The 57,671-nt window shown below is 50.0% G+C and carries 49 protein-coding genes and 1 tRNA gene (1 of these 50 running past the window's edge); 29 read left to right on the top strand and 21 right to left on the bottom strand.

The genetic code is table 11. The features are described 5' to 3' along the window. Positions 1–146, top strand: partial view of a TetR/AcrR family transcriptional regulator gene (locus HEQ50_RS07105; RefSeq protein WP_168899824.1) — the 3' portion only. It extends 460 nt beyond the left edge of the window; only the last 146 of its 606 coding nucleotides appear in the window; its start codon lies beyond the left edge, outside the window; the stop codon is at positions 144–146. A 797-nt stretch (positions 147–943) separates the two neighbouring features. On the opposite strand, the gene greA is transcribed toward HEQ50_RS07105, so the two are convergent. Beyond that, the gene (gene greA, locus HEQ50_RS07100; protein WP_168899823.1) at positions 944–1,423 is read right to left on the bottom strand and encodes a transcription elongation factor GreA; all 480 of its coding nucleotides are present in this window, start codon (positions 1,421–1,423) and stop codon (positions 944–946) included. Between the two features lie 72 nt (positions 1,424–1,495). On the opposite strand from greA, the gene HEQ50_RS07095 reads away from it, so the two are divergent. The 4 genes from HEQ50_RS07095 to HEQ50_RS07080 all read left to right on the top strand — a co-directional run bounded on the left by HEQ50_RS07095 (position 1,496) and on the right by HEQ50_RS07080 (position 5,924). After that, on the top strand, positions 1,496–1,915 hold the full coding sequence (locus HEQ50_RS07095; RefSeq protein ID WP_168899822.1) for a hypothetical protein: 420 nt from the start codon (positions 1,496–1,498) through the stop codon (positions 1,913–1,915). Between the two features lie 555 nt (positions 1,916–2,470). Then, the gene (locus HEQ50_RS07090; protein ID WP_211089254.1) at positions 2,471–3,253 is read left to right on the top strand and encodes a response regulator transcription factor; all 783 of its coding nucleotides are present in this window, start codon (positions 2,471–2,473) and stop codon (positions 3,251–3,253) included. Between the two features lie 12 nt (positions 3,254–3,265). Next, a complete protein-coding gene (locus HEQ50_RS07085; RefSeq protein WP_168899821.1) occupies positions 3,266–4,594 on the top strand; it encodes a GHKL domain-containing protein in 1,329 nt (442 codons plus the stop codon). A gap of 4 nt (positions 4,595–4,598) precedes the next feature. Then, positions 4,599–5,924, top strand: a complete 1,326-nt coding sequence (locus HEQ50_RS07080) for a signal transduction protein (RefSeq protein ID WP_168899820.1) — start codon at positions 4,599–4,601, stop codon at positions 5,922–5,924. Between the two features lie 696 nt (positions 5,925–6,620). Here the strand turns inward: HEQ50_RS07080 and HEQ50_RS07075 are convergent. Beyond that, positions 6,621–7,508: an RluA family pseudouridine synthase gene (locus tag HEQ50_RS07075; RefSeq protein WP_168899819.1), complete on the bottom strand. Its 888-nt coding sequence runs from the start codon at positions 7,506–7,508 to the stop codon at positions 6,621–6,623. A 93-nt stretch (positions 7,509–7,601) separates the two neighbouring features. Then, positions 7,602–8,057 (bottom strand): universal stress protein, encoded by a 456-nt coding sequence (locus HEQ50_RS07070; RefSeq protein ID WP_168899818.1) that lies wholly within the window; start codon positions 8,055–8,057, stop codon positions 7,602–7,604. Between the two features lie 516 nt (positions 8,058–8,573). Here HEQ50_RS07070 and HEQ50_RS07065 point away from each other — a divergent pair. Further along, positions 8,574–9,317 (top strand): hypothetical protein, encoded by a 744-nt coding sequence (locus HEQ50_RS07065; RefSeq protein ID WP_168899817.1) that lies wholly within the window; start codon positions 8,574–8,576, stop codon positions 9,315–9,317. A 21-nt stretch (positions 9,318–9,338) separates the two neighbouring features. On the opposite strand, the gene HEQ50_RS07060 is transcribed toward HEQ50_RS07065, so the two are convergent. The 5 genes from HEQ50_RS07060 to HEQ50_RS07040 all read right to left on the bottom strand — a co-directional run bounded on the left by HEQ50_RS07060 (position 9,339) and on the right by HEQ50_RS07040 (position 15,215). Next, positions 9,339–11,165 carry an oligopeptide ABC transporter substrate-binding protein gene (locus HEQ50_RS07060; protein WP_168899816.1) on the bottom strand — a complete coding sequence of 609 codons (1,827 nt, stop codon included), beginning with the start codon at positions 11,163–11,165 and terminating at the stop codon, positions 9,339–9,341. Positions 11,166–11,305: 140 nt separating this feature from the next. Continuing rightward, positions 11,306–12,256, bottom strand: coding sequence for an ABC transporter permease (locus HEQ50_RS07055; RefSeq protein ID WP_168899815.1), 951 nt, complete (start codon positions 12,254–12,256; stop codon positions 11,306–11,308). 15 nt (positions 12,257–12,271) lie between these two features. Beyond that, complete coding sequence (locus HEQ50_RS07050; protein WP_168899814.1) at positions 12,272–13,231, bottom strand: ABC transporter permease; 960 nt, start codon at positions 13,229–13,231, stop codon at positions 12,272–12,274. Further along, positions 13,231–14,205 (bottom strand): ATP-binding cassette domain-containing protein, encoded by a 975-nt coding sequence (locus tag HEQ50_RS07045; protein ID WP_168899813.1) that lies wholly within the window; start codon positions 14,203–14,205, stop codon positions 13,231–13,233. The genes HEQ50_RS07050 and HEQ50_RS07045 overlap by 1 nt, the downstream gene beginning before the upstream one ends. Next, a complete protein-coding gene (locus HEQ50_RS07040) occupies positions 14,202–15,215 on the bottom strand; it encodes an ABC transporter ATP-binding protein (protein WP_334427306.1) in 1,014 nt (337 codons plus the stop codon). Before HEQ50_RS07040 ends, HEQ50_RS07045 begins: the two co-directional genes overlap by 4 nt. 433 nt (positions 15,216–15,648) lie before the next feature. Between HEQ50_RS07040 and HEQ50_RS07035 the strand changes: the two genes are divergently transcribed. The 7 genes from HEQ50_RS07035 to HEQ50_RS07005 all read left to right on the top strand — a co-directional run bounded on the left by HEQ50_RS07035 (position 15,649) and on the right by HEQ50_RS07005 (position 21,420). Continuing rightward, entirely contained in the window at positions 15,649–16,110 is a 462-nt protein-coding gene (locus HEQ50_RS07035; protein WP_168899812.1) for an Rrf2 family transcriptional regulator, read from the top strand. A gap of 317 nt (positions 16,111–16,427) precedes the next feature. Then, entirely contained in the window at positions 16,428–17,441 is a 1,014-nt protein-coding gene (locus tag HEQ50_RS07030) for a lipoate--protein ligase (RefSeq protein WP_168899811.1), read from the top strand. A 137-nt stretch (positions 17,442–17,578) separates the two neighbouring features. Beyond that, positions 17,579–17,986 (top strand): hypothetical protein, encoded by a 408-nt coding sequence (locus HEQ50_RS07025; protein ID WP_168899810.1) that lies wholly within the window; start codon positions 17,579–17,581, stop codon positions 17,984–17,986. A gap of 14 nt (positions 17,987–18,000) precedes the next feature. Further along, positions 18,001–18,483, top strand: a complete 483-nt coding sequence (locus HEQ50_RS07020; protein WP_168899809.1) for a hypothetical protein — start codon at positions 18,001–18,003, stop codon at positions 18,481–18,483. Positions 18,484–19,015: 532 nt separating this feature from the next. Further along, the gene (locus tag HEQ50_RS07015) at positions 19,016–19,618 is read left to right on the top strand and encodes a DUF5776 domain-containing protein (RefSeq protein ID WP_168899808.1); all 603 of its coding nucleotides are present in this window, start codon (positions 19,016–19,018) and stop codon (positions 19,616–19,618) included. 96 nt (positions 19,619–19,714) lie between these two features. Beyond that, positions 19,715–20,308 carry a TMEM175 family protein gene (locus tag HEQ50_RS07010; protein WP_168899807.1) on the top strand — a complete coding sequence of 198 codons (594 nt, stop codon included), beginning with the start codon at positions 19,715–19,717 and terminating at the stop codon, positions 20,306–20,308. Positions 20,309–20,352: 44 nt separating this feature from the next. Further along, on the top strand, positions 20,353–21,420 hold the full coding sequence (locus HEQ50_RS07005) for a YdcF family protein (RefSeq protein ID WP_168899806.1): 1,068 nt from the start codon (positions 20,353–20,355) through the stop codon (positions 21,418–21,420). A gap of 338 nt (positions 21,421–21,758) precedes the next feature. Here HEQ50_RS07005 and HEQ50_RS07000 read toward each other — a convergent pair whose 3' ends face one another. From HEQ50_RS07000 to HEQ50_RS06990, 3 genes are all read right to left on the bottom strand, one after another. Further along, on the bottom strand, positions 21,759–22,610 hold the full coding sequence (locus tag HEQ50_RS07000) for an SAM-dependent methyltransferase (protein WP_168899805.1): 852 nt from the start codon (positions 22,608–22,610) through the stop codon (positions 21,759–21,761). A 76-nt stretch (positions 22,611–22,686) separates the two neighbouring features. Continuing rightward, the gene (locus HEQ50_RS06995; protein WP_168899804.1) at positions 22,687–23,109 is read right to left on the bottom strand and encodes a helix-turn-helix domain-containing protein; all 423 of its coding nucleotides are present in this window, start codon (positions 23,107–23,109) and stop codon (positions 22,687–22,689) included. Positions 23,110–23,576: 467 nt separating this feature from the next. Next, positions 23,577–25,385 carry a M3 family oligoendopeptidase gene (locus tag HEQ50_RS06990; protein WP_168899803.1) on the bottom strand — a complete coding sequence of 603 codons (1,809 nt, stop codon included), beginning with the start codon at positions 25,383–25,385 and terminating at the stop codon, positions 23,577–23,579. A gap of 204 nt (positions 25,386–25,589) precedes the next feature. On the opposite strand from HEQ50_RS06990, the gene HEQ50_RS06985 reads away from it, so the two are divergent. The 3 genes from HEQ50_RS06985 (at position 25,590) to rny (ending at position 28,950) form a co-directional block, all read left to right on the top strand. Continuing rightward, on the top strand, positions 25,590–26,534 hold the full coding sequence (locus HEQ50_RS06985; RefSeq protein ID WP_168899802.1) for an alpha/beta hydrolase: 945 nt from the start codon (positions 25,590–25,592) through the stop codon (positions 26,532–26,534). A gap of 20 nt (positions 26,535–26,554) precedes the next feature. Further along, on the top strand, positions 26,555–27,247 hold the full coding sequence (locus HEQ50_RS06980) for a YoaK family protein (RefSeq protein WP_168899801.1): 693 nt from the start codon (positions 26,555–26,557) through the stop codon (positions 27,245–27,247). 98 nt (positions 27,248–27,345) lie between these two features. Beyond that, the gene (gene rny / locus HEQ50_RS06975; RefSeq protein ID WP_168899800.1) at positions 27,346–28,950 is read left to right on the top strand and encodes a ribonuclease Y; all 1,605 of its coding nucleotides are present in this window, start codon (positions 27,346–27,348) and stop codon (positions 28,948–28,950) included. A 153-nt stretch (positions 28,951–29,103) separates the two neighbouring features. On the opposite strand, the gene HEQ50_RS06970 is transcribed toward rny, so the two are convergent. Both HEQ50_RS06970 and HEQ50_RS06965 read right to left on the bottom strand, forming a co-directional pair. Further along, a complete protein-coding gene (locus HEQ50_RS06970; RefSeq protein WP_168899799.1) occupies positions 29,104–30,678 on the bottom strand; it encodes a bifunctional UDP-sugar hydrolase/5'-nucleotidase in 1,575 nt (524 codons plus the stop codon). 867 nt (positions 30,679–31,545) lie between these two features. Beyond that, on the bottom strand, positions 31,546–33,621 hold the full coding sequence (locus HEQ50_RS06965) for a sodium:proton antiporter (RefSeq protein ID WP_168899798.1): 2,076 nt from the start codon (positions 33,619–33,621) through the stop codon (positions 31,546–31,548). A 537-nt stretch (positions 33,622–34,158) separates the two neighbouring features. Here HEQ50_RS06965 and spx point away from each other — a divergent pair. Next, positions 34,159–34,557, top strand: coding sequence for a transcriptional regulator Spx (spx, locus tag HEQ50_RS06960; protein WP_020089121.1), 399 nt, complete (start codon positions 34,159–34,161; stop codon positions 34,555–34,557). Between the two features lie 176 nt (positions 34,558–34,733). Here spx and HEQ50_RS06955 read toward each other — a convergent pair whose 3' ends face one another. Continuing rightward, a complete protein-coding gene (locus HEQ50_RS06955) occupies positions 34,734–35,024 on the bottom strand; it encodes a hypothetical protein (protein WP_168899797.1) in 291 nt (96 codons plus the stop codon). A 182-nt stretch (positions 35,025–35,206) separates the two neighbouring features. Next, the gene (locus HEQ50_RS06950) at positions 35,207–36,139 is read right to left on the bottom strand and encodes a ketopantoate reductase family protein (RefSeq protein WP_168899796.1); all 933 of its coding nucleotides are present in this window, start codon (positions 36,137–36,139) and stop codon (positions 35,207–35,209) included. Positions 36,140–36,313: 174 nt separating this feature from the next. Here HEQ50_RS06950 and HEQ50_RS06945 point away from each other — a divergent pair, with 174 nt between their 5' ends. The 3 genes from HEQ50_RS06945 to HEQ50_RS06935 all read left to right on the top strand — a co-directional run bounded on the left by HEQ50_RS06945 (position 36,314) and on the right by HEQ50_RS06935 (position 41,311). After that, entirely contained in the window at positions 36,314–38,287 is a 1,974-nt protein-coding gene (locus HEQ50_RS06945) for a S9 family peptidase (protein ID WP_168899795.1), read from the top strand. A 250-nt stretch (positions 38,288–38,537) separates the two neighbouring features. Further along, positions 38,538–40,148, top strand: coding sequence for a polysaccharide biosynthesis C-terminal domain-containing protein (locus HEQ50_RS06940; protein ID WP_168899794.1), 1,611 nt, complete (start codon positions 38,538–38,540; stop codon positions 40,146–40,148). An 806-nt stretch (positions 40,149–40,954) separates the two neighbouring features. Beyond that, on the top strand, positions 40,955–41,311 hold the full coding sequence (locus tag HEQ50_RS06935) for a helix-turn-helix domain-containing protein (protein WP_168899793.1): 357 nt from the start codon (positions 40,955–40,957) through the stop codon (positions 41,309–41,311). 131 nt (positions 41,312–41,442) lie between these two features. On the opposite strand, the gene HEQ50_RS06930 is transcribed toward HEQ50_RS06935, so the two are convergent. Continuing rightward, positions 41,443–41,916 (bottom strand): C40 family peptidase, encoded by a 474-nt coding sequence (locus HEQ50_RS06930; RefSeq protein WP_168899792.1) that lies wholly within the window; start codon positions 41,914–41,916, stop codon positions 41,443–41,445. A 154-nt stretch (positions 41,917–42,070) separates the two neighbouring features. Next, positions 42,071–43,027, bottom strand: a complete 957-nt coding sequence (locus HEQ50_RS06925) for a linear amide C-N hydrolase (protein WP_168899791.1) — start codon at positions 43,025–43,027, stop codon at positions 42,071–42,073. A 198-nt stretch (positions 43,028–43,225) separates the two neighbouring features. Between HEQ50_RS06925 and HEQ50_RS06920 the strand changes: the two genes are divergently transcribed. Beyond that, the gene (locus HEQ50_RS06920; RefSeq protein WP_168899790.1) at positions 43,226–43,867 is read left to right on the top strand and encodes an LVIS_2131 family protein; all 642 of its coding nucleotides are present in this window, start codon (positions 43,226–43,228) and stop codon (positions 43,865–43,867) included. A 102-nt stretch (positions 43,868–43,969) separates the two neighbouring features. On the opposite strand, the gene HEQ50_RS06915 is transcribed toward HEQ50_RS06920, so the two are convergent. The 3 genes from HEQ50_RS06915 to HEQ50_RS06905 form a co-directional block, all read right to left on the bottom strand. Further along, positions 43,970–44,542: a M15 family metallopeptidase gene (locus HEQ50_RS06915; RefSeq protein ID WP_168899789.1), complete on the bottom strand. Its 573-nt coding sequence runs from the start codon at positions 44,540–44,542 to the stop codon at positions 43,970–43,972. Between the two features lie 206 nt (positions 44,543–44,748). Then, the gene (locus tag HEQ50_RS06910; protein ID WP_211089251.1) at positions 44,749–45,399 is read right to left on the bottom strand and encodes an NAD(P)H-hydrate epimerase; all 651 of its coding nucleotides are present in this window, start codon (positions 45,397–45,399) and stop codon (positions 44,749–44,751) included. Positions 45,400–45,432: 33 nt separating this feature from the next. Then, positions 45,433–45,891, bottom strand: coding sequence for a MarR family winged helix-turn-helix transcriptional regulator (locus HEQ50_RS06905; protein WP_168899788.1), 459 nt, complete (start codon positions 45,889–45,891; stop codon positions 45,433–45,435). 148 nt (positions 45,892–46,039) lie between these two features. Between HEQ50_RS06905 and HEQ50_RS06900 the strand changes: the two genes are divergently transcribed. The 4 genes from HEQ50_RS06900 to brnQ all read left to right on the top strand — a co-directional run bounded on the left by HEQ50_RS06900 (position 46,040) and on the right by brnQ (position 49,353). Beyond that, on the top strand, positions 46,040–46,366 hold the full coding sequence (locus HEQ50_RS06900) for a hypothetical protein (RefSeq protein ID WP_168899787.1): 327 nt from the start codon (positions 46,040–46,042) through the stop codon (positions 46,364–46,366). Between the two features lie 46 nt (positions 46,367–46,412). Next, positions 46,413–46,484 (top strand) — tRNA-Arg (locus HEQ50_RS06895). Between the two features lie 182 nt (positions 46,485–46,666). Next, positions 46,667–47,599 carry a hypothetical protein gene (locus tag HEQ50_RS06890; protein WP_168899786.1) on the top strand — a complete coding sequence of 311 codons (933 nt, stop codon included), beginning with the start codon at positions 46,667–46,669 and terminating at the stop codon, positions 47,597–47,599. A gap of 371 nt (positions 47,600–47,970) precedes the next feature. After that, on the top strand, positions 47,971–49,353 hold the full coding sequence (brnQ, locus tag HEQ50_RS06885) for a branched-chain amino acid transport system II carrier protein (RefSeq protein WP_168899785.1): 1,383 nt from the start codon (positions 47,971–47,973) through the stop codon (positions 49,351–49,353). A 42-nt stretch (positions 49,354–49,395) separates the two neighbouring features. On the opposite strand, the gene HEQ50_RS06880 is transcribed toward brnQ, so the two are convergent. Next, positions 49,396–50,319 carry an exonuclease domain-containing protein gene (locus HEQ50_RS06880; protein ID WP_168899784.1) on the bottom strand — a complete coding sequence of 308 codons (924 nt, stop codon included), beginning with the start codon at positions 50,317–50,319 and terminating at the stop codon, positions 49,396–49,398. Between the two features lie 495 nt (positions 50,320–50,814). Here HEQ50_RS06880 and HEQ50_RS06875 point away from each other — a divergent pair, with 495 nt between their 5' ends. The 4 genes from HEQ50_RS06875 to pglX all read left to right on the top strand — a co-directional run. Next, complete coding sequence (locus HEQ50_RS06875) at positions 50,815–51,408, top strand: DUF1819 family protein (RefSeq protein ID WP_168899783.1); 594 nt, start codon at positions 50,815–50,817, stop codon at positions 51,406–51,408. A 1-nt stretch (position 51,409) separates the two neighbouring features. Then, entirely contained in the window at positions 51,410–51,988 is a 579-nt protein-coding gene (locus tag HEQ50_RS06870; protein WP_168899782.1) for a DUF1788 domain-containing protein, read from the top strand. A gap of 12 nt (positions 51,989–52,000) precedes the next feature. Beyond that, positions 52,001–55,669 carry a BREX system P-loop protein BrxC gene (gene brxC / locus HEQ50_RS06865; RefSeq protein WP_168899781.1) on the top strand — a complete coding sequence of 1,223 codons (3,669 nt, stop codon included), beginning with the start codon at positions 52,001–52,003 and terminating at the stop codon, positions 55,667–55,669. A gap of 26 nt (positions 55,670–55,695) precedes the next feature. Then, on the top strand, positions 55,696–57,671 hold a 1,976-nt coding region (pglX, locus tag HEQ50_RS06860; RefSeq protein WP_168899780.1), incomplete at its 3' end, for a BREX-1 system adenine-specific DNA-methyltransferase PglX.

The following is a 57,671-nucleotide window of genomic DNA, read 5'->3' as shown; positions in this document are numbered from 1 at the left end:
AGTGGCCGGACCGATTGGTGATGTTGCCGGGCATTTTGCTCATCAACGAGGTGATTACCCAGCAAGCCCTTCCCTTAGCTGCCCGTCACGAAATAGTTGATCAGATTCTGTTGCCGGTTTTTGGCGTCGCACCATCGCAGGAATGATGCGACCAGAAAATCGCGGTAATTGGGTCGGATTTTAAAGATAGCCAGATTTGGTAGATAAAGCCTTGAATGTGTTGTAAAGTCACCGGGCAGGCAATGTTTTTGCGGATTAGTCGTGGCATAAAGGTTGAAAGGTCACGAACATGCTCCAGTCCCCAGCTGATAAGGATTATCGCCATTAAATTAGTCGTCAACGACCACCTGCGGCTGCCAGAGATTCCGGCGCTGTGGGGACCGCCTGCGGCCTGAGAAGCGGTCCTTCGGCTCGGTTTGAAGCCTGACAAAAATCATCAGTCTCCAAACACGTCCCGCGCTGTAAGCTGTTGCACAGCTAACACCGCTGTCACGGCTACCTGCATCTCTGGCTGCCTCCGGTTACGATGGTTGAAAACTACTAAACGTGCGGTAACATCGCTGGAATGGCAACGTTCTACCAGTTTAATTGGATACATTTCATGTAGCCGTGAGTGAGTCAAATTTGGTCTCAGCCGTGGGATTTACCAAGCGATTTTTCTTGGTAAATGGCGTCTTTGAGACGCGGTCTAACGGCTCAAAGCGAGGGAAAAGACAGTACTTTGGCTTTTCCCGGTCCTTCCCACAGCGTTCCAGACCAAATTTGGCGAACGGTAAGGCGGCCAGCACGCGACTATCATATTATCATGGTTGTTATCCTTGTCACACCAGGAGTCCTAGCTGTTTTCTATCTTTCAACCTTTAGTCGTGGCATAAAAATACCGGTTAGAATCGCCATGAACGCGTCTAACCGGTATTTTTAGCGTGGTATAATATTCCTAATATTAAACGGGACGTTCCAGGCTGACCGCGACAAGTTTCACCTGATAACTGGACTTCGGTGCCTTAATCGTGACCGTTTCACCGGGGCGGTGGCCCAAGAGTGCCTTTCCTAATGGCGACACCCGGGTAATCTTGCCGGCGTCGAGGTCGGCCTCCTGGGTGCCGACCAGTTGGTAACTGACTTGATCGTCATCGTCCATGAACTTGACGGTTACCCATTTGCCCAGTTCAACCTGATCGTCCTTGCTGGGCGCGACCACCTTCGCATATTGAAGCTGCTTGTTGAAGAACCGAAGTTGACTTTCAAGATGCCGGAGATCTCGTTTGGCCGCGGAGTATTCCGCATTTTCCGAAAGGTCTCCGTGGGCTCGTGCCTCAGCCAGGCTGGCAATTTTGCTGGGGCGATCGGCTTCCAGGGCCGCGATCTTTGCCTGCAGGTCATGATAACCTGCGGCGGTGATGGGATTGAAATCTCGTGCCATGTTATGCACCTCACTCACGTAGAATTACCCCAATTTTACCAAGTTTTTCTAAAAAGAAAAGGAGTTCTCCCCATGAAGTTATCCGTATCCTATTGGCTCCACCAGGCCGGAATCGGTCTAGGCTTTATTCTCGTAATCGCGCTACTGGGGCATTTAAACTATGCACAGTGGCGGCTGATGCCCGGCATAACGGGTGCCGACTGGTATTTTCTCATTAGTTGGTTGTGCTTTCCATTCGCCAAATGGGTGATCTTGGAGGATAAACGCGACGTCCAAGCCCCGACGATTCGACGGCGGAAGAAACGGCGGGCGGCTGATGCGACCTCTTCGGTTTATGAGCGGATGAATCGACCCCAACGAGAGCCGCGATTGGAAGCGGCTCCCAAGGCACCCTTAAAGTGGTATTGGCGGGTTTTACTGGACGTGGTATTCGCGTTCTTGGGGCCGTTACTGTTGGGTGGATATGTCACTTATTCACTACGACACAATTAAGTTGTGCTATTATTTACTGCTTTAACGTGCAAATATTGACGTTTTTGCGATTTAACGGTTGATAAGCCAAAACCATGGTAAAGTTATGACAGTTGGAAGGGGTCAGTTCGAATGGACTGATGTTGCGAATCAACCAATTAAAGTATGCGTGATTAAGCGCACAATTCGGGGGAGGCCTTAATTGGATTCGCACCCTGAGATTATCTAATCAGAAGGACGATTGGCAGAGTAGAAGATTAGTCGGAAACTTAGGCGAGAATCGTAACAGAATTTTCAGTGATGGACTGAAGAGTAAGTGACTGAATCGGGTTATTCGCAGTACCTAAGGCTTTCACGACTTTATTAGAACTTGGGGGAGTGCTAATATAGCCAGCTCCGGTAATTAAATAATCCAATAAAAGAAGGGACTATCTGAGGGGATGGTCTCTTTTTTTCGGGAGGAAACGATTGCAACTGCACAGAAATCAAGGTACATTAATGGGTAATAGGGTTATCGTATAATTAGATTGTGTTATTTGTTAATTTGACCACGCACGGCACAACGGGGTCGTGACTATGGGAAATGAAAGGGAATGTGATAGCGTGTTAGCCGTATATCTTTGTGAGGACAATCAAGAACAACTCAGCCATTATACGGATGTGGTGAAGCGGTATATCATGATTAATGATTATGATATGCAGGTGCGCTTGGCAACGGCGAGCCCACAGGCCTTACTGCAGGACTTGGCCGACAATCCGCCGGAATACGCGTTATTTTTCCTCGATATTGAATTTCCGGCCGAGGAGACGACGGGATTGGAGACGGCGATCGCGCTGCGGAAGCAACTGGGTTTTGCTGAAATTGTCTTTGTGACCACGCACTCCGAGATGGCCTTGCTGACGTTTGAGCGGAAGGTTGAGCCCATGGACTTTGTCGTCAAGGATCTGGGACGCGCACAGATTGATCAGAAGCTTCGTGAAAACGTGGATTATGGCTATCAACGGTATACCAATTATCTAGGAAATACGGAGAATTTATTTAGCTACAATATCGGTGGGCGGACGTTTAGCCTGCCCATGGGGGACGTTTATTTCGTGGCAACGTCCATGACGCCCCACAAGGTTACCGTTCACGCGGCCAATCAGTTGGTGGAGTTTCCGGGATTCTTGAAAGACATCGCGGATCAGTACCCGGAACTTTACCGAACAGATAAAAGTTTCTTAGTGAACTTGGACAACGTTAGCGGCATCAATGCGGCTACACGGCGACTGGTTTTTCCCAATGGGGATGAAACGGATGTGGCCACACGGCGGTTCCACGAGGTTAAGACGCTGGTTCAAAAACATTTGAAGTCCTAAGAGGGTGTAGAGATGGTGGACTTATTTCAAATCTTTGACCGTCAATTTTGGGTCAATCTGGTGTTGGCGGTGACGATGCAATGGTTCATCACACTGTGGATTGGGGTCATTCGTCCGCAAAACTGGAAGCTTCCGCTAAAGTGGGTGGGCTGGGGATTAATCCCGGCCTTTATTGGGCAATCCTGGAGCTTGTTGATCCCGCCAATCAGTGCATTGGTTTACTTGATCCATCACCGGCGGAAGTCAACATTAATTTTCGTGAACGCGACGATTGTGATTTATTTGGTCGTGGTGTTAATCAACGACGTGTGCCGGCAGGTCTTCGTTGAGCTATGGGGCGTCGGCTTTACCAATAGCGTTTCGGGGGTTGCCGCCCGGCTGGTTTTTCAACTCTTGATTTACATACTGGTATCAATCGGTGTTTCGGGGATGCGCCTGCAACCCGGAAATCTGGATGCCCTCGACTTCAGCCGTAAGGAACAGTGGACGGTCATGGCCCTATTGTGGAGCTTGGTCTTATTGGCGGAGATCTCTTCGCTAATTATTCACCATTTACAGATTACCCATGCGATGTTGACGTTTGCCCTGAGCATTGAGCTGGTGATGATCTTGCTGATTGCGGTCAGCCTCTTTGCCTTTCTTCGAAGCTTCTTTCACCGCCAACGGGTGCATGCCGACTACCAAAAAAGTCTCCTCAAGAATCGTTACGATCGGCGCATGTCCAATCAAGTGCAGGCCATCCGGCAATTCACGCACAACTACCAACAACAGATGTTGCGGTTGGGAGACTACCTCGACGCCGAAGACTACGATGGACTGGCTGCCTACTATCGAACGTTAAGCTCACGGTGGTCGGCCACGCATCACTTGGTCGGGCTGGAAGCGGCCGGGCTTGAACAGCTGGGAGATCCCCCCCTCAAGAGCCTGTTGTTTCAGAAGTTACTGGCGGCGCAGAACCATAACCGTGAAATTCGCTTGGAGATTCCGGATCCGGTCAAGACGATCCCGATGGATAGTATGCAGTTGCTCCGGATCATGGGCATTCTCCTGGATAATGCGATTGAAGCGCCCGCGGTGGGGGACAACCCAACGATTTACTGTGCAATCTTTGACTATCCCGAAGCGGTGGAACTCGCCGTTGCCAATCCGGTCTCGGCCACCAATCCGCCTAAAATCAATCAATTCATGCGGGCCGACTACACGACCAAAGGCGGTCATCATGGACTGGGGTTGAGCACGGTCCATGATATTATTGATCGCACGGAGAATGCGGCGTTACAGATTGCAATTAAACGTGATCGATTGTATTTCACGGTAATCTTAACCAAGCTGGGGAGGTGAGTAAATGATTACGGTAGATGCGGTCAGCTTTGCGATGGCGGACTTTTCACTGGTGTTTTGGTTCGTTTATTTTCAATACTATTGGTTTCCCCATTTGCGGGTGAAAAAGAACTTTTTACTGTTTTGTGCGTTGGTGGGTCTGGGATTCATGGCCCTCGACTTATTGAATCCCTTTACGGCGAAGAGTACGTTACTGGGCATGTTTCCCATCATTGCGTTACTGGGCTTTGAGGTGGGCATGCTGGCCTTTCAAAATAACTGGCAATACCTCCCAGCCTTTATCGATGTTTCAATCTTGGCCTACTTGCTGACCGAATTTGTGGATATGTCGGTGATTGCTGGTACGATTCGATTAACGAGCGTTAGCTTTGCGTCTAGTGTTTGGGGGACGTTGACGGAGCTCACCATTGATACCGTGCTATTTACCCTGATTGCAATGGGTATCTTACTCACGCGAGCGCCAATGGAAAATCTGATTCAGGCCATGCTGGGGCGGTCCACGGAGTACCTATTCTTGATCTTCATGACGGTCTTGGGGTTGGTGTACATTCTCTTCGAGTATTCCCTGCAGAGCCTGGCTGATTCGGATCATTACCTGATCTTTTTGGCGGGAATCTCCGGCACGTTGGTGGTCGGACTGACACTGAGCACCTATATGCTGATTCAGACCCACTTACAAGAAGAACATCTCCAGCTGCAAGTCCAGCAACAGGCGTTTCGCGAACAGTATACGACGGAGCTGAACCGGCAGCTGGCAACGGTGCGTAAGTTTAGCCACGACTATCAAAATATGTTGTTGGGGCTAGGCGGCTATCTGGAAGACCAAGACTATGACGGGTTTCGGCAACTCTATATTGATATTCGGTCGGGGTGGACGACCAGTAATGCCGCAGAATTGACGATTGATGACCTGTCAACGATCCCCAGTTCGGGTCTACGCTATGGGCTTTATCACAACTACCTGTTGGCGCGTGAACAGGGGGTCCAACTCTTCGTAAAGGTGCCGGCCCCGTTGACGGCAACGGTCGCCGTCCTTAAGGAGATGGGCACCCTAGTGGACCAGGCGTTACCGCCGATTTTGCCCGGGATTAGCCACATTCAACCCCCGATGATTACATTGGAACTCACGGAAACGTCGCGGCTGTTGCGCCTGTCGCTGACCTTCCCGGTGCCACCGGATGCCAAAGTGGACGGGAAACATCGGGTCATTGCGGAACACGGTGAGTTGAATTTCTCGAAATTACAGCGGTCACTGCCCCATTCGGCGACCAGTACCCTACAGATTAAGCTGCACTGGGGTCAGCTCATTGTGGCCCTACCGAAGGGATAGTTCAAGCATTGGAAATTTCACAAAGTTTGTTTGATGAAACAATTAACTTAAAAGTAATCATAAGGATAAGCGAGCTGCAGAAAGCGCTTGCAATTCTACTGCCATCTGATATACTGAGGTGTGTAATACCAATCAATCTTTCAGAGAAGCCCGAATAATTCGGCAGTTTGACGGGTTCTCGACTTTGTGAAAGTAGCTCTTATCGTAAACATTAGAGTTACCTTTACATATCGGCTGAATGGATTTCCCGATCGATTCAGTTGGATTGCTCAATACGACATATTGAGATTATGGCTAAGCTGAGTAAACAGCGTTTTCCTGACTACAAACTCGAGAATGTTGGGTATACTCAATGATGCTAGTGGGAACCGGAGCTGGTTACTCCGGTTTTTTTGTGTTTCGACGTTGGGCGTTCAACCTTTAGGACATCAAAAAAACGTAGCGTAACCCGGCCGCACCCGGTGTTACGCTACGTTTCACTTTATCAAACTAGTTTAAGTTGAGTACTCCCCAAACCAATAAGATGGCTAACATCCCCGCGAGAATGATTAGGGCCAGTTTTTGTTGCCAGCGCATCAAATCCCCCCTAGCCATTTCAACTGAATCCAGTATACCGAAAAACAATGATTAACAACCGCAATCGTCCTTATCGTGCAAAATCTGACGATTAAGATTTTGGATGTCGTTACGAGATACTCAGACGGTGAATTGGGCAAAATCTGCCGGTACGGGGGCCGTTATGGTCGTCAGTGGCGCGTCGAGGGTAAAGAGCTGGGGGAAGGCCAAACGCCAGCAGTGGAGCCGTAAACGGTTTTGACTGGGGGGACCGTATAACGGGTCACCAATCAGTGGGTGTCCCGCGGCGGCGAGATGTACGCGTAGTTGATGGGTCCGGCCGGTTTCCAACCATAACTTCACTAACGTGGCCTGGGGTTGCTGGTCAAGGACATCATAATGGGTGATGGCGGCTTGGGCCTGAGCGCCGTTGACTTGGCGTTTGCGCCGGTCGTGGGGATCGCGACCGATTGGTTCGGTGAAGGTACCCTGTCCGTGTAGTTCCCCGTGAACCCACGCTAGGTATGTTCGTTGAACGCGTTTATCGGCAATGTTGCGGACCATGATTGGAACCACGGCGGGCGTCTTAGCCATGATTAAGGCGCCGGTGGTTTCCTGATCTAACCGACTGAGAATGTAGGGGCCCGGTTGTGTTTCTCCCAGGTAGGCGGCCACGTGGTTCAGCGTTGTTCCCCGTTCGTCCGGTTGATTGGGGTGGGTTTTACTCCCCCGGGTCTTGTTAATCACCAGTAGGTCGGGCGTCTCATAGAGAACGGCGACGGTGGCGGCGCTATCTGGGGCGACATCGGGAAAGGGCTCGACAAAGTCACTGGGCAAAAAGGTGAGCTGAACAATCTCGCCGCCGTAGACGGGTTGGTTCATGGAGCGGTAATGACCATTGACAAGGACGCGTCGGTTGTGACGTAAATCGTGAATGAGGTGTTTGGGAATCCGCCACGCGATGAGCAATTGACGGAGCGGTTGTGGGGCCTGCGAGATGGGAAGCGGAAGGGTGTAAGACCAATGCATAGGGGGTTCCTTTCTAATAGTTAAGCGGAGGTTATGGGGCCTTTCAGACAAAATGACCCACCGCAAACGCGGCAGGCCATCTTAAGCATTAACTTATTTGGATAATTCTGGTTTAACAATCAACACGTCGCAGATTGCAGAACGGCTGACGTAGTTGGTCACGGAACCAACCATTAACCGTTCAACAGCCGTCAGACCGGTCGAGCCAATCACGATTAATTCTGAACCGTGGTCCGCAGGGAATTCCCGCGCAATAACGGGCTTAGGATTCCCAAACCGCACGTGAATGCTGACATCGGGAACACCGGCATTGATCGCTTGTTGCTTCAGGCTTTCCAGCCGGTCTTGAACATCTTGTGAGAGCTTGTAAATAACATCGCCACTCACAGCACCACCGTAAGTATCGCTGAATTGGTTAACTTCCAGGACGTTTAAGATATCAAGATGTGTTTGGTTACGTTTTGCGACTTCAATTGCTTTTTCTAAAACTGGTTGGGTTGCCTTAGATCCGTCAACGGGAACCAGAATGTTCTTGTATTGTTGTAACATATAGAATGCCACCCCTTCACGAGACATGTTGGTACTTTACCTATACTATATCATTTATTGGCGATTGTGTAAGCACTTAATTGCCCGTCTTATAGTGAAAGGACGTGAAAAACCCGTATTTTACGGGGCTGGCGGATAACAAAAAAATCTACGGGCACCCGCGTGAAAAACGTGAGTGGGCCGTATCAGGCGGCTAGTCGCGTTAAAGGACGCGTTTCACTCGGAACGAGGATGGGTAGACAGTCAACCCGTAGAGGTGAATCGCGTGTTGACGACCAGTGACGAAATAGGATCGGAGATGGGACGGATTACGGGGTGGATCGACTGATAATAAAATAAATATCACGCGAAATTTTCGGCTGTGAAATAGGGGCATGTTTAGCCCGACCAGTCATGGCTGAGCTAACCATAAAAATGCTTATAAACGCCGGCATGACGGCAAAACTGGCCTTGGCAAGAGCGGGCATTTCGCGTATAGTGACGCGTATAGAAATCAAGACGAGTGGGGGACGTATGATGAATGATCTGACAAGACGGCTAAGACTACTAGCGCTGCAACAGGTGGGGTTATTGTGGTTGAGTCTAGCCTTAGGCGTTGGGGGACTCTGGTTACAGGGACCCGCAGTGCTGCTGAAGTTCCATCGTTATGTGACGGGGGATTTCCAAATGACGAATTTACCACCAATTGGGTTGGGACTGCTCCTCTTGCCGGGGATCTTCCTTTTACCCCTTATTCGACGATGGGCAAGCCTTGAGGCGTGCGTCTGGCAGGCATGGACGCAAGTGGTGGGCGTGAGTCTACTGAATATGGTATATGGCCTGGCCCTCTTAATGGTGCTGAATGTGTTGGCCCCATTGCCGCGAGAATACGCGATAATGGTCGCACCACTAGCGACCTCGATGACCGGGGCCATTCTTGAGGCCGGTGGGGGCCTGTGCTTTTGGCTGGTGGCGGTCGGCGTAAGTCAATTATGGTTGAGTCGGACGCATCCATGGGTCGCGCAAGGGTGTCCGGTGAGTCTGATTCCTTTGCTGCCGCTGATTGCAGGCCTGTCGACTCGGATGCACAGTCATCCTAGCCCCGTGACGGCAACGGTCATGGCGATTGCACCAGTGGTGGTCGTTCTGCTCCCCGGTGGCGTCTTTGGGTTAATCGTCAGTTATGTGAATCGGGTTGGCCAGCGCGAATTTCTAAAGAAGCTGGCCGTGGCGGGTGTGCAACAAAAAAACCGCCGCATCTCAAAGGATGTGACGGTTTAGTTAGCCGAAATTAGCGCTAGCCTACTTCAAACTTGAAGAGGTTAAGGATAATCCAGACCAGAAGTTACTGTTGGCAGGACTCATGTTGAAGCCCTTAACCCGCTTGTTAACGGGTGCCCAGTTGTAACTGAATGAACCAGGGGCAACGGCCGCTTGATCATTCATGTATTCTTGCCATTGCTTGAAGGCCTTGATCCGATAGTTTTCGTTCCAAGCTTTGCTGTTGTTCATGTTGTTCATCAATTGGGTATTCTTCTTAGAAACGAAGTGACCCATGTTGTAAGCAGCGTCTTCACCGTAGAGTTGCGTAGGGGTAGGTTCGGATGATAAGCCCCAGGCAGCCGCGTAGACGTCGATCTTGTTTTGCTTAGGTGCTTGCAACGTGGAGTAGAAGCTGTTCATTTCCATCGTCTTACCCGTGGCAAACTTCACGTTCAAACCAACCTTGTGCCATTGTTGCAGGTAGTCTTGGTATTCGGCGGCTTGAGCAGAGGTCCCTGTCATGGTACCAAAGTAGATGGTTAACTTCTTGCCATTAGGATCGGAACGCCACTTGCTGCCGTCACGCTTCTTGTAACCAGCGTCGGTCAGCAACTTGTTGGCCTTCTTGATGTTCAGTGGGTAGCCCTTGGCTGAAGAATCCCAGTACTTCTGGAAGATTGGTGGGATCAGGGTGTTGGCCCGCCAAGTGATTCCGTTCCCGAACTTCTTGCTGATGGCATCGAGGTTCAGGGCGTACATCATAGCTTGACGTAAGCTCTTGTTGGCCATCTTGCTGTTCTTGTCCATGACGTTCTTTTGGGTCTTGGTATCGTAGTGACCCACGTTAAAGCCAAAGTAGTCGTAAGACAGCGCTGGTTGACCCGTGATCTTGTAGTTCTTAACACTCTTCAATTGCTTGTAGTCGGTCCCATGTAGAACACCATAAGGCATCGTGAAGTCATACTTGTTAGACTGGATAGCCTTGTCGATGTTGTTGGAAGAAACCACGTTGATTGTGATGTGCTTGATCTGAGGCGTCTTGCCATAGTAGTACTTGTTTGGTGACCAAGTGGTAGATTCACCTTCGACCACCTTATCCAGCTTGTAAGGACCCGTGAAGATCGGGTTCTTCCGAACTTGCGTGGAGGAAGCTAACTTTGCAATTGGGACGTTCTTGATGTACTCGTAAGGTTCAACAGTTCCCCAGATGAAGGAGTTCCCCAGGTATTGCATGGCTGGCGTAACTTTCGATAAATGAATAACGGCAGTCCGGCCTTTTTGACCATCGGGGAAGGTGATTCCGGAGATAGTCTTGGCACTACCCGTGTGGTAGGCCGCCATCCCTTTAATGTTGTTAAAGTCGGCGGAATATTGTTGTGAAGTCGTCTTTTTGTTGGCGATCACTTCATATGGATATTCAATATCCTTAGCGGTAACGGGATCACCGTTGGACCACTTGGCATTCTTCCGTAACGTAATCGTGACGGTCTTGGCCTTCCGGTTAATCGTCTGGTTGGCTAAGCCACCCTTGATGATCTTGAAGTTCTTATCAGTGTGGAACAAGCCGTTGGTGTTGTTGGCTTGGTCACCACCTGGTGAGAAGACATCGGCATCTTCAGAGTTGGTCGATAAGACGGGGTCAGAGATCCCTTGGAATGGCGAGTCGTTTGGTTCGGCAAGCTTTAATGTACTGTTCTTCGTGGCGGTCTTATCCGTAGACTTCGTGTTGTTGTAGGCGGTCTTCAACTGCACGGAAGCGCCGCTAGTACCGCTCTTGGAACTGGATGAACTTTTGCTGGAACAAGCCGCGAGACTGACGGTTGCGAGAACCGCCATGGCGGACAAGGCGAGCTTTTTCTTATCCATACTATGTTTCCCCCTTGATTTTAAAAATCCTCTATGAGACAGGCGGGTGATTCTCCTCAGGATCACGCGTCACGACATTAGGTTGAACAGAGACTACTTGAGTGGCCACCATCTCCTCAAATGGGTTACAGGTTCGCAGCTTAGTTAACGGATCCTTGTCGTTGCGATGAGTCCGCGGCACGGCGAAGAACTTGGCCAACGTAGCTGATTGATAAACATAAAATAATGATTTCTAATGCCGCTGGGAACCAAGTCCACCAGTATTGCGTGATGTTGTTGGGGTCATTGGCATTGGCGATCATCGTCCCTAACGATGGTGTCTGAGCGGGGAGCCCAAAGCCCAGGTAGGAAAGCCCGGTTTCAACCCCGATGTTTTCGGCGAAGGACAGAGTACAGTCAACGATAATCAGTGAAGAAATGTTGGGCATGATTTCTCTAAAGATAATCTTCCAGTGACTGGTTCCGGAAGCCTTAGAAGCGGCCACGTAGTCCTTTTCCGACTCGGCCAAGGTTCGTGAGCGAATCAGCCGGGACGTCCCTTCCCAGTAGAAGATGGAGAAGATGAACGTCAAGGTAACGGAGTTGTAGTGGGGGATGATGGTGACCAGCACGATGATCATCATGGTCATGGGCAACATCATCATGAAGTCGTAGACCCGTTGCATGCCCCAGTCGATGTAGCCGTTGAAGTAGCCGGAGATTAACCCCCAGCAAATCCCGAAGGTTGAAGAAATCACGGTCAGGCCAATGGCAATCCCGATGGAGTTCCGGGAGCCGACAATCAATTGTTTAGCCACCGAGCGTCCGGCGGAATCGGCGCCAAGCCAATAATCGGCGGTAAACGGTTGGTTGAAGTACCCCATGATGTTGGTCTCCATCATCTTCGGGGTGTTGATGAACAGCGCCCCAATCATGACGAAGAGGATGAATCCTACAATGATGATGAGTGCCGCCATAGCGGGCTTGTCCGCCTTAAATTCACTCCAGATAATCTTAGCCGTGGAAGGCGTGGCTTCGGCCTGCGCCTCCTGTGTCAGCCGGGCTAAATCAGCCGCGGAAATATCTGAGTGTTGTTCGAAATTTTCTGCCATTCTGTTTAGCCTCCTTTACTGGATTCGAATTCGTGGATCGACAATGCTGAGAATAATATCGGATAACAGGGTACCAATTAAGTTTAAAATCCCGTAAATCAGGACCAAAGCGGTGATGACGGTGTAATCCCGATAGCTAATGGAGTTCACGAAGAGCAACCCCATCCCGGGATAAGAGAAGACTGTTTCGGTAAAGATGGACCCGTTTAGCAGGCCGGTAATGGAGTAGCCGGCAAAAGCGGCGATGGGTAACAGAGAATTCCGGAAGATGTGGTGCCGGTAGATATCCTTGCTAGGGACCCCTTTTGACCGTGCCGTCCGCACGTAATCGGAATGCTTGGCATCAATGACCTCGGAACGCAGGTACTGGACAATGTTGACGGTCCCGAACAACGCGCCGAGTAAACCGGGTAGCAGGATATGGTAGAACCGCGAGCCAAGGGTTTGTATCCAACCATTCGCATCCGAGGAAATCGACCCGGTCGTGGGGAACCATCCCAGCACGTAACCGAAGATCCAAATCCCGATAACCAAGATAACGAAGAAGGGGATGCAGTAGGTCACGTAGGTGTAGACCCGGATAATCGTATCGGGGAGCTTACCTTCGTGCCGGCCGGCGTAGACGCCCATGGGTAGGGCGAACACGTAGGTCAGAATCATGGTAAAGAGGGCGAGCCAGAGTGTGTTAGCCGCCCGTCCACCAATCAGCCGAGTAACGGGTTCTTGGTACTGGTAACTGTTCCCTAAGTTGCCGTGGAACAGGTGGACCACCCAGTTCCAGTATTGCTGGTACCAGGGGTCATACAGACCGTTGATTTTCATTAAGTGGTGAATCTGTGCGGGGTCCGCCTTGGGGTTGATGGAGCCGGTGAAGGGATCGCCGGGCATCGCTTTGGCCAAAAGGAAGACCAGAATACTAAGAATAATGACTTCGGGAATCATAATTAAGAAACGCCGGAGAATTGTTTTCCACATTAGGCCTGCACCTCTCCTTCCTGACGAGCGAGCTGTTGCGCAACGTTTTCCGGTAAGGCAACGGCGTGGGTGGGGGTAACCTGAACCAGTGGATAGGCTTCACCTTGTTCGTCGTAGTACTTACTTTGTTGCTCGCGGTAGACTTCCTCAACGGCTAACCGGGAGGCACGGTGCGCTTCACGGGAGTTGACGTTGGTTTCAGGAATGGCGGCCAGCAGCCGCTTGGTGTAGATGTGTAGGGGATGATTGTAAATGTCATCTCTAGTCCCAATCTCGACCAACCGACCACGGTTCATGATGGCGATGTTGTTACACATGTGCCGTACCACCCCTAAGTCATGGGAGATGAAGAGGTAGGAAATTCCGAATTCGCGTTGAATCTTCTTCATGAAGTTCAGGACTTGGGCCTGAACGGAGAGGTCCAGCGCGGAGACAGGTTCGTCGGCAATGATGAGTTTAGGGTTCGTGGCAACTGCTCGCGCCACCCCGATCCGTTGGCGTTGCCCACCGGAGAATTGGTGGGGGTACTTGTACAGCGCATCGGCATCCAAGCCGACGATATCTAATAATTGCAAAACCCGTAATTTTTCATCGTCCTTGCTTAAATGCTCGAAATTACGAAGGGGTTCGGCAATGATGTCTTCGATTCGCTTCCGGGGATTTAGGCTGGACAGGGAATCCTGAAAGATCATTTGAACGTCGTGGTTGTAGTCCAACTTGCGGCGATTCTCGGCCTTGGTGATGTCACGGCCTTTGTACATGATGGCGCCACTGGTGACCTTCTCGAGGCCCACCACGGATTTCCCGGTCGTTGACTTGCCAGATCCGGACTCGCCAACCAGGCCGTAGGTTTCACCGGCTTCGATGTTGAAGCTCACGCCATCCACGGCGCGCACGGAGTCGGTAACGCGGTTCCAGAAGCCGGAACGGATGGGATAATGAACTTTTAAATCCTTAATTTCGATTAGGCTCATGCCTTCACGCTCCCTTGCTCATCTGGAAATTGAAAAGTCTTGTAACAGGTGCAACGAACCTCGTGGCCCGGCGCCACCTCGTGCATGGTCGGATTGGCCTCGTGGGCTTCAGCCGGCACCCACGGAATTCGGGGGGCAAACCGATCGCCCGTGGCTGGCATCTTCTGTAAGGAAGGCACGTTGCCCTGGATGACGTAGAGGTCGTCGTTTTCATTGTCACGTTGCGGCATGGAACGAAGTAATGACCGGGTGTAGGGATGTTCAGGCGTATTGAAGACCTGTTCGACGCTACCCTGTTCGACGATTTGCCCGGCGTACATCACGGCCACCCGATCGGCGGTTTCGGCAACAACTCCCAAGTCATGGGTAATCAGGATGATGCCGGCGTGGTTTTCCTTTTGAATGTCACGTAAGACATCCAAGATCTGCGCTTGAATCGTCACATCCAAGGCCGTCGTGGGTTCGTCGGCGATGATGAGATCCGGCTTACATGCAATCGCGATGGCGATGATGACCCGTTGTCGCATCCCCCCGGAAAGTTCATGGGGAAATTGTCGTGCGGTTCGTTGGGGATTGACGATGCCAACTTGATCGAGTAATTCGATCACACGTTTATGCTTATCTTCGGTAGAAAGGTCAGTGTGATAGTCCATGACCTCACTGATTTGTTCTTCAATTCGTTTTAAAGGATTCAAGGCGGACAAAGGATCCTGAAAGATCATCCCAATCTTGGCGCCTCGGAATTGGTTATACCCTTGTTCGTCAAGTTTGAGGAGATTAGTGCCTTCAAAATCGACTTCACCAGAAATTTTAGTCTCTGCCGGATCATGGAGACCCATGATGGTAGTGGCTAAGGTACTTTTACCACAGCCTGATTCACCAACGATGGCGAGAATTTCGTCGTGTTGGACCTGGAGGTTAATGTGGGAGATGGCGTCGTAGTAGTGGCCGTCAATCTTGAAAGCCGTGCTGACGTCTTTAATATTTAGAAAGTTTGATGCGGTTTCCACGGAAATCCCTCCCAATGTTCTAATCTACCTCTCATTTGTAGATGAAGCTTGATGAATAAACGTCTTGGCGTATTCAATTTGCTTGCGAACAATAATTGTTTTTGATTATAGTTAATCAAATTCTCATTTACAACCCCCATATTCTTAGGAAGGGTCATAAATTCTTCATAAAATCCTCACAAACTTTGCTATATCAATCTTCGCAGAAATTGAATAAAATGATAAAAAATTTAACTTGAAAGTATTAAGTTGGTCAATTTGCTTGCTAAACCAATAATTAATGGGGGTAATGTATACAACCATTTGAAAAAATATGCATGTATATTTCGAATGAGAATACACTAAGGGATTCCGGTAAGACCCGCTGTTGGCCGAAAGAATGTGGTATGATACCAGTATTGATTACAGACTTTTTGAAAGCGATGGCTAGACGATGAGATTAGACTTTTCCGTTGCGGTTCATAGCTTGCTTTATCTGGACGAGAATCGCCCCCGAAAGATTGCAAGCCGTGAGTTGGCAACGTCACTACAACTGAACGCGGTGATGATCCGCAACATTTTGTCCGTGCTACACAAGCAGGGTTATATTGAGGGCTCTGTCGGTAAGAACGGAGGCTACCAGTTGATTCGTAGCCTTGATGAGATCAACGTTGGAGAGCTCTATGACTTGACCATTCCGCCGACCATTAGCTATGCGCGGTTCATTACGGGGGACTCCAAGGGAACGAAGAATACGGACACGACCGATATTTCGGCCAACATCTCCCAAACGTTGACGGATTTGTTCACGCTGGCGGATGAAGATTACCGTAAGTTTTATCACCAATTTACAATGACGGATCTTAAGGAAGACCTACACGCCCACGGTTATTTCCGTCGACTAATTAACGAGTAAAATTGGTGAGCTAAATGCTACTAAACTTTAGTTAGTGGCGTTATAATTGGAGTATAAAATCGAATGGTGACTAAGGCCACCATTAATAACAGTCAGAACCGCCAGGGGTGAACTCTGACGGGGGCTGGGTTCCTACCAAGTGTGGGGACCTTTTTATTTGGTTTCAAGGCGATGAACCGCCGCTTGGTTTGAGAATTTGCACGGACTTTTCCATTATATTGGCGCTAAATTGTAATCGGTTCCAATGCGTGCTATGATTTATCTTAGCCGGGGTCGTTACCCGGCGGTTGGTTAATTTCGAAAGGGGTTTTTGAGCTATGTATTGGTATGCCATGAAGTCACACGATATTCGTCACAACTTAGCAACCGAACAGTACTTAATGAACAATAAGCAGTTCGATGAACCATTGGTTTTGTTCTACTATGAAGGACCGTGCATCATCGTTGGGCGGAACCAAAATACATTGGAAGAAATCAATCAGAAATACGTGGAAGAAAACAACATCACGGTCACCCGTCGGTTATCGGGTGGTGGCGCTGTTTATCAAGATCTCGGTAATCTTTGCTTTAGCTTCGTGGTTGATAGCGATAGCGAAGAATTTGGCGATTTCAAGTCGTTCGTTCAACCCGTCGTCGATGCCTTACATGCCATGGGCGCCAAGTCCGTGGAAGTCTCTGGGCGTAACGATATCTTAGTTGACGGCAAGAAGTTCTCTGGTAACGCGATGTACTCGCACAGTGGCAAGACCTTCTCCCATGGGACATTGATGTTGGACGTCGATCAAGATGTGATTGCCCACGCGTTGAACGTGCCAGAAGACAAGATGAAGTCTAAGGGGATCAAGTCCGTGCGTTCCCGGGTCACGAATTTAAAGCCCTATTTAGCACCGGAATACCAAAACTTAACGGTGCCAGAATTCCGTGACACGCTGCTGAAGGAACTGTTCCACGTGGATAATCTCGACGCAATTGCCGACAAGGAAGTTCAAATTGCCGATAGCGAACAAGCGGCCATTGATCAAATCTTCAATGACTACTACGCAAACTGGGATTGGGTTTACGGAAACTCACCGGAATTCACGGTTAAGAAGCGGCAACACTTCACGGCTGGAACCATCGATGCACGGCTGTTAGTCGATGGTGGGAAGATTGAAAACATCAAGTTCTACGGTGATTTCTTTGGGCCTAGTGACGCCACGGAATTGGCGGATAAATTGAAGGGCGTGCGGTATGATCGCGAACACGTCGGTGCTGTCTTGAATAGCGTGAACACCCAACTCTACTTCAACGGCATTGACACCAAGGACGTGTTGGACCTGTTAGTCGATTAAATCTCGCCTAAGAATTGGCGGATTTGCTGATTTTAACCGTCAGATACGTTAGAATAGAACATGAAATTGACGAAAGCGTGGTCGATTGCCGGCCACGTTTTTAATTACTTAGCATTTATTGAGGAGTTTAATTTTAAATGAAAGATCGTAACGTGATTGCCTGGGCCATCATTTCCCTGTTTGGCTTCCTGGTTATTAATTTTTTGATGTCGCGCTCGTTTGTCGGTTTATCCACGTCCATGAGTGAATTCTGGCGGTCTTCTGCCCTGGCAGTTGCCCTGTACGCCATCACGATTATCTTGGCGGCGTTGGATTGGCGGCCATCCTTCTATCTAATGGGCTTGGTCATTGCGATGTATACCCTGGCCCTCATCAGCGTGTTGATTACCATGTGGGGCTATGATCACACGACCCTGATGGTACGGCTGTTGATGTCGATCGGGAGTATTGCCGTGATGGTGGCCAATGCCTATTGGTTAGTGCTGGCCCTGCGGCTACGTAAGGACGAACGTGATAGACGAGATCGAAAACGGTTCGGACGTTAAAACGAGGTGGGTAAATGAAGCGAGAAGTACAGGCATTTATGGATGCAGTAGCAGATGACAAACTTGAACATTTTACGGCGGAGACGACCCAGGCCAAGTTCTTTGCCGATCCGGATGGGGCCATGGCCCCGTTAGCGGCGTTCATGCGCCAACAGATCGGTGCGGATCAGCTGGCTCAGGCCGAATTAAAGCTGACCGATACGGCGGTTTCCGTGCGCTTGGAAATGAGCGTCATTAACTTGCCGTTACAGGATACCAAGACGATTGGCAAGATTATGGAAACCAACGAGGAGCAGGAACTGAACGTTTACGCGGTTATTGAGACCCCAGACATCAACGTTTCTGGCCTGCGAATCGATGCCTTGGCGCCGGCCACGACGTACGTGGACCAGGCCCAGACGGCCGATCAGAGCCTCCACGATTGGTTAAACCTGCAGATTGAGAAGCTTCAGGCGGCTGCCTCCAACAAAGAGGAGACGGACGTCAAGAAGAAATAACCTTGCGTTGTCGCCATCGCTGTGGTAATATAGTTTCTATGCGATGAGTCGAGAAATCACGCGTTCCTTGCTTGCAAGGGGCGTCCGCGCAAGCGGCTAGGTGAATTTGTCAGCAGGGCACATAGGTCACCGTATTGTGACGTGTCTGATTTTGAGGGAATGTGGATTCCGAGATAAATCCATTCGTTTCGGCGAATGCTGTGGTAAAAACGTCTGTTTCGTCCTTAGGGATGAGGCGGGCGTTTTTTTTCGTTCTGGGGAACCAGTGAGGTTAAAATCCTCCCTAGTTTCTGGGTATCGCCGAAATCTGAAGCAGAGGGCAATTGGGGTTCCTCAAACCTGACAAAACGAACGATGGTTTAAATAGTAAAACGATTTACACGGGACTAGTTATGGCTGACAAGCAAAAGATAATGGCAAATAATTATCCATATACATAAATGTGTGGTAGATTAATTTATAAACTAAATGTTATAGTTTCAACATACTAAAAACTAATAAATGAAGACGAAAAGTTAAGGAGAGATCGATGATGAAGATTTTGTATGGTGGTTTAGTGCTCCTCGGACTCATGCTGGGCATCGGTCTCCCCGGGCATCATGGCCGGTCCCGACATCAGCACCACGCTGAGATGGTCCATGGCGGTGCCCGCGTAACTGCACAAGCGCAACGGACGCGGTCGGTCTTCACAGCAAGCAAGACCGCGCAACCTGATCGGAAGATTTCCCCATACAATGGGATCAGGACATCGGTTACCGCAAATGATAACTATGTCGTTAAGCGCTACTGGGCGGGCGATTATCGGCAGCTGTACGTGACGGCGGCCCATGGTATCAATAGCTATCGGACGAGCCGGTTGACGGGATTGGCTGATCATATCAATCGGGGGGATGCCGTGGCGGTTGTGGGCGTTACCCACCGTGGTGAAGTGACCCGATACCAACTGGCAAATGGCACGTACATCACAGGCAACAAGCAGTTCGTCGCGCCGACCCAGCACCAGACGATTAAACAAGTCCGGTCAAAGACGTCCATTCGGCGGTACGAGGACGTTAATCTCACCAAAGTTGTTAAGGGGTATCAACAGGGGACGAGAATGACAGTGACGGGTTGGCAGCGGGTCGGTAGTCTCTGAGTGTGGTTGATTTAATTGTGGTGGGCCTTAATCACGCCGTCTGTAAACGAATATGCTATTCTAAAAGCATCACAGATTTTCGAGGGGGACTTTTGAATGAATAAAGGACGGGTGGAGGCCTTCACCGATGCCGTCGTTGCCATTGCATTGACCATCATGGTGTTGGAGTTTAAGACGCCTGAGGAACCGACGTTTACGGCACTCATGGCTAATTGGAGCTATTTGGTGGCCTACCTGATTAGTTTTCTGTTTATTGGCGTGGCTTGGTACAACCACCACTACATGTTTAGCCTGACTAAACGGGTGACCAAGCGGATTTACTGGGTCAATAATTTCTGGATTCTGACCATGAGCATGTTGCCGGTATCCACGGCTTGGGCCGGGCGGTTCATCAACGACGTGCAGCCCGAATTGTTTTATTTCATGGTTTTCACCTTGTGGGCGTGGGCCTACGCCGCGTTATCTTACACCATCATGCGGGCCAACCAGGGGGATCATCCCGAGATTGCGCAAAAGATTCGGCGCATGTCGGTTTACCGGATGCACGCTAGTATTTGGTTTTGGCTGGTGTGGGCCGGGGTAGTCGCGTTGATTTTCTATTGGCCACCGGTTTCACTGGTCTTTACGTTGTTGGAGCTCATCATGATGGCTATTTTGACGCCAGCGGATAGTGACCGTTTGTTTTCGTAAGATCCGTGTTATCCTAGGATTATCAAGTCTTTTGGAGGCATTTCATGCAAGATGAATTATTCAACGTCCCCCCGGTCGTCTACTGGGGCTGGGTGGTGCCGCTACTATTCGGCGCCATCTTCTTTACCCGCTACGCGATTGAGAAACGCCGTCTCAGCAATGGGATTTGGTTTTCGCTATTTTTCTATTCCACGATGGTGATGCTGGCCATTTCCATTATCGGTTTTGGCAATAAATGGTTATTTGGCATCAGCCTGATTCTCTTTATCGGGGTGATCCTACTGATTGGTCTGGCGTTCGTCCTGCAAGCGTTCCTTCTCTTGTGGAATGCGTGGATTGTCTGGCGGCGAGAGAGTCATACGCTGGCCAACATGCTGACGTTGTTTTTGGGGATCGCGATTCTGCTGGCCCCGTTCATCGTGCGCTGGACCTCGCTTTATCTGCCCGTGCCGATTGCGACGTTTATTAATCTATTTCCCGGAATGGTTATTTTCTACGTGCTCTTTTGGTTCTACAACTATTTAACGATGCTGGTGATCTATCAATTTAATCATCCGCGCTATCGGCAGGACTACCTGATTGTGCTGGGTGCCGGCCTGCTAAATGGAAACGAGGTGTCACCGTTACTGGGGCGTCGGATTGACCGTGCGCTGAAGTTCTATCGCAAACAACTCCGCAAGATTGGACAGGGACCCGTGATTATCTTCTCCGGCGGTCAGGGGGGTGACGAAACGGTGGCGGAAGGCGTGGCAATGCGCCAATACGCCATCGATCACGGCCTGCCACCGGAACAGGCGATTGCCGAGGACCAATCCAAGACGACGTACGAGAACATGATTTTTTCGAAGAAGATTATCGATGCGCGGGGGACCGTTCAGCCGAAGATTACCTTCGTGACCAACGGCTACCATACCTTTCGAGCGGGGATGATTGCCCGTAAGGCGGGGGTCCCGGCTAATGGAATTGGGGCCCACACCGCCAAGTTCTTCCTGCCTAATGCGATTATCCGCGAATACATCGCTATTTTCGTGGGCAACAAACGCTGGCACGCGATTGCCATTGGCCTCATGTTTCTGTTGAGTCTTGTGCTGGTTTGGGCGGAGTATCAATAAAGAATATGCTTTAGAGGATATCAAGAGGAGACTTTGAGACGAATGAAGTTTATGGTTGTGGTGACAATTTTAAAATCATATTTAACCTAACTAAAAGAAGCACTAACCGTCACCGGTTAGTGCTTCTTGCGTTATTCGTCACGATGTGCTTGATAGCTGGCAAATGCCGCGTAGCCCACTGCGATGATCAGTAAAGTTCCCAAGCCGTAAAATAAAATATTCCCGAATGCGACCATATTTGGTTCCTCCCTCTCCGATTAGCCATACATATGATATCAAATGGTTAATAGTGGGTAAACCAGTAGCGGTTAACTTTTTGATTTGTAATATTTCGTGGGCTATTTCACTAAGTACACGTGGTCTTGAACCAGATCAATCTGGGTAAAGTGGCGGTTGAGATCGCGCGTGGCCTGATTTTCCAGCAGGTCGGCGTGGTTCCAGAATGCCTCGGAACCGGTGGCACCGTGGGGTTCGCCGATGACCACAAAGTCCACGTCCCGGTTGGCGGCACGAATCGCCTGTAGGAGTTCCCAGTCCAGCGGTAAGCCGTCCGGTGACCAGGACATGACGACCACGCCGACCTGGTCCTGGTATTTCTGCCAGGCGTCCACGGCCGCCAGGGATTCAATCTTGGTCAGGGGGTGCCGCCCCGTTTCGTTTTCAGTGGTCCAGGCCTGGCTATCCGTCGCGTAGACGGTCTTGTGGGCATCACGCAGGCCCTTGGAAATGTAGCCGTTCCCCGCCATGACTTCCAGCACGGCGCGGTCGCCCACGAATTTCGCGAGGTCCGCGACAAATGGGGCCGACGTGTAGGCCCACATCCCGTAGTGGTTTTCTAAATAATCACGGAATGATCGCAAGTCGTGGTCCAAGTCCGGCAGTGCCGCGGTTAGGTCATTCCAAAGCTTGTCGCCGGTGGCATCACCCGCCGGATACTGTTCGCCCAACTTCTTAAAGATCTGATCCTGAATATCATCGGGCAATTGCAGGAGGGGCACCTGTTGGGGGAGGTCGCCGGCCGCCAACATCCGGTCGGCCAGGAGGACGTTGCTGATGAGGATCTTAGCCGCCGGAATGGCGTTAAATTGGTGATAGTAGTCCGTCATCCGCGCAATGTAGGCGGTCTTTCGTTGCATTAAGGGTTGGTGACGAATCTTCTTTTTGAGCTGACGTAATTTCTTTGGGTTCACGGGAAAGGTCCTTTCTAGAGTGCGACGTTAAAGTGACGAAAAAGCCGACCGACAGACACCGGTCGACTCCTGACGTTTAGTGATCATCTAAGTGGAGATCCAATTCTTCTTGTTGATTCGTGTCCGGTGGTGTGACGCGGTTTTCCCGGCCATGGAGGTAGCCATCGATTAGCTGGTAAATCTCGTAGCGATCGCGGCCACTCAACAACTCGCGGTTGAAGCTGAGCTGTTTACCTGATAGGAACAATCGGCCCAGATCGTACTCGTCGCGTTCCGCTTTACCCGTCAGATAATCCATGGTGACATCAAAGTATTCCGCGAGCTTGCGAACCTCAATAAAGGAGGGGGTCCGAATACCGCGTTCCCAATTACCGAGTTGGGAAGCCGTATTGCCGTGGTCATCTGGCCCCACGGACTGTTGTTCGTTTAAGGCCTTGGCCAGTTGTCCCAATGTAATGTGTTGGCCGCGTCGTAAAGCGCGAAGTCGTTCAGGAAACATTCAACTCACCCGTTTCTTTCGATAGTCTTTACGCTCATTATACCACTTAGCGTTGCTTTTAATCGAAAGTTGATGATTTGACCAGAAGTTGAAACGTCTCTATGGACGATAAGGCGATATTGTCCGCCTTACCGTTCGCCAAATTTGGTCTGGAACGCGGTGGGGAGGACGGGAAAAGCCAAAGGGCTGTCTTTTCCCTCGCTTTGAGCCAAAAGTTCCTGTCTCAAAGTCGCCATTTTCGAGAGACGCACTCGAAACTCCCACGGCTGAGACCAAATTTGACTCACTCACGGCTACATGAGTTGTATCCAATTGAATTGGCCGAACGTTGCCATTCCAGCGATATCACCGCACGTTTAGTGGCTTTCAACCATCGTAACCAGCGGTCGCTGATGACTAACTTAATGGCGATAACCTTGTCAGCTGGGGACTGGAGCGTGTTTATAAACTTTCAAACTTTAGTTTGGCTATTTGACCAGTGAATCGGTGAGCCGCATGAATTCCGCTACGTCGCGTTTGATCAGGTTGACCCCGGCTAACCAGAAGTCCGGCTTGGTCAGATCGACGCCCAGATGCTTGCGGGCCAGGTCTTCCGTGGACATGTTGGCCGTGTCCCGCAGGAGGGCGATATAGCGGTCCTCGAAGTTGCCGGTCTGTTGGGCCTTGGCGTAGATACCGAGGCTGAAGAGGTAGCCAAAGACGTACGGGAAGTTGTAGAAGGACAGGTCGTCGATGTAGAAATGCAACTTGCTGGCCCACAGATGAGGCGAGTAGGTCGACAGGTCGTGGCCAAAGGCTTCCTTCTGGGCGTTGAGCATCAGTTCATTCAGCTCGGCTGGGGTGACCAACTTTTGCTGCCGTAACTGGTAGAAACGGGATTCAAAGAGGAAGCGGGTCCGAATGTTCAGGAACATAGCCACCGGGTTGTCCATCTTGGCGTTGAGCAGGGAAATCTTCTCGGCGGGGGTTTGGGCGGCCTTGACGTTGGCGTCCGCCACGATGAGTTCGCCAAAGGTCGAGGCCGTCTCCGCCACGTTCATCGCGTAGTCTTGGCGGAAATAGGGCAGGTCGCTCATGACACTCGAGTGGAAGGCGTGGCCCAGTTCGTGCGCCAGCGTGGACACGTCGTTGGGTGAGCCGGTAAAGGTCATGAAGATCCGCGCCTCATGGGTCTCCGGGGCACTTTCCATCCAGCCACCGGGCGCCTTACCCGCGCGGTCCTCGGCCTCGATCCAGTGGTTTTCGAAGGCGTGTTGGGCTAAGGCCGCCATCTTAGGGGAGAATTCACCGTAGTGTTTGATAATAAAGGCCGCCGCCTCGTCGTACGTAAAGTGGTGGAGCTGACTGCCCGGCAGGTTGAGCGGGGCCTCCACGTCTTGCCAGCCGGCGTGTTTCTTGCCCAGCAAGGCCGCCTTACGGTCGAGGTAGTCGAGCAAGAACTGCTTGTTGTCGTCCACGACTTGCCAGATGGTATTGAGCGTTTCCGCGCTTAACCGGTTATCCTTGAGCGGTTGCCGCAAGAAGTCGGTGGTACCGTGCGCGGCGTACTCGGTTAACCGAAAGCCCGCCAAGTGGTTCAGCGTGTCGGCAAAGAGCTGTTCCTTGTCCGCCCAGGCCTGTTCCCAAGCGGGTAAGAGCTCGGCACGGTACTGGGGATCGGCATTACCCAATAGGTTGTTGTCGGCTTGCCCGGCAGAAAGGGTGACGGGTTGGCCGTTGGCATCGTGGAAGGGCACGCTAACCGTTGCGACCAAAGAGTCATAGTGGGCGCTCCAAGCGGATTTACCGTCGAGGTCTAGCCGGCTAATCAGGGCTTCCGTTTTGTCGTCGAGCAATTCCTTGCCCTCATCACGCATCTCCCGCAGGTTAAAGGCCAGGGGCTGCAGGTCGGGTTGGGCCAGCATTGCCGTGAAATTGGCATTGGGCACCTGCACCAGGACCTTTTTCAGCTTGCCACTGACGTTCTCGGCTTCCGTCTCCAAATGACTGAGCCGCGCGTTGACCGGCGCCACCTCGGGATTGTTGATGTCGGCCGATCCCACGGCGGAGATGAACAAGCCGGCCTGACCAATCCCGGCTTCGATCGCCTGTAGCTGGTTGATGAGCTTGATAAATTGCTGATACTGCGGGGCATCGCTAGCCGCATCCCACCGATCCAACAGGTCACCGAGTGCCGCAATGGCCGTCTTGAGCTGTGCCAATTTTGCCTTTAACTGGGCGGAGTTAATCCCGCCGCTAAAGAGTGAATCCAGATCCCAATTCAATGAATACTTCATCCGAAAAGCCTCCTAAGTGTAGAAACGTTCTGGTCTTATCCCACCGGTCAGCCACTGATTGAGTGGGACGTGTCCCACCAGTTTTACGGCCCAATGACTGATTGCCGGGGACAGGTTGAGCCTATTATAGCAAACTTCTTATTCGTTGCGCTGGTCCCAAGAACTTCGTATACTAACACAAGAGAGAATTGGGAGGAAGCAATTGTGAGTAAACGTAAAAAATGGGGATTGATTACCCTAGGTGTGGTCGTCGTCTTAATCGCCGGCGGCTTGTTGGGGGCCAGTCTGTACTTCTACAATATGACGGTCGCTAGTGGCAAGAAGAGCTTTGTGGCCACCAGTACGGCACTTAAGAAGAGCGATCCGCTGTATCACCAGAAGAAATGGTATCGGGACGTGTCTAAGCAACATTGGACGGAGAAGGCCGCTGGAGCGAATTTAAAGCTCGTTGCGGACTACATCCCTGCCGCCAAGGCCACCAAGAAGACGGTGGTGTTGGTGCACGGCTTTGGGTCCAACAAGGAAGCCATGGGCGGTTACGTCGCGATGTTCCATCAACTGGGCTATAACGCGTTGATCCCCGACACCCGTGGTCAGGGTCAGAGTCAAGGCAAGGTGATTAGCTACGGCTATTACGAGAGCAAGGATTATCTGAAATGGGTCAACCAGGTCATCGCTAAGCAAGGCAAACAGTCCCAAGTGGTCTTGTTCGGCGTGTCCATGGGTGGGGCGACGACCATGATGACCAGTGGCCTGAAGACTCCGAGCCAGCTAAAGGCCTACATCGAAGACTGCGGCTACACCGATGCGCAGGCGGAGATTACGTATCAGGCCAAGCAGATGTACAACATTCCTTACTGGCCGTTGGTGCCGCTGACCAGTGCGGTGGCCAAGGCGAAGGCCGGCTTTCATTTTAAGGACGCAAATGCGGTGGCGGCCGTGAAGAAGAATCACAAGCCGATGCTGTTTATTCACGGTGGGGCCGATACCTTTGTGCCCACCCGGATGGTCTACCAGGTCTACCGGGCCGATGCCGGGCCAAAACAATTGTTGGTGGTTCCCGGGGCCAAGCACGCCGCGGCACTGTCCCACAGCCCGGCCCGCTACACGCGAAAGGTCAAGGCCTTCTTAGCCGAATACGTGCACTGAACTGGAGGAGATGACCCCGTATGGAACCCGTAGTCACCAAGCAATTTCGGCCGTTAACCGCGACTATCTTAGCCCTGGGCGCGACCCTCGTGATGGGGATCGTTGACGCCGATACCTTTCTTAAACACGGTGAGGCCTTCGTCAGCGCCCAGACGGGAAATCTGGTCGTGGGCGTGGTCAAACTGGTGACGGCTGGTTGGCAAGCAGCCTGGACCAATGGCTTCGTGTGGGTAGGGTACTTTATCGGCTGTTTGGTGGCCCAGGGATTGAGCGAACGTATGAGTCAGGGAAATCCACGGCGGCAGATGCGGTGGTTGATGGTGATTGATGTCGTGGCGTACGCGGCGATAGCCCTTTTCCAACAGGCCTTAGCCGATCCGTGGTTACTCTTCCTGTTGGGGATTGTCGCCGGGTATGAGCTGACGACCTTTCGGCAAGTGGGCGGTGTGGCCATCAATAATGGTGTCATGACGGGCAATACCAAGAACCTAGCGACCAGTTTTTACCGGGCGGTATTTGACCACGATCGGGTCGCACGTCACCGGTTTGTTCAGCTGATCAGCGTGCTGATCACCTTTCTGGCGGGATGTGCGTTGGGCGTATGGCTCGCCAATTTAGCGATACTTGACGTGCTCTGGGTGGTCTGTGGGTTCAAGCTACTGCTGCTCTGCTGGTTGTTCGTGCCGGCCGCGATGGAAAAACCAATTGTCTGAACGGTTGGGTTGTGGCCGTAAATAGCGTATAATTAACGAGATAAGTGACCAACCCACCCGAGACCTTCTCGGGACTGAAAACTAAGGAGCACAGCATATTGTTAATAACAGGACTAATTATCGGTCTGTTGTTGATCGGGCTGGTGCTCGGCTACCTCGTGAGACAACGACAGCACCGGACGGAATTATTGGCGGTTCAGGCCAAAGCCCGCGAGATTATTGCCCAGGCAACCGAGCAGACCAAGGAAAAGGTGGCACAACTCCACGAGAAGAGTCAACGTGCGACCCTGGCCTATCAACAATCCGTAGAAGACGAACTGACCGAACAACAGAATGATATTCAGGTAAGAGAACAGCGCCGACAGCAACGGGACAAGTTATTGGGCCAAATGACCGTGAGATTGGACGATCAGACAGCCATGTTGGATGAACGCAGTCAGGCCAACCGCGAGCAGCGGCAGGCCATTCATCTCCTGCACGATCAAGCGGGGGAACTTCGCGAGAAGCGCGAAGAGACCTTGGCCACACAGGCGGGGATGGATACGAAGACGGCACAGGATACTGTCGTTCAGGCGACCGAGCTTGATTTGAAACGGGATCGGGATGTCGAAGTCAAAGCCTTGAACGATAACGCGGAGGCCAGCGCTGAACGGTGGGCCAAGGATGTCGTCTTGTCCGCCACCGAGAGTGGCCCCCAAGATTTGCCTAAGGAACACCTGGAACACACCGTCACCGTCCCTAACGGCGAGATTCGCAGTAAGATTATTGGGCGCGAGGGTCAGCACATTCGACTCCTCGAGACGTTGACCGGGACCGATTTGATTTTTGTACCGGACGATAACACCACGCTGTTTATCAGTACGCACGATCCGATTCGCCGGGAAGTGGCCCGAGTGGCCCTGACGAACCTGGTGGCTAGTCGACGAATCTCGGCGACGCAGATTGAAACGCAGGTTGAAAATGCCCAACGCGACGTTAACCACAGTCTGTGGGAGACTGGGGAACAGACCGTGAGCCTGTTACACGTGGGCTGGATGCATCCCGATCTGATGAAACTCATTGGGCGCCTCAAGTACCGGACCAGTTATGGTCAAAACGTCCTGCTGCATTCGATCGAAGTGGCCCAGTTAACCGGAGCTATGGCGGCACGTTTGGGCTACAACACGCGGTTAGCACGGCGCGCCGGCCTGCTCCATGATTTGGGGAAAGCCATTGACCACGAAGTCGAAGGCACCCACGTGGAGATTGGGACGGAATTTGCGCAGAAATACGGTGAGGATGAAGTCGTCATCAACGCCATCGCGGCCCATCATGGGGATGTCGAGAAGACCTCACCGCTGTCGGATCTTGTGGCGGCGGCCGATGCCATTTCCGGTGCGCGGCCGGGTGCACGAAGCGAATCGGTTGAGGATTACATCAACCGCCTGCGCGCGCTGGAAAAGATTGCCAACGATCAAGAAGGCGTCTCGGAAAGCTATGCGATTCAGGCCGGCCGGGAACTGCGGATCATTGTGAGACCTCAGGAACTGGACGATCATGCGGCGGCCAACCTCACCCAAGAGGTGGCCCAACAGATCGAAGCGAAGTTGACCTATCCGGGTAAGATTAAGGTCACCACGATTCGCACGTCTACGGCGGTTGAATACGTGGGCGATGAGAAGAAAAAGAAGAAACACAAGAAGAAAAAAGCGGCGAACGCCTAAGCGCGTGCGGCGGTCAGACAGTCGGGTCTCAGCGGGAATTGCGCTGGGGCCGCGGCTGTTTTTTTGATTGGCGGTGATTTAACCGAAAAAAAGCCGTTATCACGAGTATCTCGTTTGAGAGATAACCGTGATAACGGCTTAACAACGTCAAAATTAGTCGGGATCGTAAACCACCGTGAAGTTCTTGTTCGCCGTGGCATCGATCGTGGGGTGTGCCTGAAGGTAGTCGGCAATGATTTCACTCATCGCGCCCTGACTTTCGGCCCGGATCTTATCGGCACTGTACATCGGATAGTGACCGCCGCCGACCGCCCGATACTGATTCAACGCGATCCGCAGATGCTGATCATCGGCAATGGGTTGACCGTGGTACGTGAGGTTTTCAATGCGGTGGCCCATGGGTTTCGCCACGTTGATGCGGTAGTCAATGCCTTCGTACATGTCGTAATTGTATTGGCGGCGTTTGGGATGAATGAAGGCGGGATTGACAATGATCTTGCCGTCCTGCGAACTGAAGTAACGCGCGGTGACTTCCAACGCGCCCTTTAAGTCCGCCCCCGTAATGTTTAAGAGGGATAACCCGTTGGGATAGACGTAGTTCGTCATGATGTTGCGCATGGTAATGGGGTTCTCAAAGCCCCGGGCCTCATCGTTAAAGAGGGCCGTGGCGGAAATATCCGCGCCCATCGTGGCCATTTGAACTTTTTGAATGAACTCAATGTAGGGAGTCTCGTCGATCCGCGCGGCAAAGGGATCGGTAAAGGTCATGTCCCCCTTGATGTGACCGAGCGGTTGGTCCAGCCAGTGGCCGACCTCGTGATTCAAGCCGTCCGCAGCTGCCAGCACCTTGGGATCGAGCGGCGCATCGGCGGCGGAGACCAGTTCGGAGGTGTGGTCAACCACGGTCACCTTTCCCGTGGCGTCACGTTCCAAGTCCAGCGTGATCTTCCCGATGGCTTGCCCCCGAAAGCCCGGCTGCGTGGTCGGAATATCAAAGACATCCGTGGCTAACTGGCGATGTTGGTGGCCGGTGACCAGGGCGTCGATGCCGGGAATGGCCTCTAGAATGTGGTAGGCTTCGTTTTCGCCCACGTGAATGTCATTGGGCTTGCCGGTCGTCAGATCGCGTTCAAAGCCGCCGTGATAGCACACCACGACGATGTCAGCTTGTTCGCGAATAATCGGCACGTATTTCTTGGCTGCTATGTAGGCTGATTCGAATTGGAGACCACTGATATTGGTGGCCTTTTCCCATTTATAGACGGCCTGGGTGGTGAGCCCCAAGACGCCAATCTTGATACCATCCTTTTCAATGATGCGGTAAGGTTGGCCGTATTCGGGCTCGCCATTGTTGTCTAAAATGTTCGCACACAGAATTGTTCGTTTGGCATCACGAATGGCGGCCTGTAGGTACTTCTGGCCGTAGTTAAACTCATGATTACCGAGGATGCCGCAGTCGTAGTCAATCTGATTGTAAATGGCCATCAGTGGCTGGGGATTGCGGTCGGGTTTGACCCGGGCCACGTAGTACGCCAGTGGTGATCCTTCCAAAAAATCACCGTTTTCAATGGTTACCACGGGGCCCTGGGCCTTCGCGGTAGCCTGTTCCTGAGCAATTACGGTGGCTGCACGGGCCAATCCGAAACCCAGGTGACTGCCCTTCTTCACGTAGTTCGTGGGAAAGACGTACCCGTGGGTATCGCTTGTGGATAAAATTGTCAGCTTCATTAGATCTCACCCTCCAATAACGTCTAACAGATTATTAGCGAACAGCCGCCAAATCTATAACGTGTTAAAGAAATTATAAGCTAGTTTGTTCCGAGTGTAAATTTACGATGGCAAATTCTCTGTAATTATGAGGGGTTTTCTCACAAAGCGGGGGTTAAGGGGATATGTAACCGATTTCTTTGAAGGAAATGTGGCAATGTGAATTTTTTTGGAGAGGAGATTTTCTCTCGCCAAGGGACTTGGGAAACATGCGGCCGCTGAAACGTGTTACGCCAGCCAGCTTCCTCCGCTTAGAAAAATAAGGTACTCCTGTCCGGCATAGGGTGTTGGTGGTCTTGTTGGTTTGGAGCGTTGGACTTTCTCTTGCCCGGAGACTTGGAAAATATGCGGCCGTTGAAACGTGTTCACCCAGGCAGGTCCCTGCGCTTAACCCGGCTAAGCACCGAGTCGGCTGTGGTGTCGTGTCGTTAGGATGGTTCGAAGCGTTGGACTTTCTCTCGCCCGGGGACTTGAGAAACATGCGGCTTCTGAAACGTGCTCCACAAGCCAGATTCTTGCGCTTAGAAAGTTAAGAGACTCCTGCCCGGCGAAGCCGAACAGAAGCCTCTTAACTCCCTAATGCTCAGAATCTAAACGGCTTGTTCCGCACTCTTATACAAAAAAACAGCAACCGAACCAAAATGTCCGCGTTGCTGCTTGAAGAAAAAACGTTTATTACGTTTGGAGTTTGGCCGATACCATAGCGGATCGACCGTAATTTTTACTTTGGAGGAGTAAAATTATCAACTTATTCGTTCGTAAATTCGTAAGTTATGTGGCTAACTATAACAGGTAATTGTGAAGAAAATATGACGGTGGTCGAGAAAGTTAGGCCGTTTCCGCAATTTCTTGGGTGTAGAGCATTTGATCAGTTGAGACTTGTTGGTAGAGTTCGTCCGCCAATTCAACGGGGATGGTGCCCGCCGTTCTCTGTTGGCGAATATACGTGTATTCGTATTGAAAGGCTTGGATAAATAATTCGTTTTGGTGGTCGCTGGACTTGGTCGATTCAAAGCGGCGATGCCGTGCGTTGTAGTAGTTCCGAACGGAGTTGACCTCCGCTTGGTTGTCGACCGTGGAGACTTTTGTCAGGAAGGCGATGACGTTGGCGTAAATGTCCTGCTCAATCTTCAAAAAGTTTTCCCGTTGGCGCGCACTTGCCCGGGGATCGCGGCGTTTAGACCGCTGAAGCTGGTGGTTTTCCTGTTGAATGCGCTGAGATTGTTGCTGAAGCTGTTCAGCGGTAGGATGGCCGGCTTGCAAGCGGCGCTGTTGTTCGGCGATACGCTTGTTCCGTCGGCGTTTGCGGCTCATCATGAACGTCAGTCGGTGCCAGAAGAAGCGGGCCCACAGCGTGAGATTCACAAATGGATTGTGACTGGTCATCTGCGACTTTAGGACCAGCATTCGGACGTAACGGTTGGCGTAACCGTTGGGAATAACGCCGTCGTCCGCGAGCTTTTGGACGGTCTGAACCTCAATTTGCGTGGCGTGGTTCAACAGGGCCCGCGTCTTCTTCTTGTCGGGACGGGCACCGGTGGCCTGGCTATTTAGAATTTCGATCACCGTCTGCGTGGCGACCGGATTATCCGGATTTTCCTGGACGAGTCGTTCGGAGGCGTAGGCCACGAGAGCCTTTCGCTGTTGTGCGACAACGGCTGGGTCCACGGCAACCTGTTTCTTGGGCAGGATGAAGGGAAGCACGAGTGTTGGCACCAGCAAACTCAGGATAATCACGATGGCGGCGACAAAAATCATGGTGTTCCGGTAGGGAAACGCGGTCCCGTGTAGGGTTAAGGGAAGCGAGAAGGCCATCGCAAGTGTAATCGTACCGTGAACCCCGGACAACGCGCCAATCAAGGCATTTTGGGGACGCTCGGCCTTTTTAGAACGAATCAGCGCCCAGTCCAGGCGAATCCAGAGGTAACGTAGCGCCAGCATGACCAGATATAAAATAACGGCTAAGAGAATAAAACTGGTTAATGATTTATTATGATCATGTTGAATATTTACCCACACGGTGGGGAGCGAGACGCCGAGTAGAACGAAGACGAAGCCGTTTAAAATATTGGTGAAGATACCCCACGTGGAGCGCGAGACCAACTGGAGTTGCGTACTGGATAGGCGCAGCTGATTGGTCGAGGCGCTGTAGATTAGGCCAGCGGCGACGACGGCCAGAATCCCGGACAGCTCTAAGTGTTCGGCGGCGAGGTAGATTAAGAAGGGAACCATAATATCAAATGGCACGATGACACTGGAAGAATCCTTGCCGCTTTGAACCAGATAGACCCGAATCATCACGGCGGCAATGCCCAGAACCAGGCCAATCAGAAGGCCACCGAGAAAGACCACGAAGAAGTGTTTGATCCCAGCCCCTACGGAGAAGTGGCCGGTGGTAAATGCGGCCAGCGCAAGGTTGAAGGCGACCAAACCGGAGGCATCGTTGAAGAGGGATTCGCGTTCCAACATGCCCATGACCCGTTCTGGGACCGCCATATTGCTGGTGATGGAAGAGACGGCGACCGCGTCTGTTGGCGTGACGATGGCGGCCAAAGCAAAGGTGAGCGCCAGCGGAATGCCAGCTAAGACGGCGTGACTGAGATAACCCATGCCGATGACGGTCAGGACGGCCAGAATCACTGCCATGGAGACGATTGACCCCACGTTTTGACGGAGTTCGTGAGCGTTGGCGTTTTGACCATCGTAGAACATCAGGGGAGCAATGATGATGAGCATGAACATCTCGGGTTCCAGGATGAAGTGGTGGTACATGGGAACCAGTGAGAGCAGCGCCCCCATGAAGATTTGGTAAAAGGCCTTGGGGATGACGGGAAAGTAGGGATAAATCGTATTGGCGACGATGGTCGCTAAGATCAGTAAGATGATGGCATAAAAGGCGAGCACGACAAAATTCCTCCAGAGTAATAAGATGTCCCTATTTTACGCCACTCCGTTCAAAAAGGGCGGTAGAAATAATCGGCAAAATAAAAAACTAGCCAGTTTAGTGCGTTTGGGTAAGCGCTTTTATGAAGGGGTTCATTCCAATAAATGAATAATTAAACGAACTAGGTGAATATTAATACATATTAGGCAAAAAGAGACGCCTGGCGCGTTCTTTTGGGGGTGATTGGCCGTCAATTGGGGATAGTTACGTCACTGTTCAAACTTTGTGGTGGGCTAGATAACGGTAATTACGGCAATATTAACCATTTATCACAAGACGATTTCGGTCGTTAAAAATAGTTGGTGAGCCCAACCAACCCACTTAAAAATGTGGCACCTGATTTAGAAAGTTTCCAAAAAGGGTTGATTATTCATTCAATTGTGGTAACATATAAGTTGGTTCTACTAGATAGTTCAGTGAAATGTTCGGGGGGAACCAAGATAAGTCAGTTGTTTTTTCTATCGTTACTCAATCCAACGATAAGGAAGTGCTTAGATATGATCAATTTGTATATTGCGCCAAGTAGCGCATCCAGTCGGAAGGCACGGGCATGGCTTAAGGACCATGACATTGCGTTCAACGAACGGAATATCAAGTCCAAGCCATTGAATGCCGCCGAAGTTAAGCAGATTCTACGCTTAACTGAAAATGGCAGCGAGGACATCATCTCTACCCGGTCGAACGTGTTTAAAGAATTACACGTAGACCTCGATAGTTTATCGGTGAGTCAACTCGTCGACTTAGTTGTTAAGTACCCAGATCTCATCAAGCGGCCAATCATTTTTGATGATAAGCGCTTGGAAGTGGGGTACAACGAAGAGGAAATTCGTCGGTTCTTACCACGTGAAGTGCGGACAGCCGAATTACACCATTTGGAATCACAATTAAGCTCATAGGCCGAATCGATCAGTTCTCGGGGGAGTGCTGGTCGGTTTTTTGTGGCAAGAGGTTTTAACATTATAAGAGACAGCGATTACCGTGCTTCATGGGTAATCGCTTTTTTGTTGGATATGACGATGATAAAAAGTGCTGGGCGGACGGCTCAGCACTTTTAACGACAGTTAAATTAAAGTCACAGTACGTGTTGTTGCTTGCGGTAGCTCCGGGCCATATTCGTGTAGCCCAGCTGCTCTAGGGTGTCGATCACGGTCGCTTCGATAGTGCCCGTTGCGACCACGTCAAAGCCCGCTAACTGGGCCACGATTAAGCTTTCCACACGATGTACGACGGTTGGATCGTTGGTGAGGGCGGTTAGCGCAGCGTGAATCTGCCGGGGGTTAAACGGTGCGTGTTCGCCTGCCGGATTTTCCACGGTTAGACCACCCGGATACATGGTGGTTTGTGATCTTCTTAAAACATCCATCGTCTCTAGCCCTCCTAGGTTTAATGCCGTCGTTAGCCGCTGGGACTAACGGGCAGTCAAAATTAACTATAAGTCTATAGTACGATGAAATTTAAGAAAACACAACTAGATATGGGGTGAAAAGATGGTCAATTTCTATATATAGTGGCAAAACCACAGAGCGTGGTGCTGACGTTTTTACGTTACTTAATGCCCTTGAGACTTTCCTGACTGTGGATGAGTTGAGCTAGTAGCGCATTCGTGGGGGCTGGCACGTTGAGCTTCGCCCCGAGCCGAGCGACGTAACCGTTGAGAAAGTCGATTTCGGTTGGCCGTTTCTTCGCCATATCCTGGTGCATGGACGGGTAGTGACCGCCGTTCTTGCTGGGATCGAATTGCGCGGCGATCAAGGCCGTGACGTCGGCCGCGCTGAATTGAATCTTAGCCGCAGTCGCCACGGCTTCGAATTCGGAGAGTACGGCATCGTTGAGTTCCCGCCAATTCGGTAGGCCACCAAATTCGGCAATGTTACAGTCAAATAGGGTGCAGTAGGTGTTGAGCACACTGTTTAGGCCGGCTTTTTTCCAGATGGCGGCCAGAACATTTTCGGCGGGACTGGCATTCAAGCCGGCGCCGTTCAGGGTGGCAATTAAGCCGGGCAGGTCGGGGAATTTGTCGGGGACGATGGCCTGAAGCGAAATGCTCCCGGTGCCTGTCACCGTGATGTGGCCCGGTCCGGTGAGGCTGGAGGACCAAACCGTGGTGCCAGCAACAACGTGGTCCTTGGGTACGTGGCGTTCGATCGTCTCAATGTTGCCGATCCCATTGGCCAACGTTAAGACGGCGGGTTGATTGCCCAACACCCCGCTGAGTTGTTGGAGCATCTGGTCCATCTGCATGGCTTTAGTGAAGAGGATGACCAGGTCGAACTGTTCCGTGACATCCTGTGGCCGCTTAGCCGTCATGTGATAAACGTGGTCGGTCCCGTCATCGGTCGTTACCGTCAAGCCCTGTTGTTGGATGATGGCCACGTGCTCGGCCCAGTTGTCGATCAACGTGACCTGGTTACCAGCTGATTGAAGTTTTACGCCAAACCGACTACCCATGGCACCCGCGCCGGCAATTGCAATTTTCATTTCAAGCTCACTCCTTCAGAATTGATTACCTCCAGTGTAGCAGGTTTCTTGTTGGAACGGGGCGGTAATCCCGGTGAAGGATAATTGACATCACTTAAGTGCTGGCTTAATATTGGGAATAATTATTTAATGAGAAAATAATGAGAATATTTATAAAACGAAGGAGTGCTGTGTATGTCTCAAGGTGTGAAGGCCCAAGATCTTTTCGAACTAAAGTCGGTTTCCCAAACGTTAGCCGTCGGTGATCAGATTTATGTCGTTGAAAACGGGATTGATGAAGCCAGCAATCGCTATTGGTCGCGACTCAAGCGTGTTAATTCAGCGGGCGCTACGCAAGATGTTGCGGTGAATGGTCGGTTAAATCGACAACCGGCCGTGGCGGGCGATCAGGTCTACTATGCGGCGCAGGTGGGGGATGCGAAGCCTCAGCTCTTCACCGTGGCCCCAACCGGCGGAGACGCGACACAGTTGACCACGACCACGCCGGATGAGGCCGTCGAAACGATTATTGCGGCCGCGGACGGCAGTAGCGTGTATTTTACGACCACGGAAACGGCCGAATTGCCGAAGCTTCCGAATCAAGAAACCTTTCCCACGACGCGCCACGTGACGCGCCTGATTAACAAGGCCGATGGGTACGGCTGGCTACCGCAACACGTGACCTATCGTTTACGCCGTTACTTGCCCGCCACGGGGGCAGTGGAGGAGGTCTGCCAACGGGGATTTGCGTTTAGTTTGACCTCGGTCAGTGCCGATGGCCGCTACGTGACGCTCCTACACGATGACCAGCCGGCAAACGATCGCGACTTTACGCGGGGGGCCTATTGTGTGGATACGCAGACTGGGACGACCGTTAATCTAACGACCAGCTTGACGCACGGCCATTTTGAAGATGCAACGTTATCGCCAGATGGCCAGCGGGTCGCCTTGGTTGGCGATAACGGGGTGGCCGGGCGCCATACCGTTGCCAATGTTTATGTGGTGGCGGCAACGGGCGGTGAGCTGACGAGTTTAACCGACGACTTGGATGCGGACCCGGCGCCGGAATTTGCCGGAGACTTTGTCCAGCAACCGGGCAGTAAGTTAGTGCGATGGTTGGATGCCCAGCGCGTCGTCTTTGTGACGGCCTATCACGGGCACAGCCAACTTTACGTGGGCAATCAGGCGGGCATCCAGTTAGTCGATGATACGGCACGCCAGATTGTGGACTTTGACGTGATTGATGGCGAAACGTTGGCGCTAAGCGTTTCTTATCAGGATTGTCCCAGTCAATTAGTCACATTTTCGTTAACTGACAAGGGGGAGACGGTGCGCTACGACCCCAACGCGGCCTACGAGAATACGCATGAATTCGCGCATCCTCAGCGCTTTGATTACACGGCCGCGGACGGCCAGGCGTTAGAGGGCTGGTACTTACCGGCACAAACGCAGGCGGCCAAGACCCCCGTCCTGCTTTACGTTCACGGGGGGCCTCACGCCAACTACGGGGAAGCCTTCTTCTATGAATTCCAAGTCCACGCGAGTCGTGGTTACGGCGTGGTCTTCTTCAACCCACGGGGCTCAACCAGTTACGGGCAGGCCTTTGAAAGCCACGTCAACGGTCACTACGGTGAAGATGATTATAGCGATGTCCTGACCGGGTTAGACGTGGCCTTGGAAAAATTCCCCGAATTGGATGCCGACCGGCAATACATCGCCGGGGGCTCCTATGGTGGTTTCATGACGACCTGGGCCGTGGGCCATACTAAGCGGTTCGCGGCGGCCGTCTCCCAGCGGTCGGTGACCAATTGGATTAGTCTGTTTGGGATCAGTGACATTGGCTTTTACTTCAATCCAGAGGAACTGGGCGTCGATCTCTTTGCGGAAGGTGGCGTTGCGGCCTATTGGAAGCAATCACCACTGGCTTACGCGCAGAACGTGACCACGCCGATTCGCCTGCTCCACGGGGAGTGGGACATGCGCTGTCCAATCAGCCAGTCCGAGGAGTTCTTCACCGCCGTTAAACGCAATGGGGTCGATGCGGACTTGATTCGCTACCCCCAGAGTTTCCACGGCGTTTCCCGAAATGGGTTACCGAGTTTACGGATTCAACGGATCGACGACATGACCAGTTGGTTTACGGCCCATCCAACGGTAAGACGCGATTAACATTAAAGATAGGATGCATCATGAGCGAGACCGGCCGTTGGGGTGGGTCTCGCTTTTCTTTTGGTTGCTTAAAAATTGATTAATTCCCGGTTAGCCAGGCTTGCTGCCATTAAATTAGCCTTTACTGTCACCTGTGTCTGTCGGATATTTCCCCGGTGTTCCCGGATTGGTTATGTACAGTGGGGGATGAGAAGAGTATCCTTGCGAGTGGTGCTTTGACACTTAGACTGAATTGGTGCGTGCAAAACTAATGGATAAAAAAATTATTTCGGGTTCATTTTGGCTCTCGTTTGGGAGCATTTTTTCGCGGATTTTGGGGGTTGTGTACCTGATTCCGTGGTTAGCGATGATTGGGTCACCCCAACATCAAACCGTGGCGCAGGCGCTGTTTAACACGGCCTACACGCCGTATGCGTTATTCATTGCGTTGGGGACAGCGGGGTTTCCGTCCGCGATTGCGCGACGAGTGGCCTTTTTTAATGGGGAAGATAGCTTTATTAACTCTAAACACATTGCGGTTGCCGGATTTGGCTTCATGGTGGTCTCGGGCTTAATCTGCGGGGGGCTGCTCTATGGTCTAGCGCCCGTGTTAGCGGCCAATAGTCCAGTGAGTTCGGTAGCCAACGCGACGATTGCCATTCGGTGCTTGGTACCGGCAATCGTCATTCTCCCGTCGATGAGTATTTTACGGGGCTGGTTCCAGGGAAATGGTGACCTCAAGCCGTTCGGAATTTCTCAGCTGTGGGAACAATTTATTCGGATCATTGTGATCCTGGGCGGGACCTACTGGCTGATCGAGGTCAGTCATCAAGGATATGTTGCGGCGGTCTTTGTCAGCGTCGCGGCGGCCTTTGTGGGCGCAATCGCGAGCTATCTGTATCTGTTGGGCCATCTATGGCGCCAACGTGGGACCTATCGTCGTTTAACGGCTAAGAGTCAAACGGGAAAGCAGCATGCGGCCGGGAAGCTCCTTAAGATGATTGGCTACGAATCGATTCCGTTTGTGATTGTGGGGTCCGGCATCACGTTGAGCCAGTTGGTGGATCAGTTGTTTTTTAAGCAGATTATGCAAGGGTTACTGCATCAATCGGCCGCGATGACGCAATACGTCTTCACCATTTTCTCGGCGAACCCCAATAAGATTACCACGGTGATTGTGTCCCTTGCCATGGCGGTGGCGGAAACGTCCCTACCGTTGTTAGCGGGCAAACTGGCCGATATCAAGAAGAATCGGCACCAGATCAGTGATTTATTGATGAACAATTTTCAACTGTTGACGTTCGTGCTGTTACCGCTGGTGATCTTAGTCAGCGTCTTTGCCTTTCCAACCTATGGCATCTTCTTTAACTTCGATGGTGCGGGGGCGACTTACCTGATTGCCAACGTGTGGCAAAGCCTGATTCTCGGTCTTGCCTTGGACCTTTTGACTGTGCTACAGGCACTGCGCATGAGTAAAAAGGCGACGACCTACCTCTTGGCGGGATTGGGGATTAAGATTGTCTTGCAGTTGCCGATGGTCTACTGTTTCCAAGGCTACGGGGCGTTACTGACCACCGGGATTGCGTTTGGATGGATTACCGTGGTTAGCTGGCGGTTGATTCGCCGGAGTTACGCCGTCAAGCTGGCGGCGATCGTCCCGATTGTTCGGCTAAATGTTATCTTTGCCGTGTTGGCCACGGTGCTGGTTGATGGGTGTCAGTGGCTGGTGGGGAGCGTCTTCTTCACGGGAAAACTCTTAACGATGGGATATGTTGGCGTTTTGGGCTTGATTACCGTGGGCATCTACGTTTGGCTGGCCAATCGTTTGGGCGTGGCAGAACTCATCTTTAAACGGCCTTTAAAACTTGAAATTCGACGTTAAACGTTAAAGTCTAGACTTAGGGTCTGGGCTTTTAATTTACAGCTAAAGGTTGAAAGTCCACAAACACATTTCAGTCCCCAGCTGGCGCGGCTTATCGCCATTAAATTAGTCATCACCAATCACCTGCGGCTGCCAGAGATTCCGGCGCTGTGGGGACCGCCTGCGGCCTGAGAAGCGGTCCTCCGGCTCGGTTTGAAGCCTGACTAAAACCGTCAGTCTCCAAACACGTCCCGCGCTGTAAGCTGTTGCACAGCTAACACCGCTGTCACGGCTACGGCCATCGGTTCTGGCTGCCTCCGGTTACGATGGTTGAAACCGAGTAAATATGCGGTGACATCGCTGGGATGGCAACGTTCCGCCAGCTTATTGGATACGCCTCATGTAGCCGTGAGTGAGTCAAATTTGGTCTCAGCCGTGGGATTTTCCAAATGGTTCACTTGGGAAATGGCGACTTTGAGACGTGGTTTTTCGGCTCAAAGCGAGGGAAAAGACAGCTCTTTGGCTTTTACCGTCCTGCCCACAGCGATCCAGACCAAATTTGGCGAACGGTAAGGCGGCCAGTACGCGACTATCATATTATAATGGTTGTTATCCTTGTCACATCAGGAATCCTAGCTATTTTCTATCTTTCAACCTTTTGTTTACGGGTATCTTGATCGAAATGTTGAAATGACGCCGTTCGCAACGGTTTTCGCAACCGTGGCGGGCGCAACTCGCCCGGGCAAAGGGCTGGTTGTTCGGTGCTGTTCGCTAGTCTGCCCGCGTAGTTTTGGGTATGATTAAGCCAACTAAGGGGGATGAGAAAGATGGAAAATGTCTTTAATCGGCAACTTGTTAAATTACGACGGCAGCAGAATTTGTCACAGGAACAGCTGGCCCACGAACTATTCGTTTCGCGGCAATCCATTTCGAAGTGGGAACAGGGGGAGACGACCCCGGACCTGGATACGGTGGTGAAGTTGGCCAATCTCCTACAGGTCGACCTCAATGAGCTGGTAGGTGGCCAAACGACCGAAAAGTCGACAGAATCGGCAAAGTCGCGCAGTGTTCTACCAGAAGGCCAGCGTCCCATGAACGGCTGGGAGTTCTTCTCTAAAAATTGGTGGATGGTTTTCCCTTTGCTGGTCGCCGTGGGCTGGGTAGTGGTGATGTTTCAACATTGACGAGGTTATGGATGTAGATTCGAATTGTCGATTGCTGGTGGGCGGTCGACAATTTTTAATGCAAAAAAATCCCCCATCGCGACGCACGACGGGGGATACAGCTTATTCAATTTATGAAGATGAACGAAACTTTATTTGACGGTTGCGACCCGTGCGTAACCAACAGCGTGCCACCAAGGGGCATGAACGGCTTCGGTGACGACACCACGGTTTTGAGAATCAATCATCTTACCATGACCGACGTACATACCAACGTGAGAGATGGACCGCTTGGACCCACCGAAGAAGACCAAATCACCCTTCTTGATGTTCTTGTAGCTCACGTGCTTGTACTTGTTGTATTGGGCTTGGGCCGTCCGAGGAATCTTCTTGGAAGCACCCTTCTTGTAGACGTAGCTGGTAAAACCAGAGCAATCAAAACGGGAAGGACCAGTGGACCCCCAGCCGTAAGGTTTGCCCAATTGGGCCTTTGCAACCTTATGTAACTTACTGTAGGATACCGTCTTGGCAGAAGCATTAACGGGTTGGTTAACAGCGATGCCGGCAACCGTAAAGGCCACCATAGCGATCAGGGATAATACAATTTTAGTTAGCGTCTTCTTCATAAATGTAAACAAACTCCTTATTCATTATTTTTTAGTATTAAATGTTCTTTCATGCGATTCAACATGCTTAATACTATCAGGGAGTTGTTACAGAAATGTCTCAAACGAATATCAATCGGATTAAAGGTAAAGTTAAGGTTTGCAACATTTGCCGTTATTCTGCGGGATAGGCGTGGGGATAATGCCGTTGGGCCGCCATTTCTGGCGTTAACGTCATTTGTTGCAAACGGCTAGATTTTCGTGAAATAAAGGTGTAAGTCGCGGTTGAAATATCGATGACGGCCCGGTAATGGGTGTAATTATGATTCGTTTGATGTCGTCTGGCGGGATCGTAAGGCAGGCTAACCTCGGCTAACCAATGGAAAATCTGATGCAGACTGGCGGCGGTCGTGGTCATCGGGGGTGTCCCCCAACGGCGTAGCGCCATGTGAATGAAGCGTTGGGTGGGCACGGTTCCGGTTGGCAGGGGGGCGCCACTGGCCAGGTAATCCCTTGCGGCGGTAACCGTACCGCCCGTGAAATCGGCGCCAGGAACTTTCAGAAAGGTGTTGAGATTTTGTAAATGGGTCGCCAATACGGGGGTGTTGGTGAGGACGCCCACGGGGTTACGTTGGGCTGTCAGCGGGCCCCCGGTCGGCTCAATGACCAGCGTTTGGCCGCTGCGATCACTGAGAATCCAGTGAAAGGGGTAAACGTAGGCGTCCGATCCCCAGCGGCGGGCGACTAAGGTGACGCGGGGCAGGTCGGCAACCACGTCGGCCAAGCTGGCGTGTTCGCCCAACACCCAGTTGATGACGTCTTGGGGCGTGAGGTTGATGTGTCCCGGCTGAGGCTCGGCGGCATATGCTGCCACCCCCGGCAGATAGAGTTCGGCACAGGTGATACCGCTTTCATTTACGCCATCGGCCATTAGATAGGCTGAGAAATCTGCGGCAGCCCGCCCACCTCCTAGAAAGGCGTACCGGGTTGTTCGCGACTCGTGAAGGGCCGTTTGCCAGCGATACTGCCTGGGTAAGAATACGGGGCGCCAGGGCGTGGTGGTTGGGAAATCCATCGTACGGGCGAAGAAATGGTGGTCGGCGGCGGACGTATAGGTTAAACTCGTACACACATGACATTCCTCCTTAATAGGATACAATTGATTTAAGTATAGCCTACGCTGTGGTAGAGTTAAAGGTCGTGTAGGGATTGGGCGGCTGGCGGTGAAATCCACAAAACTAGCGCTTGTATTCGTGACGCGAATCTCGTAAGCTAATAGAGAACAGAAATACCCATAAGAGGTCTGTTTCTTGGAAGGGAATTGGGAACTATGAAATCAGCATGGAACTTAGTGGGAATGGGCCTGTGGCTAATCGTCCTGGTGACACTCGTCTGGATGGTTCACGACATGCGGGTCCGTCGTATCCGATTAATCGTGAAGGAACACCGCAGCTTCTCTTGGCGGAACCTCACCATCTCGACGATTGAGTTGGTCGTGTGGCTATTGTTCTTTGGTGGCATGAGCTATACGACGTTCTTCCAAAATGTTAACCAATTGGGCGCGCGGGTCGATCAAACCACGCGGTACGAACCCCTGGTGATTAACACGGGGTCCACGTCCGGCTCGGCCTATTACGTTGAGGTGGATAATAGCGATGGTAAGAAGCCGGTACAACGGTATACATACCTGACTGAGGGCGAAAAATATCAGGTCAGCAGTAATGATGCCACGGTTTCGGACGGTAAAAAGCCGATTAACCTGCCAGCATCCGCGTATAAGTGGGATGAAAAGAAAGTAACGAAGTATGATCAGCGCCATCAGAAGGCCTGGGTTGGTGTCATTGAAACGACGTATAAGAAGTCGTTCGTCAATGGCATCGGACTACACGCCGGCCGACTGGCGGACCGCTTCACGTTGATTCGGATTCCGGATCATTCCTTTATGTTAAAGGATTCCGGCTACGGTCGGTAAGCGAAAGCGTGGGTACAAAGGCGGTTGACTAACCGCGACAACTAAAGCAATTAAAAAATTGGAACCACTCACTGGTTGAGTGCGTTCCAATTTTTTTGAACGTTAAGCGTGTTCGGCGATCTGAAAGTCGTTAGGGTCTGCCGTTGCCGGTGGATAGCTGTCCATTTGGGTATCGCGGTAGTCCCACCACTCGTTCTCATAGCCGAAGAATCCGGCAGCCTGCATGGCCTGATCGAGAATCTGATAGTGCTTTTCTTGGAGTGGTGTCCGCGTAAAGTCGCGGTGGGCGGCAACGGTGAAGTCGTCAAACGCGGTCTGCATGTCTAATTCCTTACCGGCGGCGTCACACAAGGTGACATCAAAGGTCACGCCCTTTTGATGGGAAAAATTAGGGTTGGGCTTGGCCACGAAGGATGGATCGGGGTAGATGTCGTAGAGCCGGGCCTGAGCGGCAACCGGACGGTACGCATCCCAGACCTTCAACCGGTAGCCCTGTTCTCGGAGTAACGCACTGGCGCGGGCTAACTTTTTAGCGGAACCCGTGCGCGCGATGGCGGTGGTGAAGTGATAAATGACTTGATGGGTAAAATTATCCGTGGTGGCGTAGCGCAGGTCGACAATAATGCTGGGGTCCAGCGCTTGGACGTTGGTAAAACCAGTTTCTAGTTGTGACATGTGGGGCACCTCCCAATAGTATTAAGCCTAGTATACCGGGTCTGCGACGGAAAAGCTTGTGAAATGGCTTGGGGGTCGGGGGATTGTTCCGTGGCTTGTCGGCGTCTGGTGGCGGTGACAACTGGCTTAATCAAAAATAGGTTAAAAGCCCGAATTGGACTTTTAACCTATTTGATCGTCATAGTCATGGGTTATCGCGCCAATGGTTACTGGGCGTGCTCCAAGTGGTCTTGGGCGTAAATGCCAATGTCGGCAACGTGGACGGTCCCACTGTGTTGCTTACCCGTCACCGTCAGTAGGCCGACCTTGTTGTAAGCCATGGTCGTGGTGCTGTCGGCAACGACCGCCACGCCCATGACTTCACCCGTATCGGCGTTAATGCCGGAAGGAACGTCAATGGAAACGGTCTTGGCATCGGCGGCATTAATGGCGTTGATGGCGTCGGCGTATTTCCCCGTAATGTTGCGGGACAGGCCGACACCAAAGATGGCGTCAACAATCAAGGTCGCGTTGACCACGTGATTGAGGTCGGTGGTAAATGGAATGTGGTAGTAGTTGGCAATCTTCAACTGTTGTGCGGTTTGCGGCGTGGCCTTTTCGGGATCACCCAGCAGGTAAACCTCCACGTCAATTCCCCGGATGTGGAGCAGTCGTGCAACCGCCAGCCCATCGCCACCATTGTTTCCAGTGGCAGCAACGACCACGACACGACTGAGGTCAAAATCATCATTTAACAGGTTGTTGAAGCTTGCCAAAGCGGCCCGCTCCATGAGAACTAACGCGGGAATACCGATTTCATTGATTGTGTGGGCATCATAGCGCTGGGCTTCTGCAATAGTAATGGCTTTACTCATCATGAATCCCCTCCTCAGGTAGGAAAAGTAAAAACTTTACGACTGTGTGTGTTCTGTCTGTTGATCTTTTAAGACGCGGCTTGATAAGAGTTGTAACTGGGTCGTAATGCCGGCGTAGTCGAAGTCAGCGTCGGTAGGCGTGACCTGCGCCCACCAATCATGCAGCACTTCGATGGCCTGTTTAACCAAACGTTTACCATCGGTCGTGAGCTTTAAACGCCGGTTACGCCGATCATGCGGGTCGGTTTCCTTCTGCAACAAGGAAAGCTTGACCAGGTGTTGGACCATTCGTGCCATCAGACCTTCGTCCACCGCCATGGTCCAAGCGGCCTTCCGTTGATTCAGATGACTGGTCTCTGAGATCAGCACCAACAGATAAAACTCCGTAATATTGATCGGCATCTCGTCGGCCTCTAGAATCTGATTCATTGCTCGCTGAAACTGCCGATGGAGAATGGCCAGGTTCGTAGTAAAATCTAGTATCGAGTCTTCCATGAGCCACCTCCTAGGTAGTTGTCAGTTGTCACAAGAATTACTTACTCTTAGTTTACACCAGATTTGAAAAGAGGATAACATTCACACTCGTTTCTTTACCAGGAAGTGCTAGAATAGCAGTAAAACTAATTTAATGGGAGGCATTCCAGTGTTTATTCAGATACCAACCGATATGGACGAGGTGCAATTGCGCCAGTTACAATTAAAGCAACACGGCGAGGATCGTACGGAAGATGACATTATTAACCAAGCGGTGCTCGATATTTTTCAAGGCTTCTTGGATCAGGTCGAGGATGGCCATTACGACACGGCCAGCTGGCAGGACGATACACTGGTGGTGACGGACATCGACGGTGTGCAGACGGCCACCGTTAAGCCGCAGGGAACCACGTTTAACGCGGATTTTCGCGAGAGTGCTGATAAATTAGAGCTGTATTTGGAACAAGAAGCGGAGCGCGCCTCGGGTGCCCGCTAAATTATTTGGCGTTAAAACTGATTTTGGATTACACTAAGGGGGTAAGGCGTCCTTAGTGTAACGGATAGCACGAGAGATTTCGGTCCTTTCGATCGGGGTTCGATTCCCCGGGGACGCAATAGGAGAGCCACCAGGTTGGGATTTTTCCCAGTCTGGTGGCTTTTTGTTGGGGAGCATGAAAGTGATCGGGTGCCTAAAGCCTTAATTTGTAACCGTGCAGTGAGTCGGTCACGCGATATAATTAGTCTAAGCATGCGATACTGATTTTAGTGACTGTCGTTATGAAAGGGGCTAACGTTAATGCCAACAAATAAAGAAGTTTGTCAGGCGCTGGAAGCAATAAAAGTAGAAGTAGCGTCGCCGGATAGAAATGAACAACAGCGACCGCTATATTTATCGGACTGTGGCTCAGTTCTGGCGTACATTAAATTGCCAAACAACGATCGCATCAAAGCGGTATTCAAATCAAAGTCGATTAAAATAACACCCAATAGCATTGATAAATATGTCGGCGTTAACCTAAATGTTGATTCGTCAGTATTCACAGATCCGGAAAAGCAAAACCTGCCATTTAAATCCGACTACATGTTTGTGGCGTTAAATATTGCCGAACGCAAGGCGGGGCGTGAAGTAACGCGTGAATGGGGACAATTTCACGATACATCGATTAAGACGCCAATGTATAAGCTGGCTTTCATGACGAATCATGAACGTTTTCGTGGGAGTTACATCACTGATATTCTAAAAAATACCGTGGACAGTCTGTCGGCAAATATTAGAGCTGACTACTGTGTAAACAAAGACAGTAAACACCCCGGTCTATTTCTTGATGAAAGCGAGACTAACGTGCAGAAGCTGGCGAAGCAGGCCTATCCTGGCTATGTTAAGCGGTATAAAAAGCGTTCAGCAAAGCATAATGCCGATGAATTTATTGAGAATGCCCAAGGCTATGAACAGATTATTCGACAAAATCAGAAAATATATCGGCAAAGTGCCAAATTGTTTATAAAGGAGTGCCAGATTATTCAACCAAAGCAGTTGATTGTTTTGGGGAAAGTGGCACAGCAAGTCATTCGCAATATGCGTGCCGATGGGCTGTTCGATGGCAGGCCCGATGTTGTTGCGCTAGTCGATGACTTGATTGAATCACAACATTACAGCAATCGAGGAAAGGGAACGTCGACGGTAGCGTTTATGAATTATCTGCAGGAACTGCTAAAGAAAACGGAATAGTTTTTAAATAAAAATTCTCACTTAATTTTAATTTACCCATTGATTTTTAATAATTGGCAGCCTATAATACATCACAATACTTATAAAACGTTGAAGAAAGTAGTAGCGAATCCGTTGGTGCCTAGGGAGTCACGTGAAGTGGAAAGTGACCACCGCGCGTTCGTGAAGGTTAATTCTGAGTTCGGTAGTTGCTAAGGCTGCCGTGGTCGCCACCATTATTTGGCTAGCGGATGATTGTCCGTGATGAGTGTGGCAGGTGACTGTCACAAAAAGGTGGTACCGTTCTACTTGTAGAGCCCTTTTCCCATAGCTGGGGAGAGGGCTCTTTTTCACGTTTACGGGTAAAAAATTAAGTTCAGGAGGAATTGAAGATGGATGAATTAAATGCAGCACCGAAAAAAAGTTGGGGTCAGTTGTTAGTCGTCAGTTCCTTAATCTTTGGCATGTTCTTTGGTTCCGGCAACTTGATTTTTCCCGTTCACCTGGGACAAATGGCGGGTTCCCATTGGTTTTTAGCCGCCCCCGGATTCGCCATTTCGGGGTCGTTGTTCCCGCTACTGGCAATTCTCGCCGTAGTGGTCACCAAGAGTGATGGTCTGCTGGAATTCGCGCAACCACTGGGCCGCCACTTTGCGGCCCTCTTCCTGATCTTGGTACATTTGACCATCGGGCCGCTCTTTGCGACGCCGCGGACTGCCGCGACGGCTTATGAGATGGCGGTGGCGCCCTTCATGCCCAAGCAATTTTCAACGCTGGGGATGCTGGTCTTCACCGGTCTCTTCTTCGGGGTGACCTACTTAGCGGCCACGCATCAGAATAGCCTCTTAAAGATCGTGGGGAAATACCTGAACGTGGGCTTCCTGACGCTGCTGGCCGTGGTATTCCTGGTGGCGTTTATTAAACCCATGGGAAACCTCAACCAGACACCAACCGCCACGTACCAGACAAATGCGACGATTGGGGGCTTGCTGGAAGGCTATAACACGCTGGATGCCGTGGCCTTGTTGGCCCTGAGTGTGACGCTGATTCACGCCATTCGGGGCTTGGGCTACCGGGGCAAAGCGTTGACCCGACTAACAGCTAAGGCCGGCTTAATCAGCATTTCGTTGGAAGTGTTGATTTACTTCGGTCTGGTGCTCCTGGGGGCGTTTAGCATGAACCGTTTCAAGCTGTCCGCTAATGGTGGAGTTGCCCTGTCACAGATCGTCGGTCACTATTTCAGTAGCGTTGGCACGCTCCTACTGGGGGCGCTGGTCACGCTAGGCGTGTTGACCACGGCGATTGGGTTGGTCTGTTCCTTTGCGCAGGACTTCCATAAGCTCTTTCCCAAGATTAGCTATCGAGCGTGGTTACGGACCACGACCATTCTTTCGTTTCTCGTGGCCAATGCCGGTTTGGATACGATTATTTCTTGGTCCCTGCCCGTACTGATGCTAATGTACCCGTTGGCATTAGCCCTGATCGGCTTGTCACTGACAATTTCGCAACGGCCTTACGCGGGCACGGTGTATAAGATCACGATTGCCTTTACCAGTATCCCCGCCATTCTGGATATGTTGGCCAATACACCGGCCGCCATTTCTGGATTGGTACCGATTCAACATCTGTTGCGCACGTACCACACGCTGATTCCGCTGGCTAATCTGGGCCTAGGCTGGTTGATCCCGGCGTTGATTGGTTTCGTGATTGGCATTGTTTGGGGCCGATTGCGATGGGCCAACCAGCGCGGAACGTTACCCGAAAGCAATCGTTGATGGTATTCAAAAGTCAGCCGCGAGCGTCGTGCGGCTGACTTTTTACTGCGCAATGGCTTTGAGAAAATCAGTTTCGTCAATAATCGTAATGACGGGAAAGGTGCGGTTCATTTCCTCAGCTTGGCGGATCTTGGATGACTTGCCATCGGCGCCCACGACTTGGGGATTGGTGTGACCGACCACGAGAAAGTTCGTGGTTTCCGTGAGGACGTCTTGGGGGGTGCCGCCGACCGCAATGATCTTTTGAAAGGCCTTAGCGCGCGTCATGAGCTGTAAACTCCCAGTGAGGACGATGTTTTGTTGATAGAACAGAGCGGCTGGAATGAACCGTTTAAAGTCGGCCGTCTTGACTGTGGGGGCGATGTCGATTAGGTCCAAAGCGCTAGTCCGCTGGAACTTCTTCTGTTCGAGTTGAGAGGAGACGCCCAACTGATGGAAGCCGGCTTTATTCAGGAGGTTGTTGAGCGAGGGCGCTTGTCGGCGTGCAACCAGCGCCGCAACAAGATGACCACACGTCTGCGCGTCGTTGAGGGCGTGATGCGGGCGGGGATTGTGAATGTCAAAATAGGCCGCCATATCTACGAGGCGATGCTGGGGATGATTGACGAGTTGTTGGCAGATGATGTAGCTGTCGAAGTATTTGAACGTGAATTGGGGCTGCGCGTATTTGGCTAACGCTTGGCGCAGCGCTGAAATATCGAAATTCGTATGGGAAACGATAAGCTGATGATCGAGCCACCGGTGCAGTAACGGGAGGAGTTCGGGAAAGGTTGGGGCTTGATCCACGGCCGCCGCATCGATTCCATGGCTGGCCGTATTGCGCTCGGCAAAGGCCTCGTGCGGGTTGACGAGACTGTAGAGGCTGTTGGTCAGCTCGCCATTTTTAAACTGGGCGAGACCGATAGCGCAGATCGCGGCGCGCGAAGAATTGGCAGTTTTGACGTCCAGGGCAACGTAGTCTTCCATGGGGTTATAGGCTCCTTTGAGGGGTGAGATTTAGGATTGTTAGTGATATCGTGGTTTGCAGATTAAGCTAAGATTATTCTTTTATCATACGGGATAGCGGATGAAAATACTAGAGAATTAAATGTCTCACGATAGGGTAATATGTTTGCCCATCAAGTGAGTTATAGGAGATAGTTGACGAGAAAATAAGTACCATGAGAAACTAATTATAGTGTCTGTAAAAAGCATGATCAAATATCGAAGGATTCCGTGAATTTTTTGAGTGGCAATAAAATTTACTGCAACAAATTGAATGTTTTTTACATTGGTAATAGTAACGGCACTTTTGAGAATTGACAGAGATTGCTATACTAAAATATAACAAGTAAAGTTATGACAAATTCGCGATTGTTCACACTAATTTTTTGAAAATCTCGCACTGCTTGTCATTATCTTATATACTTGGGAACACATAGTAAGCACAAGCATTTCGATGATAGAAAGCTGGAATAACTAATGGCTCGATACAGCGCCTCAATGATTACGCATTCGTTTTGGTTTAATGAGTTTTCTCAGTATCTGGCTCTGCGCAGTCAGGGGATTAGTGATGATGATATTCGCCTAATGAGTGTTGAAGAGAACTATTTTCAGCAGCGTTCGACAGCGAGAGCACGGGATATGGTGCGAACGATAAAACGGAGAGTCAGTGTCTTGGACGAAGATTACTTTGACCTATTCCCATCGTTGGATTTGGCGAATCAAAAATTAATTAATCTCATTTCTGTCTTAAAGATCAACCAACTATTTGATGACTTTATGTATGAAGTGTATCGAAGTGAATTGTTATTAGGAGATGCAAAATTACATAGTTACGAGGTTGAAGCTTTTTTTAATCAGCAACAGGTTGCCAATGAACAAATTTCAAAGTGGACTGAGCAAACGATTCATCGTCTCGCTGGAACGTTTAAGACATTTTTACGAGAAGCGGATTTGTTGGAGGACCAGGGAGATTTCGATCTGGTAAAACGGCCATTGTTGGATACAAGGTTAGAAATTTTGTTACAGTCAAAGGGAGCTACGCGACAGTTAGCGGCCCTGTTAGGGAGATAACATGGCAAATACAATTGACAAATTAAAGCACTTGCGGGAAAAAATCGCCGATCCTGGTTTTCAACAAAATCGGGGACTGTCGAACGAGGTTTCATACTACATCTTAGCTTTTGCCCCGCAAGATCAACTGTTAGTTACTGAGGAAATTAGTAGTATGGAGCAACAACTGAATCGTGAAACTGTTGGTATAGATATTGTCGAATTTAACCTTTACGATATTATGTGGGAGCTGCTGGATGACATGGGCATTCGCGATGACGTCTTAGCGATGGAAGCGACGGATGGTATGGATTACCTAATTGAACAATTAAATAATGCGTTGGAAATGACGAGCGCAGACAACTTGTTTGTTCAGTATATGCAACGTCATTTGCCCAAAAAGCCGGTTACGGTCTTCGTTACAGGGATTGGCGAGATTTTTCCGTTAATTCGGGCTCATAAAGTTTTAAATACGATGCATCAAGTCATTGATAATGTTCCCGTCGTGTTCTTTTATCCAGGCACTTACGATAGCTTGAGTCTCAGTATGTTTGGCGAATCTAAGGAAGATAACTATTATCGGGCGTTTCAAATTAATTAGGGGGACAATGGGATGAAAATAAAAGATATTTTTGCCAAGTCGATTGACCGTAATATTAAAGGGGTTATTACGATTGGTGACGAACAAGATGCAAACGTTAAACAGGAACTGGAAGAATATGTGGTGACGAAGGAACTGGATAACCATTTTAAGGACTTTTTCGCAGCTTATGCTGAAGGAATTCACCATGATACGACGAATATGGGGGTCTGGATTTCAGGATTCTTTGGTTCTGGGAAGTCACATTTCTTGAAAATTTTAGCGTACTTGCTGGAAAATCGTGAGGTTGCCGGCAAGCGGGCTTTGGATTATTTCACGGATGATCAAAAGATTCATGATCCGGAAACGTTGGCGAATATGAAGTTAGCAACGACCGTACCCAATGAAGTCATGTTATTTAACATTGATTCGAAGGCAAAGAATGGAAATAAGTCGCAGAAAGACGCTATTCTGAATGTTTTCCTGCAGGTGTTTAACGAGCAATTGGGCTTGTTTGGCGCAGACTTCTGGATTGCAGATCTGGAGCGTGATTTAATTGCGCAAGGAAAGTATAATGACTTTCAAGCAAAGTTCCAAGAACTTGATCGACAGCATCGGGAATGGAAGGAAGCCCGCAATGCCTATGCATTTCTCAAGGGAACCATTCGTGACACGCTGGTGGCAATTGGATTCATGTCGACAGATGATGCCAATGGGTTTATTGACCAGTTAAAGAAAGAATATCCAGTCAGTGTTGAGAGCTTTGCAAAGTTAGTGAATCAGTATATAGAGACCAAAGAACCTAACTACCATATGGCCTTTCTGGTTGATGAAGTGGGCCAATATATCGGTTCTAGTCAGCAGCGGATGCTGAACCTACAGAGTATTGTCGAGGACTTAGGAACTTATACACATGGTAAGGCCTGGGTGATTGTGACTAGTCAGCAGGCGATTGATAAGGTCACAACGAACATCAACGGTCAGGACTTTTCTAAAATTCAAGGCCGATTTAAGACACGCATTGCGATGTCATCAGCCAACGTGGATGAAGTCATTCAGAAGCGACTGTTGGCGAAAACGGATAGCAGTGAACGTTTATTGGAAGCCACGTTTGAAGATAATCAACACGTAATTAACAACTTGATTAGTTTCGATGGCAAAGAAGAGCGTAAACGCTATGATAATGCCAAAGTGTTCGCGGATTTGTACCCATTTGTTCCTTATCAGATCTTTTTATTACAAGACACACTGACGGCTATTCGGGAAAACGGATCAGATGGTAAGCATCTGGCAAACGGTGAACGTTCAATGTTAGCCGTTTTCCAGGAATCTGCCCGTCGCTTAGAAGATCGTGAGACCAAAGCCTTAGTTCCATTTAGCATTTTTTTCCAGGGGCTTAGTCACTTCCTGGACCATACGCATATGATTGTTATTCAGCGGGCCCAAAATAATGAACTGATTAATCCAACTGGTGAGGATAATCCCTTTGCTGTACAGGTGTTAGAGACACTGTTCATGGTGAAATACGTGCAGGACTTTGATGCAACGCTAAATAATCTCGTCACATTGATGATTGATTCGATTGATACCGATCGAATTGAATTGGAAGCCAAAGTCAAAAAGGCCTTACAAGTACTTCAGGAACAGAATGTTGTTGAAAAAACGAGCAAGGGCTACGAATTTTTGACGGATGCCGAACAAGATATTAGTAAGCAGATCCAGCGACAAAATGTGGACTCAGGGGATGTTTCGCAAGCAATCGGGGATTATCTTTTCAGCAACGAAGCTATCTCAAAGCGCTACACTTATCCGCAGTTAAAACAGCAGTATACGTTTGTTTTCAATCAGTGGGTGGATGATCGTCCAGTTGGGCAACCTAATCAGGATATCAATTTAAAGATTGTAACCAGCGAAAGTGAGTTCAATCATGATGATATGGAACTACGTCGTCAGTCCAGTTCACCTGATCAACCACAGATTATCATTGATTTACCAGCAGAGTCACAATATGCGCAAAATCAACGACAAATTTTACGTATCAGAAAGTTCATTTTGAATCCACGAGAGCAGTCACAGGACGCACGGTCACAGCGGATTGTGGATCTAAAGAAAACAGAATTGGGTTCATTGGGTAAGCAGCTCGCACAAGAGTTACAAGATGTTTTGCAACGTGCCAATATTTATGTGCAGGGTGAGCGAATTGATGCGGATAAGAAAGATTTTTTCACACGGTTAGCCCAGGCTCAAGAGCAATTAATTGATGAAATCTACCGCAACTTAAGCTACATCAACGTGCCGAAACAGGAGAATGATGTTGTCGGATTGTTCAAGGAAACCGATGAATTAGTTGAAACAGATGAGAATAGTCAGGCTATTCAGGCGGTTCTGGAACGGATTAATCATGAATACACGGGACATAATAAGATTTCTTACAAGTCCGTCTTAGAACGATTTGCTAAGATTCCTTATGGCTATCGCGAAATGGATGTCAAATGGTTGGTGGCAAAACTTTTCGCTGATTCTAAGCTAAAAGTTTATGTTAACGGGGAAGCCCTTAGCTTACACGGTAATTTATCTGCTAACGAATTGGCAAAGTATTTTCTGAAACGGCAATTTACAGATTCAGTCCAGATGGAGCCACGACAAGCAATCAGTGAGAAGAAGAAAAAAGACTTACGAACAGTTGCACTGGAAGTCTTTGGCAAGCAATCATTTAGTGACAACGAGGACGACACGTTGATGGATGAGTTAAAGATCACGATGTCTAACGAGCGGAACACGCTAGCTATTTATTCGAACAAAGATGATTATTTCCCGGGCCATGATATTTTACAAAAGGGTTGTGACCTAATCGATCAATTGCTTCGTCAAAAGGATACGGATAAGTTTTATGATTTAATCAGTCAGAAACGTGACGATCTACAAGATTGGCACGACGATATGGAAGACTTCGGCATTAACGAGTTCTACAAGAGTCAAATACAGCAAGAAATCTGGCGAGCAGGGTATCAGCAACAGAATGTGTACGAACATTCGAAGGAGTTTGTTACCAGCCCACAAGTTAAGGAAATAATTGCCAAGATAGAAAATATCATGCGTAATCGGCCACAAGGCAAGCTGAAACAATTGAGTGATCTGGTCGAATCTTTCAAATCAGCATTCAGTGCCGAGTTTGATGCTGGTTTAGGAGAAACGCAACAGAAGATTGAAGACGAGCAGGCGGCAACTGAAAGTTATGCTGAAGATCGTCAGGTCACGCGTGAGTTTGAAGGTCAGATTAAGCAGGCGTTTATGCACTTGTTGGAAAACGCACGAGATGCGCGGACCTTGAATGAATTATTTGTGGTTCCGAGTCAAGCACAACAATACCGTTTGTCTCTGACGAAGGCTATGGACAAAATGTTGCAGGAACAGGCTGAAAAGGAACGCCGAGAGAAAGAAAGACGGGCCAATCAGACTGGTAATCAGCCAAGTGTTGGGCAAACGCCTACCGATTCATCAACTTCTGATGAACCGGAAAATAAGGTTGTTACAACTAAAAAGCAGGAGCCTAAAGTGGTTAATGTTAATGCACGAACACTGGCAATGGACCAAACTTGGCGGTTGAATAATCCACAAGATGTCGATCTTCAGATTGAACAGCTTAGGAAATTATTGAAGCAGCAACTTAAGGAAAACGGTCGGATTAAGTTTGAACTGTAATTTCAATTGGAGTGAGGGAAGACTATATGGATAAGACAGCAATTAAAAAATTCGCGGTTGAGGCACGCCGTTCACTGATCGAAAGCATTCGCCTTAAAGCAGCGACACTGGGGATTACAGCGGACGGTATTCAGGCCAAGTTGCCAATTTCGACAGGTGATGTTGAGTACTACGTGGATGAACAAGGGGGGATTTCTGGGCACGATATTGTGAAGCGGCAGAAGCTTGTCGCCGAGTTAAAGCAACGTGCTCGCAAGAATGATCTCGCAACGGCTTTTAATGATTTGATAGAAGAAGTTGCCTACACCTGGTTTAACCGGATCATAGCGATTCGATTTATGGAAGTTAATGACTATTTACCTAGTCGCGTTCGCGTTCTATCAAGCACAGAGAACCGCAATATTCCTGATATTTTGGTTAATGTGCGAGATGTGGAAGAAGCTTTGGGTGGGTTTACAGCATCTGAGAAAGCGATTATTACGCGGGCAGAAGATACAGAATTGCCCAAGGATCGGGATGCGGAGTATCAGATGCTCTTTATCAAACAAGCCAATGCATTGAATAAGAATCTGCCTTATTTATTCGAAACAACGAATGATTATGCAGAGTTATTGTTCACTCCAAGCTATCATGATGGGGTGATTCAGCATTTAATTACGGACATCAGCGAGGATGATTTCAACGTGGCCGTCGGTGGTCAGGTGGAGATTATTGGGTGGCTGTATCAGTACTATAATACGGAGCCGAAAAACACTGTTATTAGCATGCCAAAATCACATAAATTCAGAGATACTGAGATTGCATCTGCCACCCAAATTTTTACACCCGATTGGATCGTAAAATACATGGTCCAAAATTCACTAGGTAAATACTGGATTAAACATTTATTGGCTGTTGGTAGTTTGCAAAATGAGTCAGAGATTGCTCGTGAGTTTAACTGGCAATACTATATGCCGGACGCCAAGCAACCGGATAATGTTCAGAGCAAAATTGAAACGATGGACAGTTCTCTGAAGGAACTAGAGATCAAACAGTTAAAAATGATAGATCCATCCATGGGGTCAGGACACATTTTAATTTATGCGTTTGACGTTCTTATGCAGATCTATGAATCAGAAGGCTATTCACGTAGAGAAGCTTCTGAGAGTATTATTAAACATAATCTGAATGGATTGGATATTGATACACGAGCATTTCAACTGTCATATTTTGCGGTCATGATGAAGGCCAGACAATACAATCGGCGAGCTTTGACTAAGATCACTCATATGAATGTTTATGACATTCCGGGAACAGATGATTTTAAACTAGAAGATTTTGAAATCTTGCTAAGTCAGTTATCTGAAAATAGTAGTAGGTTGCTGAGACATTTTTTGCAAGAGTTTACATTTGGAAATGAATTGGGATCTCTTATTCTCGAGTATTCTTCATCATTAACTTCATTACGTGAAGAACTGGATGCCCTAAATCATAACCAACTATCTTTTGAATTAATTCCTTTGCTGGATAAGGTAGCAGATATTCTAAATTCTGTTGAGTTACTGGGCCAGAAATATCAAGTGGTTATCACCAATCCGCCTTATATGGGATCGTCCAGAATGGAAAGTCACCTCTTAAAATTTGCCAAAAAGAATTACCCAAATTCTAAAGCGGACCTCTTTGCGATGTTTATCGAACGTTGGAATAAAGCTCTAGTATCAGGTGGTTACAATGCTATGGTTACGATGCAGTCGTGGATGTTCCTTTCGAGCTTTGAAAAAATGCGAGTTAATTTATTGGGAAACTACACTATCTCCAATCTGATGCACATGGAAAACAATGTTATGGGTATCGCTTTCGGTACGGCGGTCACCATTGTAAGAGATTATCAGTTGCCTAGTTTTATTGGAACCTATCATCAAATAAAAACAGCAGATGTATCTGGTAAAATCCCTCAGCATTTGCCTATCGCCGATAATCGATTTAATCGAACTAACCAAGCGAACTTTGCGAAGATTCCGGG

The organism is Lactobacillus sp. HBUAS51381, from assembly GCF_012641095.1.
In the GTDB taxonomy this organism is placed as follows: Bacteria; Bacillota; Bacilli; order Lactobacillales; family Lactobacillaceae; genus Levilactobacillus.
Note: the sequence above shows the minus strand (reverse complement) of the source record. Positions and strands in the feature narration are given on the sequence as shown.

Bases quoted from the DNA above. Each gene is read 5' to 3' on its own strand.
- greA (WP_168899823.1), bottom strand. From the start codon at position 1,423: ATGGCACGAGATTTCAATCCCATCACCGCCGCAGGTTATCATGACCTG.
- HEQ50_RS07095 (WP_168899822.1), top strand. From the start codon at position 1,496: ATGAAGTTATCCGTATCCTATTGGCTCCACCAGGCCGGAATCGGTCTA.
- HEQ50_RS07090 (WP_211089254.1), top strand. From the start codon at position 2,471: ATGGGAAATGAAAGGGAATGTGATAGCGTGTTAGCCGTATATCTTTGT.
- HEQ50_RS07085 (WP_168899821.1), top strand. From the start codon at position 3,266: ATGGTGGACTTATTTCAAATCTTTGACCGTCAATTTTGGGTCAATCTG.
- HEQ50_RS07080 (WP_168899820.1), top strand. From the start codon at position 4,599: ATGATTACGGTAGATGCGGTCAGCTTTGCGATGGCGGACTTTTCACTG.
- HEQ50_RS07075 (WP_168899819.1), bottom strand. From the start codon at position 7,508: ATGCATTGGTCTTACACCCTTCCGCTTCCCATCTCGCAGGCCCCACAA.
- HEQ50_RS07070 (WP_168899818.1), bottom strand. From the start codon at position 8,057: ATGTTACAACAATACAAGAACATTCTGGTTCCCGTTGACGGATCTAAG.
- HEQ50_RS07065 (WP_168899817.1), top strand. From the start codon at position 8,574: ATGAATGATCTGACAAGACGGCTAAGACTACTAGCGCTGCAACAGGTG.
- HEQ50_RS07060 (WP_168899816.1), bottom strand. From the start codon at position 11,165: ATGGATAAGAAAAAGCTCGCCTTGTCCGCCATGGCGGTTCTCGCAACC.
- HEQ50_RS07055 (WP_168899815.1), bottom strand. From the start codon at position 12,256: ATGGCAGAAAATTTCGAACAACACTCAGATATTTCCGCGGCTGATTTA.
- HEQ50_RS07050 (WP_168899814.1), bottom strand. From the start codon at position 13,231: ATGTGGAAAACAATTCTCCGGCGTTTCTTAATTATGATTCCCGAAGTC.
- HEQ50_RS07045 (WP_168899813.1), bottom strand. From the start codon at position 14,205: ATGAGCCTAATCGAAATTAAGGATTTAAAAGTTCATTATCCCATCCGT.
- HEQ50_RS07035 (WP_168899812.1), top strand. From the start codon at position 15,649: ATGAGATTAGACTTTTCCGTTGCGGTTCATAGCTTGCTTTATCTGGAC.
- HEQ50_RS07030 (WP_168899811.1), top strand. From the start codon at position 16,428: ATGTATTGGTATGCCATGAAGTCACACGATATTCGTCACAACTTAGCA.
- HEQ50_RS07025 (WP_168899810.1), top strand. From the start codon at position 17,579: ATGAAAGATCGTAACGTGATTGCCTGGGCCATCATTTCCCTGTTTGGC.
- HEQ50_RS07020 (WP_168899809.1), top strand. From the start codon at position 18,001: ATGAAGCGAGAAGTACAGGCATTTATGGATGCAGTAGCAGATGACAAA.
- HEQ50_RS07015 (WP_168899808.1), top strand. From the start codon at position 19,016: ATGAAGATTTTGTATGGTGGTTTAGTGCTCCTCGGACTCATGCTGGGC.
- HEQ50_RS07010 (WP_168899807.1), top strand. From the start codon at position 19,715: ATGAATAAAGGACGGGTGGAGGCCTTCACCGATGCCGTCGTTGCCATT.
- HEQ50_RS07005 (WP_168899806.1), top strand. From the start codon at position 20,353: ATGCAAGATGAATTATTCAACGTCCCCCCGGTCGTCTACTGGGGCTGG.
- HEQ50_RS06995 (WP_168899804.1), bottom strand. From the start codon at position 23,109: ATGTTTCCTGAACGACTTCGCGCTTTACGACGCGGCCAACACATTACA.
- HEQ50_RS06990 (WP_168899803.1), bottom strand. From the start codon at position 25,385: ATGAAGTATTCATTGAATTGGGATCTGGATTCACTCTTTAGCGGCGGG.
- HEQ50_RS06980 (WP_168899801.1), top strand. From the start codon at position 26,555: ATGGAACCCGTAGTCACCAAGCAATTTCGGCCGTTAACCGCGACTATC.
- HEQ50_RS06970 (WP_168899799.1), bottom strand. From the start codon at position 30,678: ATGAAGCTGACAATTTTATCCACAAGCGATACCCACGGGTACGTCTTT.
- spx (WP_020089121.1), top strand. From the start codon at position 34,159: ATGATCAATTTGTATATTGCGCCAAGTAGCGCATCCAGTCGGAAGGCA.
- HEQ50_RS06955 (WP_168899797.1), bottom strand. From the start codon at position 35,024: ATGGATGTTTTAAGAAGATCACAAACCACCATGTATCCGGGTGGTCTA.
- HEQ50_RS06950 (WP_168899796.1), bottom strand. From the start codon at position 36,139: ATGAAAATTGCAATTGCCGGCGCGGGTGCCATGGGTAGTCGGTTTGGC.
- HEQ50_RS06945 (WP_168899795.1), top strand. From the start codon at position 36,314: ATGTCTCAAGGTGTGAAGGCCCAAGATCTTTTCGAACTAAAGTCGGTT.
- HEQ50_RS06940 (WP_168899794.1), top strand. From the start codon at position 38,538: ATGGATAAAAAAATTATTTCGGGTTCATTTTGGCTCTCGTTTGGGAGC.
- HEQ50_RS06935 (WP_168899793.1), top strand. From the start codon at position 40,955: ATGGAAAATGTCTTTAATCGGCAACTTGTTAAATTACGACGGCAGCAG.
- HEQ50_RS06930 (WP_168899792.1), bottom strand. From the start codon at position 41,916: ATGAAGAAGACGCTAACTAAAATTGTATTATCCCTGATCGCTATGGTG.
- HEQ50_RS06920 (WP_168899790.1), top strand. From the start codon at position 43,226: ATGAAATCAGCATGGAACTTAGTGGGAATGGGCCTGTGGCTAATCGTC.
- HEQ50_RS06915 (WP_168899789.1), bottom strand. From the start codon at position 44,542: ATGTCACAACTAGAAACTGGTTTTACCAACGTCCAAGCGCTGGACCCC.
- HEQ50_RS06910 (WP_211089251.1), bottom strand. From the start codon at position 45,399: ATGATGAGTAAAGCCATTACTATTGCAGAAGCCCAGCGCTATGATGCC.
- HEQ50_RS06905 (WP_168899788.1), bottom strand. From the start codon at position 45,891: ATGGAAGACTCGATACTAGATTTTACTACGAACCTGGCCATTCTCCAT.
- HEQ50_RS06890 (WP_168899786.1), top strand. From the start codon at position 46,667: ATGCCAACAAATAAAGAAGTTTGTCAGGCGCTGGAAGCAATAAAAGTA.
- brnQ (WP_168899785.1), top strand. From the start codon at position 47,971: ATGGATGAATTAAATGCAGCACCGAAAAAAAGTTGGGGTCAGTTGTTA.
- HEQ50_RS06880 (WP_168899784.1), bottom strand. From the start codon at position 50,319: ATGGAAGACTACGTTGCCCTGGACGTCAAAACTGCCAATTCTTCGCGC.
- HEQ50_RS06875 (WP_168899783.1), top strand. From the start codon at position 50,815: ATGGCTCGATACAGCGCCTCAATGATTACGCATTCGTTTTGGTTTAAT.
- HEQ50_RS06870 (WP_168899782.1), top strand. From the start codon at position 51,410: ATGGCAAATACAATTGACAAATTAAAGCACTTGCGGGAAAAAATCGCC.
- brxC (WP_168899781.1), top strand. From the start codon at position 52,001: ATGAAAATAAAAGATATTTTTGCCAAGTCGATTGACCGTAATATTAAA.